Origin of the sequence: Oricola indica, assembly GCF_019966595.1 — a bacterium.
Taxonomy (GTDB): domain Bacteria; phylum Pseudomonadota; class Alphaproteobacteria; order Rhizobiales; family Rhizobiaceae; genus Oricola; species Oricola indica.
This window is the reverse complement of record NZ_JAINFJ010000001.1, coordinates 57,131-111,308: the sequence shown is the minus strand read 5'-3', so window position 1 is coordinate 111,308 and position 54,178 is coordinate 57,131. Positions and strand designations below refer to the sequence as shown.

The 54,178-nt window shown below is 62.4% G+C and carries 62 protein-coding genes and 1 tRNA gene (2 of these 63 cut by a window edge); 27 read left to right on the top strand and 36 right to left on the bottom strand.

Annotation, left to right across the window (positions count from 1 at the left end; all coding sequences use genetic code 11):
- The 4 genes from LC343_RS00550 to LC343_RS00535 all read left to right on the top strand — a co-directional run.
- Positions 1 to 610, top strand: the final stretch of a protein-coding gene (locus tag LC343_RS00550; protein ID WP_223475140.1) for a thiamine pyrophosphate-dependent enzyme. Its footprint begins 1,742 nt before the window's first position; 610 of the gene's 2,352 nt are visible here — the last part of the coding sequence; its start codon lies beyond the left edge, outside the window; the stop codon is at positions 608 to 610.
- Positions 607 to 1,299, top strand: a complete 693-nt coding sequence (locus LC343_RS00545; protein ID WP_223475139.1) for an E3 binding domain-containing protein — start codon at positions 607 to 609, stop codon at positions 1,297 to 1,299. Before LC343_RS00550 ends, LC343_RS00545 begins: the two co-directional genes overlap by 4 nt.
- A 400-nt stretch (positions 1,300 to 1,699) precedes the next feature.
- On the top strand, positions 1,700 to 2,716 hold the full coding sequence (dusA, locus tag LC343_RS00540) for a tRNA dihydrouridine(20/20a) synthase DusA (RefSeq protein WP_223475138.1): 1,017 nt from the start codon (positions 1,700 to 1,702) through the stop codon (positions 2,714 to 2,716).
- An 86-nt stretch (positions 2,717 to 2,802) separates the two neighbouring features.
- Positions 2,803 to 3,627 (top strand): sulfite exporter TauE/SafE family protein, encoded by an 825-nt coding sequence (locus LC343_RS00535; protein WP_223475137.1) that lies wholly within the window; start codon positions 2,803 to 2,805, stop codon positions 3,625 to 3,627.
- Positions 3,628 to 3,633: 6 nt separating this feature from the next.
- Here the strand turns inward: LC343_RS00535 and LC343_RS00530 are convergent, their stop codons facing one another.
- From LC343_RS00530 to LC343_RS00520, 3 genes are read right to left on the bottom strand one after another with little or no spacing between them, the layout of a single operon-like run.
- Positions 3,634 to 4,335 (bottom strand): TIGR02281 family clan AA aspartic protease, encoded by a 702-nt coding sequence (locus LC343_RS00530; RefSeq protein ID WP_223475136.1) that lies wholly within the window; start codon positions 4,333 to 4,335, stop codon positions 3,634 to 3,636.
- 3 nt (positions 4,336 to 4,338) lie between these two features.
- Positions 4,339 to 4,575: a DUF1289 domain-containing protein gene (locus LC343_RS00525; RefSeq protein WP_223475135.1), complete on the bottom strand. Its 237-nt coding sequence runs from the start codon at positions 4,573 to 4,575 to the stop codon at positions 4,339 to 4,341.
- Positions 4,576 to 4,601: 26 nt separating this feature from the next.
- A complete protein-coding gene (locus LC343_RS00520) occupies positions 4,602 to 5,414 on the bottom strand; it encodes an adenosylcobinamide-GDP ribazoletransferase (RefSeq protein ID WP_223475134.1) in 813 nt (270 codons plus the stop codon).
- A 104-nt stretch (positions 5,415 to 5,518) separates the two neighbouring features.
- Here LC343_RS00520 and cobT point away from each other — a divergent pair, with 104 nt between their 5' ends.
- Positions 5,519 to 6,538, top strand: a complete 1,020-nt coding sequence (gene cobT / locus LC343_RS00515) for a nicotinate-nucleotide--dimethylbenzimidazole phosphoribosyltransferase (RefSeq protein WP_223475133.1) — start codon at positions 5,519 to 5,521, stop codon at positions 6,536 to 6,538.
- Between the two features lie 15 nt (positions 6,539 to 6,553).
- On the opposite strand, the gene LC343_RS00510 is transcribed toward cobT, so the two are convergent.
- Positions 6,554 to 8,125, bottom strand: coding sequence for a sensor histidine kinase (locus LC343_RS00510; RefSeq protein WP_223475132.1), 1,572 nt, complete (start codon positions 8,123 to 8,125; stop codon positions 6,554 to 6,556).
- A 132-nt stretch (positions 8,126 to 8,257) separates the two neighbouring features.
- On the opposite strand from LC343_RS00510, the gene LC343_RS00505 reads away from it, so the two are divergent.
- The 5 genes from LC343_RS00505 (at position 8,258) to LC343_RS00485 (ending at position 11,209) form a co-directional block, all read left to right on the top strand.
- Complete coding sequence (locus tag LC343_RS00505) at positions 8,258 to 8,851, top strand: thermonuclease family protein (protein ID WP_223475131.1); 594 nt, start codon at positions 8,258 to 8,260, stop codon at positions 8,849 to 8,851.
- A complete protein-coding gene (locus tag LC343_RS00500) occupies positions 8,848 to 9,483 on the top strand; it encodes a glutathione S-transferase (protein ID WP_223475130.1) in 636 nt (211 codons plus the stop codon). The genes LC343_RS00505 and LC343_RS00500 overlap by 4 nt, the downstream gene beginning before the upstream one ends.
- Positions 9,480 to 10,106 carry a uracil-DNA glycosylase family protein gene (locus tag LC343_RS00495; protein ID WP_223475129.1) on the top strand — a complete coding sequence of 209 codons (627 nt, stop codon included), beginning with the start codon at positions 9,480 to 9,482 and terminating at the stop codon, positions 10,104 to 10,106. Before LC343_RS00500 ends, LC343_RS00495 begins: the two co-directional genes overlap by 4 nt.
- 88 nt (positions 10,107 to 10,194) lie before the next feature.
- The gene (locus tag LC343_RS00490; RefSeq protein WP_223475128.1) at positions 10,195 to 10,668 is read left to right on the top strand and encodes an Lrp/AsnC family transcriptional regulator; all 474 of its coding nucleotides are present in this window, start codon (positions 10,195 to 10,197) and stop codon (positions 10,666 to 10,668) included.
- 76 nt (positions 10,669 to 10,744) lie between these two features.
- Complete coding sequence (locus tag LC343_RS00485; protein ID WP_223475127.1) at positions 10,745 to 11,209, top strand: DUF302 domain-containing protein; 465 nt, start codon at positions 10,745 to 10,747, stop codon at positions 11,207 to 11,209.
- Positions 11,210 to 11,268: 59 nt separating this feature from the next.
- On the opposite strand, the gene LC343_RS00480 is transcribed toward LC343_RS00485, so the two are convergent.
- The 4 genes from LC343_RS00480 to LC343_RS00465 form a co-directional block, all read right to left on the bottom strand.
- On the bottom strand, positions 11,269 to 11,751 hold the full coding sequence (locus LC343_RS00480) for a DUF3299 domain-containing protein (RefSeq protein WP_223475126.1): 483 nt from the start codon (positions 11,749 to 11,751) through the stop codon (positions 11,269 to 11,271).
- Complete coding sequence (locus LC343_RS00475) at positions 11,748 to 12,500, bottom strand: DNA alkylation repair protein (protein ID WP_223475125.1); 753 nt, start codon at positions 12,498 to 12,500, stop codon at positions 11,748 to 11,750. Before LC343_RS00475 ends, LC343_RS00480 begins: the two co-directional genes overlap by 4 nt.
- On the bottom strand, positions 12,487 to 13,389 hold the full coding sequence (locus tag LC343_RS00470; protein ID WP_338018567.1) for an NAD(P)-dependent oxidoreductase: 903 nt from the start codon (positions 13,387 to 13,389) through the stop codon (positions 12,487 to 12,489). Before LC343_RS00470 ends, LC343_RS00475 begins: the two co-directional genes overlap by 14 nt.
- Positions 13,390 to 13,482: 93 nt before the next feature.
- Entirely contained in the window at positions 13,483 to 13,656 is a 174-nt protein-coding gene (locus LC343_RS00465) for a hypothetical protein (protein WP_223475123.1), read from the bottom strand.
- Positions 13,657 to 13,754: 98 nt separating this feature from the next.
- On the opposite strand from LC343_RS00465, the gene LC343_RS00460 reads away from it, so the two are divergent.
- On the top strand, positions 13,755 to 14,645 hold the full coding sequence (locus tag LC343_RS00460; RefSeq protein ID WP_223475122.1) for a LysR family transcriptional regulator: 891 nt from the start codon (positions 13,755 to 13,757) through the stop codon (positions 14,643 to 14,645).
- Here the strand turns inward: LC343_RS00460 and LC343_RS00455 are convergent.
- The 13 genes from LC343_RS00455 to moaA form a co-directional block, all read right to left on the bottom strand.
- Positions 14,642 to 15,472: an ABC transporter permease gene (locus LC343_RS00455; RefSeq protein ID WP_223475121.1), complete on the bottom strand. Its 831-nt coding sequence runs from the start codon at positions 15,470 to 15,472 to the stop codon at positions 14,642 to 14,644. The genes LC343_RS00460 and LC343_RS00455 overlap by 4 nt on opposite strands.
- Entirely contained in the window at positions 15,469 to 16,182 is a 714-nt protein-coding gene (locus LC343_RS00450) for an ABC transporter permease (RefSeq protein ID WP_223475120.1), read from the bottom strand. The genes LC343_RS00455 and LC343_RS00450 overlap by 4 nt, the downstream gene beginning before the upstream one ends.
- A 91-nt stretch (positions 16,183 to 16,273) precedes the next feature.
- A complete protein-coding gene (locus tag LC343_RS00445) occupies positions 16,274 to 17,053 on the bottom strand; it encodes an ABC transporter substrate-binding protein (protein ID WP_223475119.1) in 780 nt (259 codons plus the stop codon).
- A gap of 160 nt (positions 17,054 to 17,213) precedes the next feature.
- Positions 17,214 to 17,747, bottom strand: a complete 534-nt coding sequence (locus LC343_RS00440) for a cytochrome b (RefSeq protein ID WP_223475118.1) — start codon at positions 17,745 to 17,747, stop codon at positions 17,214 to 17,216.
- An 8-nt stretch (positions 17,748 to 17,755) separates the two neighbouring features.
- Positions 17,756 to 18,280 carry a molybdopterin-guanine dinucleotide biosynthesis protein B gene (gene mobB, locus LC343_RS00435; protein WP_223475117.1) on the bottom strand — a complete coding sequence of 175 codons (525 nt, stop codon included), beginning with the start codon at positions 18,278 to 18,280 and terminating at the stop codon, positions 17,756 to 17,758.
- Positions 18,277 to 18,909 carry a molybdenum cofactor guanylyltransferase MobA gene (gene mobA / locus LC343_RS00430; RefSeq protein ID WP_223475116.1) on the bottom strand — a complete coding sequence of 211 codons (633 nt, stop codon included), beginning with the start codon at positions 18,907 to 18,909 and terminating at the stop codon, positions 18,277 to 18,279. Before mobA ends, mobB begins: the two co-directional genes overlap by 4 nt.
- A gap of 44 nt (positions 18,910 to 18,953) precedes the next feature.
- Complete coding sequence (locus LC343_RS00425) at positions 18,954 to 20,177, bottom strand: multidrug effflux MFS transporter (RefSeq protein WP_223475115.1); 1,224 nt, start codon at positions 20,175 to 20,177, stop codon at positions 18,954 to 18,956.
- Complete coding sequence (locus LC343_RS00420) at positions 20,174 to 21,124, bottom strand: DMT family transporter (RefSeq protein WP_223475114.1); 951 nt, start codon at positions 21,122 to 21,124, stop codon at positions 20,174 to 20,176. Before LC343_RS00420 ends, LC343_RS00425 begins: the two co-directional genes overlap by 4 nt.
- A 120-nt stretch (positions 21,125 to 21,244) precedes the next feature.
- The gene (locus tag LC343_RS25070) at positions 21,245 to 21,370 is read right to left on the bottom strand and encodes a hypothetical protein (RefSeq protein ID WP_274384715.1); all 126 of its coding nucleotides are present in this window, start codon (positions 21,368 to 21,370) and stop codon (positions 21,245 to 21,247) included.
- Between the two features lie 161 nt (positions 21,371 to 21,531).
- On the bottom strand, positions 21,532 to 22,455 hold the full coding sequence (locus LC343_RS00415; RefSeq protein WP_223475113.1) for a DMT family transporter: 924 nt from the start codon (positions 22,453 to 22,455) through the stop codon (positions 21,532 to 21,534).
- A 39-nt stretch (positions 22,456 to 22,494) separates the two neighbouring features.
- A complete protein-coding gene (locus LC343_RS00410; RefSeq protein ID WP_223475112.1) occupies positions 22,495 to 23,115 on the bottom strand; it encodes a DUF1176 domain-containing protein in 621 nt (206 codons plus the stop codon).
- Positions 23,112 to 23,585 carry a hypothetical protein gene (locus LC343_RS00405; protein WP_223475111.1) on the bottom strand — a complete coding sequence of 158 codons (474 nt, stop codon included), beginning with the start codon at positions 23,583 to 23,585 and terminating at the stop codon, positions 23,112 to 23,114. The genes LC343_RS00410 and LC343_RS00405 overlap by 4 nt, the downstream gene beginning before the upstream one ends.
- Positions 23,586 to 23,588: 3 nt before the next feature.
- Positions 23,589 to 24,614: a GTP 3',8-cyclase MoaA gene (gene moaA / locus LC343_RS00400; protein ID WP_223475110.1), complete on the bottom strand. Its 1,026-nt coding sequence runs from the start codon at positions 24,612 to 24,614 to the stop codon at positions 23,589 to 23,591.
- 91 nt (positions 24,615 to 24,705) lie between these two features.
- On the opposite strand from moaA, the gene LC343_RS00395 reads away from it, so the two are divergent.
- Together LC343_RS00395 and LC343_RS00390 are read left to right on the top strand one after the other, a co-directional pair.
- Positions 24,706 to 25,065 (top strand): gamma-butyrobetaine hydroxylase family protein, encoded by a 360-nt coding sequence (locus tag LC343_RS00395; RefSeq protein WP_223475109.1) that lies wholly within the window; start codon positions 24,706 to 24,708, stop codon positions 25,063 to 25,065.
- The gene (locus LC343_RS00390; RefSeq protein ID WP_223475108.1) at positions 25,062 to 25,682 is read left to right on the top strand and encodes a pyridoxamine 5'-phosphate oxidase family protein; all 621 of its coding nucleotides are present in this window, start codon (positions 25,062 to 25,064) and stop codon (positions 25,680 to 25,682) included. Before LC343_RS00395 ends, LC343_RS00390 begins: the two co-directional genes overlap by 4 nt.
- Before the next feature lie 3 nt (positions 25,683 to 25,685).
- Here the strand turns inward: LC343_RS00390 and LC343_RS00385 are convergent, their stop codons facing one another.
- The 11 genes from LC343_RS00385 to amt all read right to left on the bottom strand — a co-directional run bounded on the left by LC343_RS00385 (position 25,686) and on the right by amt (position 39,206).
- On the bottom strand, positions 25,686 to 26,303 hold the full coding sequence (locus tag LC343_RS00385; RefSeq protein ID WP_223475107.1) for a L,D-transpeptidase: 618 nt from the start codon (positions 26,301 to 26,303) through the stop codon (positions 25,686 to 25,688).
- Positions 26,304 to 26,454: 151 nt separating this feature from the next.
- Positions 26,455 to 26,823: a hypothetical protein gene (locus LC343_RS00380; protein ID WP_223475106.1), complete on the bottom strand. Its 369-nt coding sequence runs from the start codon at positions 26,821 to 26,823 to the stop codon at positions 26,455 to 26,457.
- A 53-nt stretch (positions 26,824 to 26,876) separates the two neighbouring features.
- The gene (locus tag LC343_RS00375; protein ID WP_223475105.1) at positions 26,877 to 28,484 is read right to left on the bottom strand and encodes a fumarate hydratase; all 1,608 of its coding nucleotides are present in this window, start codon (positions 28,482 to 28,484) and stop codon (positions 26,877 to 26,879) included.
- 96 nt (positions 28,485 to 28,580) lie between these two features.
- Complete coding sequence (locus tag LC343_RS00370; protein ID WP_223475104.1) at positions 28,581 to 29,510, bottom strand: aldo/keto reductase; 930 nt, start codon at positions 29,508 to 29,510, stop codon at positions 28,581 to 28,583.
- A 15-nt stretch (positions 29,511 to 29,525) separates the two neighbouring features.
- Entirely contained in the window at positions 29,526 to 30,239 is a 714-nt protein-coding gene (locus LC343_RS00365; RefSeq protein ID WP_223475103.1) for an ABC transporter ATP-binding protein, read from the bottom strand.
- On the bottom strand, positions 30,232 to 30,981 hold the full coding sequence (locus LC343_RS00360) for an ABC transporter ATP-binding protein (RefSeq protein WP_223475102.1): 750 nt from the start codon (positions 30,979 to 30,981) through the stop codon (positions 30,232 to 30,234). The genes LC343_RS00365 and LC343_RS00360 overlap by 8 nt, the downstream gene beginning before the upstream one ends.
- Positions 30,978 to 31,949, bottom strand: coding sequence for a branched-chain amino acid ABC transporter permease (locus tag LC343_RS00355; RefSeq protein ID WP_223475101.1), 972 nt, complete (start codon positions 31,947 to 31,949; stop codon positions 30,978 to 30,980). Before LC343_RS00355 ends, LC343_RS00360 begins: the two co-directional genes overlap by 4 nt.
- A 3-nt stretch (positions 31,950 to 31,952) precedes the next feature.
- Complete coding sequence (locus LC343_RS00350; RefSeq protein WP_223475100.1) at positions 31,953 to 32,813, bottom strand: branched-chain amino acid ABC transporter permease; 861 nt, start codon at positions 32,811 to 32,813, stop codon at positions 31,953 to 31,955.
- Positions 32,814 to 32,871: 58 nt separating this feature from the next.
- A complete protein-coding gene (locus tag LC343_RS00345; RefSeq protein WP_223475099.1) occupies positions 32,872 to 34,023 on the bottom strand; it encodes an ABC transporter substrate-binding protein in 1,152 nt (383 codons plus the stop codon).
- 56 nt (positions 34,024 to 34,079) lie between these two features.
- Positions 34,080 to 35,732, bottom strand: coding sequence for a CocE/NonD family hydrolase (locus LC343_RS00340; RefSeq protein WP_223475098.1), 1,653 nt, complete (start codon positions 35,730 to 35,732; stop codon positions 34,080 to 34,082).
- Between the two features lie 237 nt (positions 35,733 to 35,969).
- A complete protein-coding gene (gene amt, locus LC343_RS00335) occupies positions 35,970 to 39,206 on the bottom strand; it encodes an ammonium transporter (RefSeq protein ID WP_223475097.1) in 3,237 nt (1,078 codons plus the stop codon).
- 234 nt (positions 39,207 to 39,440) lie between these two features.
- On the opposite strand from amt, the gene LC343_RS00330 reads away from it, so the two are divergent.
- Complete coding sequence (locus tag LC343_RS00330) at positions 39,441 to 39,650, top strand: Acb2/Tad1 domain-containing protein (protein WP_223475096.1); 210 nt, start codon at positions 39,441 to 39,443, stop codon at positions 39,648 to 39,650.
- 98 nt (positions 39,651 to 39,748) lie between these two features.
- On the opposite strand, the gene LC343_RS00325 is transcribed toward LC343_RS00330, so the two are convergent.
- Both LC343_RS00325 and LC343_RS00320 read right to left on the bottom strand, forming a co-directional pair.
- Positions 39,749 to 39,823 (bottom strand) — tRNA-Val (locus tag LC343_RS00325).
- 46 nt (positions 39,824 to 39,869) lie between these two features.
- Positions 39,870 to 40,559, bottom strand: coding sequence for an HAD family hydrolase (locus LC343_RS00320; RefSeq protein WP_223475095.1), 690 nt, complete (start codon positions 40,557 to 40,559; stop codon positions 39,870 to 39,872).
- Between the two features lie 151 nt (positions 40,560 to 40,710).
- On the opposite strand from LC343_RS00320, the gene rpiA reads away from it, so the two are divergent.
- The 8 genes from rpiA to LC343_RS00280 all read left to right on the top strand — a co-directional run bounded on the left by rpiA (position 40,711) and on the right by LC343_RS00280 (position 47,763).
- Positions 40,711 to 41,412, top strand: coding sequence for a ribose-5-phosphate isomerase RpiA (rpiA, locus tag LC343_RS00315; RefSeq protein WP_223475094.1), 702 nt, complete (start codon positions 40,711 to 40,713; stop codon positions 41,410 to 41,412).
- A gap of 53 nt (positions 41,413 to 41,465) precedes the next feature.
- Positions 41,466 to 42,023, top strand: coding sequence for a DUF2059 domain-containing protein (locus LC343_RS00310; protein WP_223475093.1), 558 nt, complete (start codon positions 41,466 to 41,468; stop codon positions 42,021 to 42,023).
- Positions 42,024 to 42,142: 119 nt separating this feature from the next.
- Positions 42,143 to 43,534 carry a glutathione-disulfide reductase gene (gor, locus tag LC343_RS00305; RefSeq protein ID WP_223475092.1) on the top strand — a complete coding sequence of 464 codons (1,392 nt, stop codon included), beginning with the start codon at positions 42,143 to 42,145 and terminating at the stop codon, positions 43,532 to 43,534.
- 67 nt (positions 43,535 to 43,601) lie between these two features.
- Positions 43,602 to 44,243: a gamma-glutamylcyclotransferase family protein gene (locus LC343_RS00300; RefSeq protein ID WP_223475091.1), complete on the top strand. Its 642-nt coding sequence runs from the start codon at positions 43,602 to 43,604 to the stop codon at positions 44,241 to 44,243.
- Positions 44,244 to 44,377: 134 nt separating this feature from the next.
- Positions 44,378 to 45,763: a class II 3-deoxy-7-phosphoheptulonate synthase gene (locus tag LC343_RS00295; RefSeq protein WP_223475090.1), complete on the top strand. Its 1,386-nt coding sequence runs from the start codon at positions 44,378 to 44,380 to the stop codon at positions 45,761 to 45,763.
- An 87-nt stretch (positions 45,764 to 45,850) separates the two neighbouring features.
- Positions 45,851 to 46,240 (top strand): GFA family protein, encoded by a 390-nt coding sequence (locus tag LC343_RS00290; RefSeq protein ID WP_223475089.1) that lies wholly within the window; start codon positions 45,851 to 45,853, stop codon positions 46,238 to 46,240.
- A gap of 93 nt (positions 46,241 to 46,333) precedes the next feature.
- Positions 46,334 to 47,131, top strand: coding sequence for a DODA-type extradiol aromatic ring-opening family dioxygenase (locus LC343_RS00285; RefSeq protein ID WP_223475088.1), 798 nt, complete (start codon positions 46,334 to 46,336; stop codon positions 47,129 to 47,131).
- 41 nt (positions 47,132 to 47,172) lie between these two features.
- The gene (locus LC343_RS00280; RefSeq protein ID WP_223475087.1) at positions 47,173 to 47,763 is read left to right on the top strand and encodes a hemerythrin domain-containing protein; all 591 of its coding nucleotides are present in this window, start codon (positions 47,173 to 47,175) and stop codon (positions 47,761 to 47,763) included.
- Positions 47,764 to 47,766: 3 nt separating this feature from the next.
- Here the strand turns inward: LC343_RS00280 and LC343_RS00275 are convergent, their stop codons facing one another.
- Complete coding sequence (locus tag LC343_RS00275) at positions 47,767 to 48,096, bottom strand: BLUF domain-containing protein (protein WP_223475086.1); 330 nt, start codon at positions 48,094 to 48,096, stop codon at positions 47,767 to 47,769.
- Between the two features lie 535 nt (positions 48,097 to 48,631).
- Here LC343_RS00275 and rpsU point away from each other — a divergent pair.
- From rpsU to LC343_RS00255, 4 genes are all read left to right on the top strand, one after another.
- Positions 48,632 to 48,868: a 30S ribosomal protein S21 gene (gene rpsU / locus LC343_RS00270; RefSeq protein WP_223475085.1), complete on the top strand. Its 237-nt coding sequence runs from the start codon at positions 48,632 to 48,634 to the stop codon at positions 48,866 to 48,868.
- A gap of 110 nt (positions 48,869 to 48,978) precedes the next feature.
- Positions 48,979 to 50,652: an NAD+ synthase gene (locus tag LC343_RS00265; RefSeq protein WP_223475084.1), complete on the top strand. Its 1,674-nt coding sequence runs from the start codon at positions 48,979 to 48,981 to the stop codon at positions 50,650 to 50,652.
- Between the two features lie 35 nt (positions 50,653 to 50,687).
- Positions 50,688 to 51,965 (top strand): glycosyltransferase, encoded by a 1,278-nt coding sequence (locus LC343_RS00260; RefSeq protein ID WP_223475083.1) that lies wholly within the window; start codon positions 50,688 to 50,690, stop codon positions 51,963 to 51,965.
- A gap of 4 nt (positions 51,966 to 51,969) precedes the next feature.
- Positions 51,970 to 53,214, top strand: a complete 1,245-nt coding sequence (locus tag LC343_RS00255) for an MFS transporter (RefSeq protein ID WP_223475082.1) — start codon at positions 51,970 to 51,972, stop codon at positions 53,212 to 53,214.
- A gap of 20 nt (positions 53,215 to 53,234) precedes the next feature.
- Here the strand turns inward: LC343_RS00255 and LC343_RS00250 are convergent, their stop codons facing one another.
- Entirely contained in the window at positions 53,235 to 53,960 is a 726-nt protein-coding gene (locus LC343_RS00250; protein ID WP_223475081.1) for a VIT1/CCC1 transporter family protein, read from the bottom strand.
- A 102-nt stretch (positions 53,961 to 54,062) separates the two neighbouring features.
- Between LC343_RS00250 and LC343_RS00245 the strand changes: the two genes are divergently transcribed.
- Positions 54,063 to 54,178, top strand: partial view of an MFS transporter gene (locus tag LC343_RS00245; protein WP_223475080.1) — the 5' portion only. The gene runs 1,108 nt beyond the window's last position; 116 of the gene's 1,224 nt are visible here — the first part of the coding sequence; its start codon is at positions 54,063 to 54,065; its stop codon lies beyond the right edge, outside the window.

Here is a 54,178-nt window from a genome sequence, read left to right as displayed (position 1 = left end):
TCGCAAGACCCACCGTCTGCTAGTCGTGGACGAAGCCTGGGCCATGTGCGGCATGGGTGGCGAAATCGCCCAGGCGATCAACGAACTGGCCTTCGACGAGTTGGATGCGCCGCCGGGACGGCTTCACACGCTGCCGGTTTCGCATCCCTTTGCGCCGGTTCTCGAGCAGGCGATGCTGGTCAACGCGGAGCGGATCATCGAGGCGGCGCAAGGCATAGTCGATGGCCTGCCACCGGTGCCCGATCACTGGATGGGGCAGGGGAGCGGTCGTCCGGTTGCGGCGCCCGCGCCTGCGCCTGCGCCGATCGCTTCGCCCTCGGCTCCCCCGTCGGCGGCTCCGGAAACTCCCGCGCCGGCAGCCGCCGGGAAGGACGGAGAGGAAGACATCCTGATGCCGTTCGGGGATCTCACGGTCAGCGAAGGCACGCTGGTTCGTTGGGTCAAGGGGCTTGGCGATACGGTAACCAGTGGCGAACTCGTCGCTGAAATCGAGACCGACAAGGCGGTGGTCGAGATCGAGGCTCCGGTCTCGGGCAAGGTCACTTCAATCGAAGCCGAGGTTGGTCAGGTCATTCCGATGGGTGGTCGAATCGGCGGGATTTCGGCATGATTCCTGCGGTTGTGCGGCAGAAAGCCTCGCCCTATGCGCGCAAGCTCGCGAAGGAGCGTTCGCTGGCGCTCGACGCGATCATCGGCACCGGCCCATTCGGTCGGATTGTTGCCGCCGATGTGCTGAACGCGCCTGATGAACCGGCTGTAAGAACCGCTGGGCCCGGGCCCGCGCGTATTCCTTCAGCCTTTGCGGCGCAGATAGATCTCACCGCGCTGCGTCGGTTCATCGATGATGTCGATGCAGCGGGCCTGGCGTTGTCGATCGAGGATATCGCTTTGCGCGCGGCGGGGCGGGCGTTGGCCGAACTCGACTTGTCCGACGCCATGGCCAACCGCGATCTGGCGCTTGAAACCGGTGGTCGGCAGATACGCCTTGCAATGTCCCGTGATCACTCTGTCGGGGTTCAGAGGCAGGCACGCCTAGAGGCGCTCGACAGCGAGCGAGATGATGCCGAGGCCGAGGCGCTTCTCTCGGTCCAGTTCCTTGAGGCTGGTCGGGTCTCGCCCGTGCTCATGCCGTTGTTGCCGGGACGGGCCCTTCGGCTTCGGCTCAACACGCTTGCGGGCGGTGAAGCGCTTGCGGCTCTCCTCTGTGCCGATCCCGATGTGTTGCCCGACGAAGCCGCGGTGGCCTTTCTCGACAGTTTCGCCAACGCCATGGAAGAACCGTTGAGGCTCTTGGCCTGAGCGGCCTCGGCCATGGCGATCACCGTGGCTGTCTTCGACAGGCGCATCGATTTGGATGCCGCAGCAGTCCTCCCCAAAAACCGGCAGCATGCCGGATGTAGAGACCTGTCGCGTCTGAGAGCGTCGGGACATCGATCCCGCTTACCCCGCATTTGAGCGTGGCTACAAGCGCGCCGGATTGACCGCGCCGGTCTCAGGCATTGGCCGTCGATCGAATCTCTTGTTTTCGGGCAGAACGATCACACCGCCGCGCTTTATGACAATCTGTGCAAGCCATGCTACAGACCCGTCTTTGCGAGGTAGCCCATAGGGGAATACCTTGTGTTGTGCTTTCCAAGCAAACAGGCACGAAATTAACCGATACGAGGCGTCGGCAAAAATCAGAGATATGGACTGAGTATTGGAAGACGAAAGGAAATCGCCGATTAGCGCATCCCAGCGTCTCGCCATCGCGCCCATGATGGATTGGACCGATCGGCATTGTCGCTATTTTCATCGCCAGCTTACGCGGCGGGCGTTGCTTTATACCGAGATGGTCGTGGCGGATGCGGTGATCCATGGCGTTCGGGAGCGCCTGCTCGGTTATGACGCGGCCGAGCATCCGGTGGCGCTGCAGCTGGGTGGCAGCGATCCGGAGAAGCTGGCGGAAGCGGTGAGGATCGCGGCGAGTTTCGGCTATGACGAGGTCAATCTCAATGTCGGCTGTCCGTCGGATCGTGTCCAGTCGGGAACATTCGGCGCCTGCCTGATGTTGCAGCCGGCGCTTGTCGCTCGTTGTGTCGAGGCGATGAAAGAGGCCGCGCCGGCAGGGCAGCAGGTGACCGTTAAATGCCGTATCGGCGTCGATGAGCAGGACCCGGAAACGGCCTTGTTCGATCTGGCGCGCCAGGTCGCCGATGCGGGGACGGATGCGATCTGGGTGCACGCCCGCAAGGCATGGCTGGAAGGTTTGAGCCCGAAGGAGAACCGGGATATCCCGCCGCTGGACTATAACCTCGTCTATCGCCTGAAGGCCGATTATCCCAGCCTTTTCATCGGGATAAATGGCGGTATTCAGGATTTGAATCAGGCCGTCGAGCATCTCCGGCATGTTGACGGCGTCATGCTGGGCCGCGCGGCCTATCACAACCCGGGTCTGCTGAGCGACGTGGACAGCACGATTTACGGCGAAGCCGGCGCTTCGGTCGATCTGCACTCCGTCGTACTGACGATGGCCGACTATATCGATCGGCATGTCGCCGCGGGCGGAAAGGCGAACCAAGTGACGCGCCATATGGTCGGACTGTTCCACGGCATGCCCGGCGCGCGAGGCTGGCGCCAGCACCTTTCGACGCAAGCCGTTCTGCCGGGTGCGGACGGTCAGGTTTTGCGCGACGCGCTGGAAAAGATCACCGCGGTTCAACGTGCGGCGGCCTGACGGCGCCGTGGCTTGCCAAGCTCCCTGAAACCGGTCATCTGGCAGTATTCTTGGCCGTATTTCTGGCTGCGGGGGCGAGTTCCGGAATGGGTGACGTGACGATCATGGAAGTGGCGGGGCTGGTGCTGGCTCTCGCCGGTGCGGGGCTGGTGGCCGGCGTCCTCGCGGGCCTTTTCGGCATCGGAGGCGGTGCTGTTCTGGTGCCGATCTTCTACCAGGTCTTCGGCATTGTCGGTGTCGAGGATTCGCTGCGCATGCATCTGTCGGTCGGCACTTCGCTCGCCATCATCGTTCCAACCTCCATCCGATCCTTCCTGTCGCATCGAGCCAAAGGCGCGGTCGATATGGAGCTGCTGAAGAGCTACGTCTTCGCGATTCCGACCGGCGTGCTGCTCGCCACGCTTGTTTTCGCATCGATATCGGGCAGCGGCTTGCGCATCGTCTTCGCGGTCATCTCGATTCTCGTCGGGCTTCGCCTGATCCTGAACCGGCCGGGCTGGCGGATCGGCGACGATCTGCCGACCGGTATCGCACGCTTCGGTATCGGCGCGATCATCGGTTTCCTGTCGACGCTGATGGGCATCGGCGGCGGCGTGCTCAACAACACCTTCATGACGCTTTTCAACCGGCCTATCCACCAGGCGGTGGCCACGTCGGCGGGTGTTGGTGTGCTGATATCCATTCCCGGTTTTATCGGTTCGATCTGGGCCGGATGGGGCGAGGCGGGGCTTCCGTTTCTCTCGACGGGCTTCGTCAACTGGCTCGCTGTTGCGCTGATCATCCCGATCACGCTTTTGGTCGCGCCGCTCGGCGTGCGTCTGGCGCACGGGCTGAAGAAGCGTCAGCTCGAGGTGAGTTTCGGCATCTTCATGTTCGTGGTCGCGGCGCGGTTCTTCTACAGCGTGCTGTAGGTCGGGTCAGTTCCGCAGGATCATGCGGTCGCGCTGGAACTCGAAGGACGACAACGTGTCGAGGAAGTTCATGCCGAGTAGGTTCGAGGCGAGCTGATTGTCACGGGCAACCAACGCGATCATGTTCTGCCGCCCGATCCCGCCAATCACGATCTCCACATCCGAGATGCGCGCCGCCATGGTCACGCCGTTCGCCGTCGAGACCGGGATCCGGAAGTCGAGCGTGTCGGGATCGTAGCCGGCCTTGCGCGCGTTCGTTTCCGTCAGCACGACGGTCGAAGCGCCGGTGTCGATCATGAAGGGTTGCCGCTCGCCATTGACGATGCCGAGAACCTCGAAATGGCGGCCGCTTCTGTTCACGGTGACCGACAGGTCGCCATTGACGTCTTCCATCGTCACCGGCTTGCCCGGCAACAGGCCGGAGGTGACCCGGCTTGCCGTTTCCTGCAGTTCGAAGCGGTATTCGTAGCCGACGACCAGCATGACGAGGACAGCGATCCAGATGCCGGCCTGGCGCGCCATGGCGCCGAAGCGCTGGCCGGAGGCGAACAGCGCCGCGGCAATCACCGTTCCAAGCAGGCCGAGATAGACCGTACCGGCGAACTGGTCGTCGGTCATCGGGCCGATCGTGCCATCATTGCCGTTGAAGACGAGGATCAGCAGCGCAGCGCCGAGAATGCCGAAGATGACGAATGCGAAGGCGTTCATTGCTCAACTTTCTCCGGACGGATTATCCGCGCGTTCGCGGGCAATCCTCTTGCGGCGTGTTTCGCGGCGCGGCTTGCGTTCCACCGTCTCCAGCCGCCCGGCCAGTTCTGCCATGATATCGCGGCGCTTTTCCGGCGGGTACAGCGTCCACTGGGCGATTTCGTCGCGCGTGCGTCCGCATCCGAAGCAATAGCCGGTTTTCAGATCGATCGAGCAGACCAGTATGCAGGGCGATTCCATGACGCTCCCGGCGGTTTCCGATATTCTCAGGTGGGGATCGAAACGCCGAGGGCAAGACCTGTCAGCAGGGCGATCTCGACGATTTGCTGGCACGCGCCAAGCGTATCGCCGGTGTTGCCGCCGATCAGGCGTTTGCACAGGCGCGAAAATCCCTGAAGGGCCACAAGGGCCAGAAGCAGCGCGGCGGCGGCGTTGACGATGCCTGTCGTCATCGTCGCCAGCACCGCGAAGATGACGAGACCAAGGACCGCGGCGGTGCTCACGGCGCGTTCGCCAGGTGCGCCGGCATCGTGTGCCACTCCGCTTCCGCGCGCGTTCGGCAGGCTTGCCCAGAACCAGACCATCGCGGCGCGCGAGCAGGCCGCGATGGCGATCATCGAGAGCCCTGCGAAAAATGCGCCATGCGCTGCCGTGATCGCCGCGAGGCCGGCCACGCGCAGGAGCAGGCTTCCGGCAATGGCGATCGCGCCATAGGTGCCGATGCGTGAATCCTTCATGATCTCGAGGCGCGCGGCCTTGGCGTGTCCGCCCGCAAAGCCGTCCGCGACATCGGCGAGTCCGTCCTCGTGCAGCGCGCCGGTCACTGCCACAAGCGCGAGGGTTGCATAGGCAGCCGCCATGAAGGCCGTCATTCCAAGCGACTCGAGAAAGACCAGCAGCAAGGCGGGCGCGGCCGCGATCAGTACCCCGGCGAGCGGGAAGGCGCGCGTCTCCTCGCGCATGCCGTTGTCGGGCGCATTGTCGAAATAGCGTGCGGAAACGGGAAGACGGCTGAGGAAGGCGACAGCGCGCATGATCTCCCCCACAAGGGCGGTCGCGTGGTCCCGGATGTCCGGCATGGAAAATTCCTTCGCGTTTCGGCGAGCTGGTGTCGCTTGCAGTGCGCCGTCGTGTATAGGGCAAGGGCATTACACGTGCCACAGCAATCCCAACGGAGCATGACGTGACGAGCGGTCTACCTTTCGACGATATTCGCAATCTGATCGAGGCATTGCCCGGCCCGGACGAGGCGGCCGTCGCCGCGGTGCGCGAGCGCGACGTCCAGTTGACCAAGCCGGCCGGCGCGCTCGGCAGACTGGAGAGCATTGCCGAATGGCTCGCGGCATGGACGGGGCGGCCGCCGGCCGTCACGCGACCGCTTGTTGCGGTGTTCGCCGGCAATCACGGTGTTGTCGAGCAGGGTGTCGCGCCTTTTCCGCAGAGCGTGACCATGCAGATGGTGCAGAATTTTGCCGCCGGCGGCGCAGCCGTCAACCAGATCTGCATCGCGCACGATCTCGGGCTCAAGGTTTTCGATCTGGCTCTCGATTATCCGACCGCCGACATCACCAAGGAAGCCGCGATGGACGAAAAAACCTGCGCGGCGACCATGGCCTTCGGCATGGAGGCAATCGCGGGCGGCACCGATCTGCTCTGTATCGGTGAGATGGGGATTGGAAACACCACGATCGCCGCCGCGATGTTTCACGGTCTTTATGGAGGCGAAGCTGCCGACTGGGTGGGGCCGGGCACCGGTTCGGCGGGTGATGTCCTGACGCGCAAGATCGACGCCGTCAGCTGCGCTGTCGCGCTGCACAAGGCGCATCTGAAGGACCCGCTGGAGGTGTTGCGCCGTCTCGGCGGTCGCGAAGTCGCCGCCATGGCCGGGGCGATCCTTGCCGCGCGCATGGAACGTATTCCGGTGATCATCGACGGCTATGTCGCGACAGCGGCCGCGGCCGTGCTGCATGCTCTCAACCCCAACGCGCTGGATCATTGCCTTGCAGGGCATGTCTCGGCCGAGCCGGCGCACGCCGCCGCGCTCGCGAAAATCGGCAAGGAACCGTTGCTTTCGCTCGGCATGAGGCTGGGTGAGGGGTCGGGCGCGGCGCTTGCCGCCGGGATCGTCAAGTCCGCGGCGCTGTGCCATTCGGGAATGGCGACATTCGATCAGGCGGGTGTCAGCGGCAAGGACGCCGAATAAGCCGCTACTGGCGGATCAGGCGGAGCCTGCAGCAGCCCGGCGTTTTTCGGCCGGCCGCGTGGAACGCGCGCGTCGCTCGGCCTTGTCGGAAACCGGCGCGGCGGGCAATTCGTCCATGACGCGTTCCGCAGGGAAGATCGCGAGCGCTTCGGTTCCTTCGCGCAGCTTGGATTTCAGCTTGAACGTGCCGTCATGCATCGCCATCAAAGCCTGCACGATCGGCAGGCCGAGACCGGTGCCCTGTTCCGCGCTCTTGATCGCGATCGAACCCTGGCCGAAGGCCGACAGCACGACCGGGATTTCGGATTCCGGAATGCCCGGGCCGTTGTCCTTGACCGACACATACTGACCGCCGGAAGCCGTCCAGCCGGTCTTGACCTGGATATGGCCGCCTGAGGGCGTGAACTTGACCGCGTTGGAAAGCAGGTTGAGGGCGACCTGTCGGATGGACCGCTCGTCGGCAAGCAGACGCGGCAGGCCGGGCTCGTATGCGTGTTCGATGCGGATGTTCTTCTGTTTCGACTTCATGCGAACCATGCCGATGCAGTCTTCCATGATCTCGGTCAGGAGCAGCGGCTCCTCGATAAGCTCCTGCTTGCCGGCCTCGATCCGGCTCAGGTCGAGGATCTCGTTGATCAGCTTGAGCAGGTGCTGGCCGGACTGGTTGATGTCGGTGGCGTAGGACCGGTAGTTCTGGTTTTCCATCGGTCCGAGCACTTCTTTAGCCATCACCTCCGAAAAGCCGAGAATGGCGTTCAGCGGCGTGCGCAACTCGTGGCTCATCGATGCGAGGAAACGCGACTTGGCGAGGTTCGCATCCTCGGCGCGTCGGCGTGCCTCTTCGGAGATCGATCGGGCCATCTCCAATTCGGCGACGAGCGCGTTGTTCTCGCTTCGGAAGCTGAGTGTCGCCAGGCTGGCGCGGCGAAGACGGATCGCGATGAAGGAGAAAAACAGCAGCGCGGCGAGCAATCCAGCCGATGCGGCGATTGCCGTCGGTTCGAAAATGCCGTCATGAGCGATCGCGAAGGCGACGACCGGCATGCCGAACTCGGTGACGACCGACCAGCGCAGATTGTAGTTGATCGTGGCGCTCGCAGCCATCGCAACCAGTATCGCGATCGCCTTGAACATCAGGTCTTCGTTGTTCGAGCAGGTGTCGCAGCCAAAAAAGGCGAACCATGACCAACAGGCGCCAAGCAGAAGATGCAGGGCGGCGAAGGCCGCGACCCACTTGCGATGGGTCTCCCTGGCCTGTTTGCGCGAAAGGTACTTTCGACCGAGCAGGCCGAGCCCCACATAGAGCAGCGAGGCGACGACTGACCAGATAAGGATTGCGCCGGAAAAGCCGTATGTGATGCTGAAGAAACCGGTCAGTACGATCAGCAGGACGATGGCCAGCGTACCCGACTGAACTGCGCGCGCATAAAGCGTCAGCAAATCGCGATCGTAATCCGGATCGGAGATGCCTTGTTCGGCCAAACGGTCGCGCGTCTTGCGAACGGCGATGCGAACATCGCTGTTGCGATACGACTTTCGCCGGTCGACAATAATCTTGTCGGGGAGTTCCGACGGCGATTGGCTCATGGTTTCAAATGTTTACGCGTTACACTTCCGTCAGGCGCATCCCGGACCGGTGAATGAAGATTATTTCCAAAACCTTAAAAACTTCCTTCAAAACCGGAATTGTCCATGCGCCTGCGTGCTAGAGAAAGAGGCATGCGCCGCTCGTCTGTGCGGCGTTTCTTCGAGCTCTTGGGCGTCGTTTTGCTGTTTGCAGTAGTTGCACTGGCGGCGGCGATTCTCGACGAGTCGTCGATGCGAACGATCGCGGGGCAGGTGAGAGTGATCGACGGGGACACGCTCCGCATCGCGGGAGAGCGTATCCGGCTCGCCGGTATCGATGCGCCGGAAACCGGGCAGACCTGTCGCATCGAAGGAGTGGTATCCGCGTGCGGTCAGGCGGCAGGGCTCTATCTGGCCGAATTGACGCGTGAGGGAAATGTAACCTGTCGGGGCAATGAAAGAGACCGCTACGGGCGGTTGCTCGCACGGTGCGTTGCTGGAGAGACGGACATCAACTCCGCCATGGTGCGCGCCGGATGGGCCGTTGCCTATGGCGACTATGCCGGTGAACAGAATCTGGCGTCGCGCGAGAAGATCGGCCTCTGGGCCGGGTCGTTCGACATGCCGTCCGACTGGCGTGCCGTCCATGGGGCGATGGCCGATATCGGGCCTGCCAGCTTGGCGATGCGGCTGTATAACAGGCTATTGTCCGGCCTGTTTGATAACCGGGGCGAGGAGACCGAATGACCCAGCATGATTTTTCCGACCACACGCTTTTCGATGGCGGGCGAGCGCCCAATCCACGTCGCGTGCGTATCTATCTCGCCGAGAAGGGGATTTCGGTTCCGCTCGTGCCTGTGGATATGGGCGCATTGGGCCATCGTGATCCGGAGGTCGCCACTCGCAATCCCCTGAAACGCCTTCCGGTGCTGGAACTTGGCGATGGGCGCGTGCTGACGGAGTCGATCGCGATCTGCCGCTATTTCGAGACCTTGTGTCCCGAACCGCCGCTGTTCGGAACCGGTGCGTTCGGCCAGGCCGAGGTGGAGATGTGGCAGCGCCGCGTCGAGCTTCATTTCATGTTCCCCGTCGCGCAGGCTTTCCGCCACATCCATCCGGCGATGCGCGAGTGGGAGCTTCCGCAAGTTGCCGAATGGGGCGAGGCGAACAAACCCAAGGCGCTCGAGTTCGCCGAATTTCTCGACGCGGAACTGGCGGTGCGCCCTTTCATTGCGGGCGATGCGATTTCGGTCGCGGACATCTCGGCTGTCGTCGCTGCCGATTTCTGTAAACCTGCGCGTATCCGCATTCCGGATGAACTGGAAAATTTCCATCGTTGGTATGCCGCCATGCGTCAGAGGCCAAGCTACGAGGCATGAGCCAAACGCTCGATGCGCTGTTGAAGGAAATCCGGGCCTGCCGGATATGCCGGGACGAACCGGAACGCGGGAAGCGTCTGCCGCATGAGCCGAACCCGGTCTGTGTGCCGTCTTCGCGGGCGCGGATCTGCATTTCCGGCCAGGCGCCCGGTACGCGGGTACACAGTTCGGGCCGGCCGTTTACCGACCCTTCGGGCGTGCGCTTGCGCGACTGGATGGGGATCGGGGAGGACCTGTTCTACGATCATGACCGTGTCGCGATCGTTCCGATGGGTTTCTGTTTTCCCGGCCTCGACGCCAAGGGCGGCGATCTGCCGCCGCGCCGCGAATGCCGCGTCACCTGGCACGACCGGCTCTTCGCCGTGATGCCGCAGGTCGAACTGGTGCTCGCAGTAGGCCGCTATGCGCAGACCTATCACATGGGAGCGCAGGCCGGCGCGACACTCACTGAAACGGTGATGAACTGGCGCGCCGTTCACGACAGTCTGGGCGAGGGGCGGTACCGCATCCTGCCGCTGCCGCACCCGTCCTGGCGGAACAATGCCTGGCTGAAGAAAAACCCGTGGTTCGAGACGGAATTGCTGCCTGTCCTGCGCGGGGAGGTGGCGCGCCTGATCGCGTGAATGTGTCAGGTCGATGCTTGCGGAATATTTTTCTTTATGCGACTGGAATTCGGTAAGTTCACGCAATAATATTCCAAAGAGTGAATGTATGGACAAGATCGACCGGCGCATTCTGCGCCTCCTTCAGGAAGACTCCACCATTGCTGTCGCCGATCTGGCGAAGAAAGTCGGGCTGTCGACGACGCCTTGCTGGCGTCGCATCCAGAAGCTCGAGGAGGACGGCGTTATCCGCAAGCGGGTCGCGCTGCTCAACCCGGAGAAGGTGAACGGACGGGTCACGGTCTTCGTGTCGATCCGCACCAATTCCCATTCGATGGAATGGTTGAAGCGTTTTTCGGAAGTGATCGGGGAGTTTCCGGAAGTCGTCGAGTTCTATCGCATGAGCGGCGATATCGATTACCTGTTGCGCGTCGTCGTACCCGATATTGCGGCCTATGACGCCTTCTATCAGAAGCTGATCGCCAAGATCGAGATCCGCGACGTCTCGTCGACATTCGCCATGGAGCGGATCAAATACACGACCGAACTGCCTCTCGACTACATGGTGCTCGACAAGCCGTGACGCTTTGCGTTTGACCTCCGTCAATGAGCGGGTCCATACATATGGTATTCGACATATATCAACAGGAGGAGCGATCATGCTTAAACAACGGGTACTTTCATTCGGCGCGGCCGCACTGATCGCGGGAGCGCTTGTCGCTCCGTCATGGGCGGCGGGTGACGATGTGGTTACACGTCAGACCGAAGCTGAATTCGGCGATGTCACGCAGGCGGTGCAGGACGGCATCGTCAATCGGGGCTACACGATCGACTATCACGGCCTTATCGGCGACATGCTGAAACGCACGGCCGGTGACGTCGGCGCGACGAAGGAACTCTACAAGGATGCAGAGTTCTTCACCTTCTGTTCGGCCGTCGTCTCGCGCAAGGTGATGGAAGGCGATATCGGCGACATCGCCTATTGCCCCTATGTCGTCTTCATCTACGAGGATGCGAGCATGGAAGGCACGGTTACCGTCGGGTTCCGTTCTCTGCCGGCAGGCGGTGAACGCGATCAGGTCAACGATCTGCTGACCGAGATCATCGAGGAAGCGGCCGAGTAAGCCAGCCTCTGCTCTTCAGGTTTCGACCGCGCGCCGACCCTGCGGTTGCCGCGCGGTCTTCATTTGTCGAGGAACTTCCAGGGCATTCGCGAGGCGGGCGCAGTCGCCGGTTCTTGCACATCGGCGTGCCGGACACTTGCGGCGCGGAGCCGGTATCCGGACTCGACACGGACAACGCCGTCGAGAATGAAAAGCTGCGAAATATCATGGGCCTTTCTGAGCCGGCCGGACACGGACACCGGCTCATAGGTGCGCTCGATGCGGATCGGCTTCTCCGGCGTGACCAGCACGACCTGTTCGGGCGGGGGCGGCGGCATGTGAGAACAAGCACCCGCCCAAGGCAACAACATGAACTGGTAGACCTTGTCGCCTTCGTAATCCACGGGAAGAAGAAATCCCGCGAGTTCGATCTCTTCGGCCGCGTCTTGCCACGCCGTCTTCAGCTGCTCCCATGTGATCGTCGCCGCGTTCGCGCTTGCGCAGCATATCGCAAATGACGCGGCAAACAGTCCGGTTGCGAGGCTGCGGCGATTTGCGGTCATGTCGATCTACCCGGGGAGCGGACCTGCCGAGAATGCCCCCGGCCTTTCTTTTCGGCAAGCCGGTCCAGCGTCTTTTGTGCTGTCAGCTCCTTAACCGCGTCCTTGCCGATCCAGCGGGCTGTCCTGTCCTCGGAAACCGCGAGTTTTTCCGCCAGAGCCAGTGCGGGCGTGTGGCAGGTGACGGAGCGCTTGCCGATCTGGCGTAACGCCCAGTTGACCGCCTTCTTGACGAAGTTGCGCCCATCTTCCGAATGGGCCTCGATCAGCGGCAGCCAGGCGATGATGTCGTCATCGGGGCGTTTTTTCAGGTGGACCGATCCCCAGGCCATCATCGCGAAGGCCGCCCGGCGGACGAATTCGCGCTCATCCGCCGCGAATTCGGGAATGAGTTCGTCGACCAGTCCCGCGTCGCAGAACAGGTCGGCGGAATGGTCTACGATTTCCCAGGAGGCGAATTCGGCGGCCATGGCGCGCGCCCGGTCGGCGGTCACCTTCTTCGGTTCGTCGGAGAACAGCGCCAGAAGCCGCGCCTCGCGGATTCCCGAGTCCCAAAGTTCAAGCGCGCGTGGGTGATTGCGCTTCAGTTTCCGCGCAAGCGGTCGCAGGACGGCGTTCGAGACGCCAAGCGCATTGGATGTCTCGATCCCGAAACGGGACATGCCGTCGACGTTGTATTGCGAAGCGAGTGTCCGCAGATGGGCGATTGCCTGTTCGGCCGTCCAGTCCGGGGAAGGCTCAGGAGTCGCCATCGATCTTTTGCAGTCGCGCCAACAGCGATGACGTGTCCCAACGCCGGCCGCCCATGGACTGGATATCCTTGTAGAACTGGTCGACCAGGGCCGTCACCGGGAGCGCCGCGCCATTGTTGTTTGCTTCGGAGAGCACGATGGCGAGGTCCTTGCGCATCCAGTCGACCGCGAAGCCATGTTGGTACTCGCCCGCGATCATGGTCTTGTGGCGGTTTTCCATCTGCCAGGAGCCTGCCGCGCCCTTGGAGATGACGTCGATGACCTTGTGCATGTCGAGCCCGGCCTTGAGGCCGAAATTGATGCCCTCCGACAGGCCCTGGACCAAGCCTGCAATGCAGATCTGGTTGACCATCTTGGTCAACTGGCCCGCGCCGGTCGGTCCCATGAGGCCGACCATGCGCGCAAAGGCCTCGATCGCCGGCCTGGCGCGCTCGAACACGTCTTCGTCGCCGCCGCACATCACGGTCAGGACGCCATTGACCGCGCCGGCTTCGCCGCCGGAAACCGGTGCGTCGATAAAGCCGAACCCGCCCTTGTCGGCGGCTGCGCGCAACTCGCGCGCCACGTCGGCGGAAGCGGTGGTGTTGTCGATGAAGATGGCTCCGGACTTCATGCCTTCGAACGCGCCGTCTTCGCCGATCGTAACCGAGCGCAGGTCGTCGTCATTGCCGACGCAGGAGAAGACGAAATCGGCGTCTTCGGCGGCCGCTTTCGGGGTCGGGGCCATCGTGCCGCCGAACTCCTCGACCCATTTCTGCGCCTTCGCCTCGGTGCGGTTGTAGACCGTGACGTCGTGACCGCCCTTCGTCGCGAGGTGGCCCGCCATGTGATATCCCATCACGCCGAGGCCGATGAACGCCGCTTTTGCCATATCCGGTTCCCTTTCGATCGTTTGCGCGTGACATAGCCTATCAGGCGCGACGATCAAACGGCGAATCCGGTTTCAGGAGAATCCCTTGCCGCTGTTTCTTCGTGGATCGATTCAACCGTTCATGTGGCTGTCGGCCGGCGTCCGCGCGAGTGCGAGAAAGGCAGTCACTTTCTCTCGGTGCGCCTCGTTCGCGATATCGCGTTCCGTCCGTGCCGTCGTTGTTTGGGTGTCGATGTTTGGCGTGCGCGCTGCAGTCATCAGGGAGTTTGCGATCACGTTCAGCATTGGATTTTCCATATGTCAGATTTTCATGAGGCCAGATTGACTGAAATTGGCGCATATGCCAGTCACAAATATAAGCGATATGTAAGGCTGGCTTTCATATGGATTGGCGCGGAATTCCATCGCTGAATGGACTGAAGGCTTTTTCGGCCGTTACCGACACGCTGAACCTCTCTCAAGCGGGGCGGATGCTGAATGTCAGTCACGCCGCCGTCAGCCAGCAGGTCAGGGCGCTGGAAGCGCATCTCGGCGTCTCGCTGGTGGTGCGGCACGGGCGCGGCGTCGCGCTGACACCGGAAGGGCAGGATCTGGCGAAGAGCCTCGAAGAAGCGTTTTCCGGCATTCGCTCCGCCGTCGATGCATTGTCGGAAACCGGGTCGGGGCGGCCGCTGCAGGTGACGATGACGCCCGCATTTGCGGTCAGCTGGCTGATGCCCCGCATCTCCGACTTCCGCCTGCAGCATCCCGACATCGAATTGATGCTCAATCCGACGGCCGAACTCGTCGAACTCGCGCCCGGCGGGGTCGATGTGGCCATCCGCTTCGGTGACGGCAACTGGCCCGGTCTCGACGCGGAATTGTTGTTGCCGACCACATTCGCGATCGTTGCTGCTCGCTCGCTGGTCGGGGACCGGCAGTTCACCGATCCCGAGCAACTGGTGGACTATCCCTGGATGCAGGAACTGGGCACCAACGAATTGTCGCTCTGGCTGGAGCGGCAGGGCGTGATCGCCACCGGCAAGCTCGATATCACGCATCTGCCGGGCTATCTCGTGCTCGACGGTCTGCGGCGCGGCGACGGGATCACCGCTTCGGCGCGCGCGTTCCTCGAGGCCGAGATCGAAGCGGGGAGCCTGCGGTTGCTGTTCGAAGATGCCCGGCCTGGCTCCGGCTATTACATCGTGACTCGTCGCGGCGCGATGCGTCCGTCGCTGAAAGCCTTCGTCTCGTGGCTTCGCCGCCATGCCGAGGCGCGGCAGGGCAGTGGCTAGCGCTTGAGGTGCCGCGTCAGACGCGCTTCCAGCAAGTTCCAGACATTGCGCAGCGCTTCGACGATGCAGAAATAGAAGACCGCAGCCCAGATATAGGCCTGGAAGTCATAGGTGCGCGAGAAGGCGCGCCGCGTCTCGCCCATCAGGTCGAACACGGTGACGAGGGCGACGATGGCGGAACCCTTGATCATCAGTATGATCTCGTTGCCGTAAGGGCGCAGGGCGACGATCAGGGCCTGCGGCAGGATGACTTTCCAGAAAGCCTGCAATCGGTTCAGCCCAAGTGCGGCGGCGCCTTCCCATTGGCCGCGCGGCACGCTGTCGATGGCGCCGCGCAGGATTTCCGCCTGGTAGGCAGAGGTGTTCAGGGAAAACGCGAACAGGGCGCAATTCCAGGCGTCGCGGAAGAAAAGCCACAGGCCGACCGCCTCCAGTTGCGGGCGGAAGGAGCCGAGGCCGTAATAAATCAGGAAGAGCTGGGCGATCAGCGGCGTTCCGCGGAACACGTAGACATATGCGAAGGCAATGCGGCTGATGACGGGGTTTTTCGACACCCGGCCGAGCGCGACGGGCAGGGAAATCACCGCGCCGATCGCGATGGATACGCCGACCAGCGACAGGGTGGTCCACAGGCCGGACAGGAATTTCGGGCCGTAGCGCTCGATCTTGGCGATGTCCCACGCCGAGTAGAGATAGAGGACGAGCCCGATCGCCGCGGCGACCCAGAACATGACGAGGATCGTTCCGGAGATACGCGCCGTCGTCCAGCGCTTCGCACGGTCGGGTGGCGCGGGTTGGGCCTTTATCAGCGTGTCGGCGACACTCATCGGACCTGTTCTCCGCGTTTGCCATAGGCTTCAAGCCTGTTGAGGCCGATAGAGGAGATCAGGGCGAGGACCAGATAGAGCAGGAAGGCGAGGCCGAAGAAAAGGAAGGCCTCCTTGGTCACGCGCGCGGCAACGCCGGTCTGGCGCAGAATGTCGGTGAGGCCGATCGCGGAAACGAGCGCCGTATCCTTGATCAGGATCATCCAGAGATTGCCGAGGCCGGGCAGGGCGATGCGGATCAGTTGTGGCACGATGATGGAGCGCATGACCCTGCCGCGGCGAAGGCCCAGCGCGTAGCCGCCCTCGTACTGGCCCTTCGGAATGGCGCGGAACGCGGACAGGAACACTTCGCTGGCGTAGGAGGAGAACACCAGCGCAAGCGCGATGACGCCGGCGAAGAAGGTGTTGATTTCGATCGCGCCGCCGAGGCCGACGGCCTTCAGCAATTGCTGGATGCCGATTTGCAGGCCGAAATAGACGAGGAACAGCGTGAGCAGTTCGGGAAGGCCGCGGAAGATCGTGGTGTAGATGTCGGCGGCGGTGCGGAGCGTCCATTCCTCGCTCTGCTTGGCGACCGCGATCATGAAGCCGATGAACAGGCCGACGGGCAGGGTCGCCAGTGCAAGCGATACCGTGATCAGGACGCCCCAGGCGATCTCGTCGCCCCAGCCCTGGTCGCCGAAGCTGAGCAACGTCAGGTAGTTGTCCATCCGCCCCGCTTGTCTGTCCCGTCCGGCCCCGGGGGAGCCGGGAATGCGACCGGACAGCGCATGCGCTGCCCGGCCGGTTCGTCAGTGGAAATCAGTCGCCGTAGACGTCGACGTCGAAATACTGATCGTTGATTTCCTTGTAGGTGCCGTTGGCGCGGATCGCATCGATGGCGGCGTTGAACGCCTCGCGAAGCTCGTCCTCGCCCTTGCGAATGGCGATACCGGCGCCTTCGCCGTTGATCACCGGATCGATCGGCAGGGTCGCCAACAGCTTGCAGCAGTCGCCATCATCGGACTTGAGCCATTCCGACAGCACGATCACGTCATCGATCACGGCATCGATGCGGCCGGACGCGATGTCGAGCTTGTATTCGTCCGGGGTCGGGTAAAGCTTCAACTCGGCGGAGGAGAGCTTTTCCTCGGCATAGTTGGAGTGGGTGGTCGAGGATTGCGCGCCGATCATCTTGCCCGCAAGGCCCGCATCGGAGGCTTCGGTGATGTCGCTGTCCTTCGGCACGGCGATCGCCGGCGGGGTGTTGTAGTACTTGTTGGTGAAGTCGACGCTTTCCTTGCGCTCCTCGGTGATCGACATGGAGGCGATGATGGCGTCGAACTTGCCGGCGAGAAGCGCCGGAATGATGCCGTCCCAGTCCTGGGTGACGAATTCGCATTCCGCGTTCATTTCGGCGCAAAGCGCCTTGGCAATGTCGATGTCGAATCCGACCAGCGAGCCGTCGGCCTCAAGATTGTTGAAGGGCGGGTAGGCGCCTTCCGTGCCGATCTTGATCTTCATCATGTCCTGGGCCTGCGCGGCGCCGACGGTCAACGCCAGTGTCGCGGCCGCAGCCATCAAGCCTTTGGTGAAACGCATGTTGTTCTTCCTCTTCAACACGTGGTCCTTGTGCGCGGTCTTTCCGCGACTGATGCTGGGCCCGGCGGAAATTGCCGGGCATGAGGAAAGATACTCCCACTGTTTTTGCGCGAATTGCAACACTAAAAATTCCCGCAAATCCGGCATCCAAACCGGTTTGTCACTTGCCGTTTTTAGCCGGCCTGAGAATGCGCACCAGGACATTGTCCTTGTCGAAGAAGTGGTGCGTGAGCCCGTCGATGATATGGAATCCCGCGAGCAACATGCAGGAATGGCCCGCAATGGAATGGACTGTTTCGGCGATCATTGCCGCCTCCGGCATGATCGGGAAGGGCACGGTGAAGCTCGTCCAGTCGAAGATCAGATAAGCGTCGCCCCGGAGCATCGGCAACAGCAGGCCGGTCACGGCGAGCGCAAGGACGCAGACCAATAGCGCGAACATGGTGACGCGGGATGTCACGTTGAAGGCTGCCGACAGGTCCGAGATGCGGGCAAAGCCGCGCTTGAAGCGGCGCGTGACACGCCAGAGAAGGAACGGCGCGGCAATGAGCCCAAGGCCGATATGCGTGCTCGCATTGCGTCCGTGGACGACATAGAGCGCGATGACGAAAACCGCCGTCGTCCAGTGCAGGATGATCGTCGTCGGGGCGTAACCACCGAACGGGTCGCGCGGATTATGGGGCCTGATTGCCATGCCGGTCTTCATCTCCTGTCCAGGCCGGTTTGCCGCTCGATGAAATCGGCGACGTCGGAAACCGCGTCGTGGCCGAAGACCGGGAGGTCGCCGGCCGTTGCGTCCGGGTCGTCGCTGACCACGGCGACGATCGTCTCATCGCCCGATGAGAGCGGCGCATTATCGGCGGCGCTGGTCCTGCGGATCTCGATCTTTGCATGCGCTTCGCGCTTGTATCCCTCGATCAGCACGATATCGCAGGGGGAGAGGCGGTTCAGCATGTCGGCGAGCGGCGGTTCGTCATCGTCGGCTGAGTTCTCGTGCATCAGCGCCCAGCGACGGCCGGATACGATGGCGACTTCGCGTGCGCCGGATTTACGGTGGGTCCAGCTGTCGGTTCCCTCGTGGTCGATATCGAAGTCGTGATGTGCATGCTTGATCGTCGAAACAGCCCACCCGCGCCAGTTCAGTTCGGCGACCAGCGCGGCGACCATCCGGGTCTTTCCGGAGTTCTTCCAGCCGATGATTCCGATGACACGATGCCCGGCCTTCATTGGGCCTTTCCCCTCAAGATCGTCTCCGCCTCGGCGAGATCGTCCGGCGTGTTGACGTTGAAGAACGGGTCGCTTCCATCGCCGTATGCCGCGAAGTTGCAATCCACGCATTCATGTCGCCGAGTCCACATGGTGACCTTTAGCGTATCGGTTTCTTTGAGCCAGGATTCAAGGTCCTCCGCGAGGCATGTCGGCCACAAGGCGAACACCGGATGACGCCCGCTGCCGGAGGTTGCCATGGCAATCGTCTCCGGTCCGGTCGCGCATTGTCTGAAACGCGAAACGAGATCGGCGGGAAAGAAGGGCGTGTCTGCGGCTGCGGTAACCACGTGCGTGTCCCGATGGGCCTGTCGCGCCCATCTCATCGCCGTCAGGATTCCGGCAAGCGGCCCCTTGTAGCCCTGTATGGAGTCCTCGATCACCGGGACGCCGAATGGCGCAAAACGATCCGTATCGCCATTTGCGTTGATCGCGACATCCGCAACCTGCGGCGCGAGGCGCTCCAGAACGTGGCCGATCATCGGCTTTCCGCCGAGGGAGATCAGCGTCTTGTCGGTCCCGCCCATGCGCCGGGACAGGCCGCCCGCGAGGACGACGCCGACGATGGGTTGCGGAGCGGGACCGGACATGGGCGGACTATGCTTGCTTCGATCGATCGCCGCAACGGCCTGGATCAGCCGCGTGGATTGCTGCGCACGGCGGCCAGCGTAAGGACGATTGCGAGGAACCCGCAGGCCAGCAGGAACAGGCAGAGCGGTATCGGCTGCGCGTCGGTTCCCACGATGATCCCGGCGATGACGGACGCGACCGCGCCGACGCCGATCTGCAATGCGCCGAGCAGTCCGGAAGCCGCTCCGGCCGATTCCGGCTGCAGGCTGATTGCAGCCGCGGTCGCATTCGGCAGCGTCATGCCGTTGCCGAACCCGACGAGGGCCAACGGCAGGAAAAAGGCGACGGGATGCTCGATTCCGACGGAAAACAGGATGATCGTGATCAACGGGCCAGCGAGAGACACGACCACGCCTTCGACCATCATCCGTTCGAGGCCGTGCCGCTCGGAATAGCGGCCGGTCAGGAAATTGCCGATGGAATAGCCCAATGCGCAAAACGCGAAATAGAGGCCGTAATCCGAGGGACTGAGGCCGAGATAGACGCTGGACACGGCCGGGCCGCCGCCGAGAAATGCGAAGAATGACGCCGATGTAAAACCTGCGGAGAGAGCGTAGAGCCAAAAGGCCGGAAGGCGTCCAAGCTTGCGATAGCTCTCGACTTGCGCGCGCAGCGACGTGCCGCGATAGCGGTTCGTCTCGGGCAGCGAGATCATGCCGGCGATTATCGCGGCGGCGCCGAAAAGGCCGAGCGCGACGAAAGACATGCGCCAGCCGAACAATTCGTCGATCTGGCCGCCGATTGCGGGTCCGATCATCGGTGCGACGGCCATGCCCATGACCATGTAGCCCATCGCGCTCGCCGCCTTTTCGCGCGGATAGACATCCCTCACGATCGCCCGCGAGAGCACCATTCCGGTGACGCTCGCCGACTGGATGACCCGGCCTGCGAGAAACACCGTGGCCGACTGCGAAAACACGCAAAGCGCCGTTCCGATCAGGAACAGGACGAGACCGGCATAGATCACCGGTCGTCGGCCATAAATGTCCGAAAGCGGGCCGATCACCAGTTGCAGCATCGCCATCATGATCAGATAGAGCGAAAGACCGAGCTGGACGGTCGCATATGGCGCGCCCAGATCCGCGGCGATGCTCGGCATCGAGGGTACGAACAGGTTGATCGCCAATGGGCTGACCGCCGCGAGCAGGATCAGCGTCACCAGCGCGGGACGCGGTCCTGTCCATTCATCATGCTGCATGTCGGGAGGAGCGGGTGTATGGCGATTCATGAAATGCGCGTTCTTCGATGTTTTAAGTATTGTTCGCGGTAGAGCGTGTAGAGGCCGCTTAAAACGATCAGGCCTGTACCGAGGATTGTATACATATCCGGCCTCTCGCCGAAAACAACCATCCCGATCCCGATTGCCATCACGATACGGACATATCGGAACGGCGCGATCAGGGAAACCTCTCCCAGGCGCAGCGCGCTGGTGATGAGATGGATGCCGAAGATGCCGCAAACCGATGCTGACAGGACGAGGCCCGTGACCGGCCATGACATCATCCGCCAGGGCGACATGACCGTTTGCAGCACGATCGCCGCCACGAGGATGACAACACTTGCCACAAGCGCGACCACCTCGGTCGAAATCGAGTGCGGCACGGCACGCGTTCCCAGATCGCGCATGGTCAATCCGATCACGGCCGCGACCGCGAAAAGCGAAGCGGAATTGAAGCCGTCCATGCCGGGGCGGATGACAAGGAGAACGCCGGCAAAGCCGACGCCGATCGCCGTCCATCGCCGCCAGCCCACGGCCTCGCGCAGGAAGACGGCCGCGCCAAGCGTGACCGCAAGCGGGGCGGCCTGGAGGATGGCGGAGGCATTGCTGATCGGCATCAGGGACAGCGCGATCACGAAGCAGACCGCGCCCGTGGCGTCGCCAATGTGGCGCGTGACGATCGCCGGAGAGATCAACGCCGCACGCGAGATTCGATGCCCGCGCCGGCGGGCCAGATAGCCGAAATAGAGGATCGACAGTAGGGCCTGGACGGTCAGGATCTGGCCGACGCCGATATCGGCCGAGGCCAGCTTGATGAACATGTCATCGAGGGCGAACAGCGCCATCGAGACCGACAGGAAAATCACGGCCTTCAAATTGGCCGCATCGATTGCGGCCGAATCGGCGGGCGAGGCGGCTTCGGGTGTCGCCCCGCCGCGTGAGATTTTCGATACCATGGAGCCGGTTCGCCGGAATGAGGGCAGTAGAAGGATGCCCATCCATAGCGCAAGCGGCACAACGCGTCACGGCGCAACTGGCCGGACCGGTCCCCGCCGATACGGGCGGGGCAAGTACGATCAGCGGCGGAAGATCGCGCCGAACATGTTTCGGATGTGGGCATCGCGGTCGCGGCGTGCGCGAGCGATGATGGTTTCGAACTCGGTCGGTTCGAACGGCGTTTTCGTGTTCTTTTTCGTGGACATTTTCTGTTCTCTTCTTCTCCGCTTTGCGCGGCTGTTTGTATTTCCCGTCAAGCGCATGCTGCGCTGCAGCACGCATATGGTGCTTCAATAGGAGGATTTCCGGGCCTCAGGCATGCGAAGTCGGAAGCGCAGATATGCGAAATCGCCGTGGCCGGCCTGGATCAGGTTCCGCGCGCCGGGGGCGGGGAGGCGGCCGAGATGTTGGCGGATGCGGCACGACGCGAGACCACCCGCTCGCGATAAAGCGCATAAAGCCCGCTCGCGACGATTATGGAACCGCCGAGAAGCGTCAGTGCGTCCGGAATTTCCCCGAAGAAAACTATGCCGAGAAGGATGGCCCAGAGCAGACCGGTGTAGCGGAACGGTGCGACTGTTGCGATTTCCCCGATCCGCATCGCAAGGATGATGCACTGGTAGCCCATGAACAGGAACGTAGCGGAGCCCGCCAGGGTCATGACCGCCGAAAGCGACATCGGCCGCCAGCCATCCCCGCCGAACATCATGACCGCGCCCATCGTCGACACGGCGACCGTGGTCAGGAGCGAGAAGACAATCGACGGAACACCCGCGGGCAGGCGGCGCGTGGCAAGGTCGCGGATTGTGGCGAACAGCACCGTGCCCAGAACCGCGAGGGCGTAGATGTTGAAACCTTCCATGCCGGGCCTGATGATCAGAAGGACGCCGAGGAAGCCGACGACGATCGCCGACAGCCGGCGGATGCCGACCCGTTCACGCAAGAAGAGCGCCGCGCCGAGCGTCACCGCCAGCGGGAGGGCCTGCAGCACTGCCGAGACATTGGCGAAGGGCATGTGGAAAAGGGCGTAGAGGAAGAGGACCGTGCCCAGAGCCTCCCCTATGGTCCGCAAAGCCATGGCACGGGTCATCGCCTTTTTGAGTGGAACCGGCACGCGCGCCACGCGTATGTAAACCGTCAGAAACAGAAGCATGATCGCGCCGCGCACCAACATGACCTGGCCGGCGCCATAGGCGCCGCCGAGCGACTTGATCAGGGCGTCGTTGAAGGTGAAGCCGGCCATGGACGCGGCCATCAGCAACGATGCGCGCAAGCTTGTCGAGATGGCCATGAAAGTGTCCGGACGGCGAATGAGAGTGGCGTGGCGCGCTCAGGGGCGCGTCGCTTTGTATACAGTCACCGGATTGATTTCACCATCATAACTCGCATCGGCCTGATACTCCGTGAGCACGAACCGCCCGTCATGGAATGTCCATGTCCCGGAGGAGGCGGCATCCGCGATCCCGCGCCATTTCGAGAAGCTGGAGATGGTCTGCGTGTCCTCGTCGTACCAGGCGTTGAACAGGGACGACACCGCGGTGAACCCGAGGACGGTGAGCTTTTCGACGACGGCGCTCTCGTCATCGGCATAGTCGATATCGAGTTCAGGCGTTGCGAAATGCACCGGGCCTAGCCCGTCGAGTTCGGTCTCCATGAACCAGATCGAGCTGAAATTGTAGGCCCCGTAAAAGCAGGGAAGCTGGTAGAGCCGCACGGCGCGGTCCGGACCGTCCTCCTCCTCGTAATCATAGCGGAAAGAGATTTCCCACGACCGGATTTCGCCGATATCTTCCTCGACCCGTTCCCACCAGCAGCTCTCGCCCCGATAGGTCGATTTCGCGAGTTCGATCAATTCCTCAGGAGACAACTCCGGCAGTGTCCCATCCGCGTGCGATGGCGCGGCGAGGCAGGCAAGCAAGGTCGCGCCCGCGCCTATGCGCCGCATCCTCATTGCGGACCGTCCAGCGTGTTCGCGATCTGCCCGGTCAACTGGTCGTATAGCGCCGAGGCGAGCCGCGGATATTTCATTTCCATGGAGTGGATGACGCCGTCGGTGAATTCATGGCGCTCGTAGAACGTATTGCCGTTCTCGATGCCGGAAACGACTGCCCAGTCCGCGCCGGAGGCCGAATAGGTGATCGTGCGTCCGCGTTCGGACGCGTTCTCTTTTTCCCGGTCGATGAGCGATTGGGGCGTCAGATCGAGCGCATTGAACTGGCCGTAGGCCGCCAGTTCCGCACCGTCGGAGGAGCGGAAACGCCGTCCGTCGCCATTGACCGGCGGCGGGTCGATTGCATCGAAGACATCGACCGGAAAGGTGATCCGCGTTCCGAAGCGGTCGTTCACATAGGTCAGGGAGTCCGCCTGCGCGGAAAGCGTGAGCGTGGAGAACAGCGTTGCAATGCACGCCGCGCGTTTCACGGTTCAGCCGCCCGTCACGCTCATGTGGCGAGACACAGCAGGGCGCTTCGTGCCGCGGTCGATAACGAAATCATGTCCCTTTGGCTTGCGCCCGATCGCCTTGTCGATGGCATCCGACAGGAGTTCGTTGCCTTCCGATGCGCGAAGCGGCTCGCGCAAATCCGCCGCATCGTCCTGACCGAGGCACATGTAGAGCGTTCCCGTACAGGTCAGCCGGACGCGGTTGCAGCTCTCGCAGAAATTGTGCGTCATCGGCGTGATGAAGCCGAGACGGCCACCGGTTTCAGCCACTTCGACATAACGCGCCGGGCCGCCGGTCTTGTAGGGGATGTCGGTCAGCGTGAACTGACGCGCAAGATCGGCGCGCAGTTCGGACAACGGCAGATAGCGGTCCGTGCGATCCTCCTCGATCTCGCCCATCGGCATGGTCTCGATCACCGTCATGTCCATGTCCTGGCCATGCGCCCAGCGGATCATGTCGGGGATTTCGGTGTCGTTGAAATCCTTCAGCGCGACGGCGTTGAGCTTGATTTTCAGGCCGGCATCCTGTGCGGCCTTGAGCCCGTCGAGAACGCGGGACAGGTCGCCCCAGCGCGTCACCTGCTTGAACTTGCCGGCATCGAGCGTGTCGATCGACACGTTGATGCGGCGCACGCCGTGGCGATAGAGATCCTTCGCGTGCTTCGTGAGTTGCGAGCCGTTGGTGGTCAGCGTCAGTTCCTCGAGGGCGCCCGTTTTCAGGTGCCGGCCGAGTTGCTCGACAAGGTGCATGATGTTCTTGCGCACCAGCGGTTCGCCGCCGGTCAGGCGCAGCCTGCGAACGCCCTTCTCGATGAACACGGTGCACAGCCTGTCCAGTTCCTCCAGCGTCAGGAGGTCCTTCTTGGGCAGGAAGGTCATGTGTTCCGACATGCAATAGGTGCAGCGGAAATCGCACCTGTCCGTCACAGAGACACGCAGATAGGTGATGTCACGCCCGAAGGGGTCGGTCATCGTCGGCAGGGTCGGCAAGGCGATATCGTCTCGCATGGAACAGGCACGCTTTCGGTTGTTTCCAACGTATGTTGATGCCATAGCCGGTCGCGTCAAGATCAGCAACGAACGAAACGGGATTGGCACGATGCCGGATACGACGGTTTGGCCGACTGAATTGCGGGTTTCACGGGACCGCAGGACGCTGAAAGTGACTTTCAATTCAGGCGAAAGTTTCGATCTGGACGCGGAAATGCTGCGCGTTCTGTCGCCATCCGCGGAAGTGCAGGGCCATTCGCCCGAGCAACGCGTCACGGTGGGCGGCAAGCAGGACGTGACGATTTCCGAGATGGTCCCGGTCGGAAACTACGCGGTTCGCATCGTCTTCGACGACCGTCATGACAGTGGCATCTACACGTGGTCCTATCTCGCGCGACTCGGCCGCGAAAAGGACGCGCTCTGGGCGGCCTATCTGGCGGAACTCGAGGAAAAGGGAATGACGAGATGAACGCATACCGCGCGGTGACCTCGATCGAGGAACTGGAGAGCCTCTACGGCGTGCCGGGCGAAGCGTCGTTGCTGAAGGTTTCCGACAGGATCACGCCGCAATACCGGCGCTTCCTTGAGGCATCGCCCTTTTTCGCGCTCGCGTCAGCCGGGCCGGAGGGACTCGATTGTTCGCCGCGCGGCGAACTCGGCGGTCTGTTCCGCATTGTCGATGACAAGACGCTGGTCATCCCCGACCGGCGGGGAAACGATCGCATCGACAGCCTGCGCAATATCGTTCGCGATCCGCGCGTCGGCCTTCTTTTCCTGATACCCGGCTCGCATACCACGATCCGGATGAACGGCACGGCGATCGTGACCGCCGATCCGGAGCTTCTCGCAAGCTTCGAAAAGGCCGGCAAGCAGCCGCGCTCCGCGGTCGTCGTGACGGTCAACGAGATCTACACGCAGTGCGGGCGTGCGGTGTTGCGGGCAAAGCTGTGGGACCCGAAGCACCATGTCGATCCCGCCGACATTCCGACGGCGGGCGACATCCTGAAAGAACGGTCCGAAGGCGCGTTCGATGCCGATACCTATGATCGGGAATGGGCCGGACGCGCCGAGAAAACCATGTGGTAGCGGCTAGCGCCGCACCACGACACGCGTGCCGACGCCGACCCGATTGTAAAGGTGTTTCACGTCTTCGTTTGCCATGCGAATACAGCCCGACGACATCGCCTGGCCGATGGTCCAGGGCTGGTTCGTGCCGTGGATGCGGTAGAGCGTGGATCCGATGTAGAGCGCGCGCGCGCCGAGCGGATTGTTGGGGCCGCCGGGCATGTAGGCGGGCAGGATACGCCCCTTGGCCTTTTCGCGGGCACGCATCGAGGCCGGCGGTGTCCAGCCCGGCCACTCGGCCTTGCGGGAGATCCGGTTCTTGCCGGTCCATGTGAAACCCTGGCGGCCGACGCCGACGCCATAGGCCATCGCGCGACCGGGCTTGGTGACGTGGTAAAGCCGCCTGTCCGACGTATCGATGACGATCGTGCCGACGGCGTAGCCGTCGAAGTTGATCATCTTGCGCCGGATGGGTGACTTGTCCGACCGCCGATAGGATGTCGGGCGGTTTTCCTGAAGATACTGCTGGCGTTCGGCTTTCGGCTTGAACAGCAATTCGTGCAATTGCACGTCGGCTTTGGCCGGTATGCCGGCGAACGCAACGGCCAATGCGGCCAGTCCCGTGATAATGGCTGATCTCATTCGGTCTCTCCTGCCTGTATTCCGGGTACCCCAGTGAAAAAGGTTGGCCCGTGATACGGCAGGGGTCAAGTAACGTGAACGTCAGCGGCGGCCGCTTCTCTCGGAAAGATTAACGGAATGCGATCTATGCGGCGCGAGGCGACATTGCCGGCTATTTCTTGTGCCAGACGCCGCATTGGACCAGAAGCCCGGACTTGCGCCGGAACGACGACAGGCTGACCTGCCGGTAGCCTTCCTTGAGCGCCTTGCGTTGGGTCGGCTTGAAATCGGATCCGACGGCCCACAGGTAGCGATACCTCTGGCCGCCCGTCTTCATGGTCAGCCGAAACTCCAGATCGCGTATCTTCAGGGTTTTCTTGCCGCTGTCACGGCACTGGATCGCCATCAGCGTCATGTCCGGGCCCTTGGCATTCTTCCATGTGCGATACGCATCCGTACCGCTCAGCCAACCCGTGGTTTCCGCTTGCGCCACAGACCCCGCGAGGAGCAGGCAAATAATCGACAAAAAGAGCGTCTTCATGAAATTTCTCGCGACATTATTGGCGGTGAGACGGCTCTGCAGTGGCCAGACATCTATCCGAGGTTCAGTTCCTTGAAGAAATCGTTCCCCTTGTCATCGACGACGATGAAGGCCGGGAAGTTCTCGACCTCGATTTTCCAGATCGCCTCCATGCCGAGTTCCGGATACTCCACCACCTCGACCTTCCTGATGCAGTCCTGTGCGAGGCGTGCGGCTGGGCCGCCGATCGAGCCGAGATAGAAGCCGCCATGACGCTCGCAAGCGTCGCGCACTTGACGCGAGCGGTTGCCCTTGGCGAGCATAACCATCGATCCGCCGAAGGACTGGAACTGGTCCACATAGGAGTCCATGCGGCCGGCCGTCGTCGGCCCGAAGGAACCGGACGCATAGCCTTCCGGCGTCTTGGCCGGGCCGGCATAGTATATCGGGTGGTTCTTGAAATAGTCCGGCATGGGTTCGCCGGCTTCGAGGCGGGCGCGGATTTTCGAGTGGGCGAGATCGCGCGCGACGATGATCGAGCCGGTCAGCGAAAGACGAGTCTTTACAGGGTGTTTCGACAATTCGCTCAGAATTTGAGTCATCGGCTGGTTCAGGTCGATCTTCACCACATGTGCCGACAGCGCATCCTCGTCGATCTCGGGCATGTATTTCGACGGGTCGGTCTCAAGCTGCTCGATGAAGATACCGTCCTTCGTGATCTTGCCGAGTGCCTGGCGGTCCGCCGAGCATGACACGCCAATGCCGATCGGCAGGGACGCGCCGTGGCGGGGCAGGCGGATGACGCGCACGTCGTGGCAGAAATATTTGCCGCCGAACTGCGCGCCGACACCGGTCGCCTGTGTCGCCTTGTGGATTTCCGCTTCCATTTCGAGATCGCGGAATGCGTGACCGTCTTCCGACCCTTCGGTCGGCAGCGTGTCGAGATAACGCGTGGAGGCCAGCTTGACCGTCTTCAGGTTCATCTCCGCCGAAGTGCCGCCAATGACGATGGCGAGGTGGTAGGGCGGGCAGGCGGCGGTGCCGAGCGTCAGGATCTTTTCCTTCAGGAACTCGACCATGCGGTCATGCGTCAGGAGCGACGGCGTACCCTGGAAGAGGAACGTCTTGTTGGCCGATCCGCCGCCCTTGGCGATGAACAGGAACTTGTAGGCGTCGTCGCCTTCTTCGTAGATATCGATCTGTGCCGGCAGGTTGTTCTTGGTGTTCTTCTCCTCGAACATCGACAGCGGCGCGAGCTGCGAGTAACGCAGGTTCTTTTTCTCGTAGGCGTCGAGCACGCCTTTCGACAGCGCATCGCTGTCGGTGCCGTCGGTCCAGACGCGGCGACCCTTCTTGCCCATGACGATGGCGGTGCCGGTGTCCTGACACATGGGCAGCACGCCGCCCGCGGCGATATTGGCGTTTTTCAGCAGGTCGTAAGCGACGAAACGGTCGTTTTCGGTGGCTTCCGGATCATCGAGGATCGAGGCGAGTTGCTTCAGGTGGCCGGGGCGCAGCAGGTGGTTGATATCGGCGAAAGCGGCCTCCGACAGGAGCCGCATGCCCTCAGGTTCGACCACCAGGACTTCCTCGCCGCGAAATGTATCGACCGAAACATGCTTGTCCGTCAGCTTGCGCCACGGCGTGTCTGTTTCACCCAGCGGAAATAGGCCGTCTGCCATGTTCTTGTCCCTGATTTGATAAACACTTCGGCCCGTCTCATATCGCACTGACGAGTGATGGCAATGCCGCGAAGGCCGAAGTCCGGCGTTTTGCTGTCAGCTCAGCGCGGCGCGGATGGCGGCGAGGCCGTCTTCCGAAAGCTCGAATGCGGCGGCGCGGGCATTGCGCGCGACCTGTTCGGGCGTACTCGCGCCGGCGATCACGCTGGGCACCACCGGGGATGCGAGCAGATAGGCGAAAGCGAGATCGATCAATTCGCCACCCAACTCTTCCGCAACGGTGGAGAGTTTGCCGGCGATCTCGAGATTTCGGTCGTTGAGGAAGATGCCCGCCAGGCGCGATCCGCCGGACAGCCGGGTGCCATCCGGCACGGCTTTTCCGGGGGCGTATTTGCCCGAAAGGATGCCGCTTGCCAGCGGGAAGAACGGCAACAGGCCGACGCCGTATTTCTCGCAAACGGGGAGAAGGTCCTTTTCAACGTCGCGCTCGATAAGGCTGTATTGGGCCTGCGTCGAGATGAAACGCTCGACACCGAGCTCCCGCGCAACGAATTGGGCTTCGACGATCTGCCACGGCGCAAACTGCGACGAGCCGACATAACGCACCTTGCCGGCGCGGATAAGATCGTCGAGGGCGCGCAGCGTCTCCTCGAGCGGCGTGTCGGGGTTCGGCAGGTGGAACTGGTAGAGATCGATATGGTCGGTGCGCAGACGCTTGAGGCTCGCCTCCACGGAGCGGATGATGCAGTGCCGGGAGCCGTCGGTGCCCGGGTCGTAGCCGAATTTCGAGGCGACGACCGCCTCGTCATGACGTCCCTCCAGTGCGCGGCCGAGGATTTCCTCGGCACGCCCGTGATTGTTCAGCGGATAGGCGTCGGCATTGTCGAACAGGGTGATCCCATTGTCGAGCGCGGCGTGGATGACCTTCGTCGATGCCGCCTCGTCGAGCCGTCCGCCGAAATTGTTGCAGCCGATGCCGACCGTCGAAACCTTGAGGCCCGACGCGCCAACCGTTCTCGAATCCATAGCCAAATCTCCGTGTCAGTCGCCGATATTGAGACCGATATACCGGTCCAGCGTTGCGTGGTCGGCGAGAAGGTCTTTCGAGGCGGCCTGGTGGACGATCCGGCCACGCTCCAGGATGATCGCCTCGTCGGTCATGCCGAGGGTCACTTCCGCGTGCTGTTCCACCAGCATGAGCGTCATGCCGGCTTCGCGCACCATGCGCCCGATCGCATCGCCGAGTTCCTCCACGATGATCGGTGCGAGGCCCTCCAGAGGCTCATCCAGAAGCAACATGGCCGGATTGGTCATCAGCGTGCGTCCGATGGCGAGCATCTGCTGCTCACCGCCTGAAAGCTGGTTGCCCTTGTTCTCTCGACGCTCCTTGAGGCGGGGGAAGAGGTCGTAGACCTTCTTCACGTCCCAGGGGCCCGGGCGCGCGACGACCGTCAGGTTCTCCTCGACCGTCAGCGAGCGGAAGATGTCGCGTTCCTGCGGCACCCAGCCGAGCCCCATGCGGGCACGCAGATGCGGCTTGACCGTCTGGATCTCCCGACCGCGCCACAGGATCGAACCGGACAGGAACTGGGTGAAGCCCATGACGGTCTGGATCAGGGTCGACTTTCCGACGCCATTGCGCCCGAGCAGCGCCACGCCGGCATTTTCGGAGACCGAAAACGACACGCCGTCGAGCACCACCGCGTCGCCATATCCGGCGCGCACGTCGCGCAGTTCAAGCAGCGCTTCAGCCATGATGCGCGCCTCCAAGATAGATTTCGCGGACCTGCGGATCGTGCGCGATCTGGTCAGGCGGACCTTCCGTCAGGATCGCGCCCTGGACGAGTACGGTGATGGAGGTGGCAAAGGAGAAGACGAGATTCATGTCGTGCTCGATGAACAGGACCGAGATGTCCTCAGGCAGGCCGGCGATCACCTCGAACAGGGCGGCGCTTTCGGATTTCGGAACACCGGCCGCCGGTTCGTCGAGCAGCAGCACTTTCGGACTGGAGGCCAGCGCCAGCGCGATTTCGAGCAGGCGCTGCTGGCCATAGGCGAGGTCGCGGGTCGGCTTGGTCGCGGCGTCCGCCAGCCCGACTCGGCCGAGAAGGTCGTAGGCCTCGTCGATGGCCGCACCATGTTTCGCCAGCGGCGAGAGCCAGTGGCCCGAGAGCGCGTCGCGTTCGCAGATCGCCATGGTCGCGGATTCGAGGGGCGTCAGTTGCGGAAAAAGCGTGTTGATCTGGAAGGTGCGTCCGAGCCCGCGCTTGACGCGCGCATCCGGCAACAAGGACGTGATGTCCTCGCCGTTCAATTGCACGCTGCCCGTATCCGGGCGTAACGCGCCGGTGATGAGGTTGATCAGTGTCGTCTTGCCGGCGCCATTCGGGCCGATCAGTGCATGGCGCGCGCCCTGCGGCAGGGCAAGCGAGACGTTGTCGGCGACCACCAGCTTGCCGAAGGCCTTGTTCAGGTTGCGGGTTTCGAGGCTGTTCATGCGCGCCTCCCCAACCGGGCGAGGCGTTCCAGCCCGCCAAGAATGCCGCGCGGCAGGAACAGGACCACCAGGATCAGGATCAACCCGATCCAGAAGTACCAGTATTGCAGGTAGAAGCCGGAAATCTGGTCACGGGCGATCATGAAGATGATCGCGCCGAGGATCGCGCCGTAAAGCCGTCCGGTGCCGCCAAGGATCAGCATGACCGCGATCTCGGCGGATCGCTGGAAACCGAGCGCCTCCGGCGACACGGTCTCGGAAATCTGTGCGAGCAGGGCACCCGCCACGCCTGCGAAAGCCGCGGCGATGGTGAAGATCTTCCGCAAATGGGCGTGGTTCGGCGCGCCCAGTGCGGTCGTGCGAACCGGGTTTTCGCGGATCGCTTCCAGCGTCAGCCCGAAGGGCGAATGCACGATGCGACGCGCCAGGAGGAACAAAACGAACAGCGTCGCCAGCGCGTAGGCATAGGCCGTGTGGCCCCAGAGCGAGAATTTCCAGATGCCGAGGAGCTTCCATGTGTCGATGCCCTGAAGGCCGTCGGAGCCGCCGGTGAACTGGTCGAAGGAGATCGCGAGTTCGGCGAGCAGGAAGGAAAGGCCAAGCGTGATCATCAGCAGCGCGAGATGCTGGACGCGTACGATCATGAAGCTGACGATGTAGCCGACAGCCGCCGTGACCGCTGCGGCCAGCAGGAGGCCCGAGATCGGTTCGCCCCAACCTCTCGCCGAGAGAATTCCCGCCGTATAGGCGCCGATCCCGAAAAAGGCGGCGTGGCCGAGCGAGATGATGCCGGCATAGCCGAGGATCATGTCCAGCGAGATGCAGAACAGTGCGGTGACGGCAACGGAAGCTGCCAGCGACAGATAGTTCTCGAAGAAAACGAAAGGAATGACTGCCGCCGCGATCCAGAAAATCGCCTCGTAGGGTGAGATGCGGGCTTTTGCCCTGATCCAGCTTTTCGGGTCCATGGCCTAGCGTCTCGCAAAAAAGCCGTTCGGCCTGAAGAACAGGATCACGACCATGAACAGGTAGATCAGGAAGGGGCCGAAGTCCGGGAACAGGAACTTCCCGGCGACGTCGAAGATCCCCAGCGCTGCGGCGGCGAGAAAACTGCCCCAGATCGAGCCGAGGCCGCCGATCGACACGACGATCAGGACCGGCACCAGTATGTGGAAGCCGAAATTCGGATCGATGAACAGGATGTCGATGGCAAGCGCGCCGCCGAGACCGGCGAGGCCGCTGCCAAGCGCGAAAGTGAGCGCGAAAATCGCATTGATATTCAATCCCAGTCCGCCGGCCACCTTGTCATTGTCGACGGCCGCGCGGACCATCGCGCCGAAACGCGTGAATTCGAGAAACAGGATCAGTCCGGCAGTCACGGCGAGTGCGACGATGACGAGAAAGATACGATAGGCCGGCAGCTTCAGGTCGCCGATCTCGACGAAACCCTTCAGATAGTCCGGCAGGTCGACCGAGTGATGGACGGTGCCGAAGAAGAATGCCGCGACCGCGTAGGACGCGAACACGACACCGATCGTCAGCAGGACCTGGTTGAGTTCGCCCGATTTGTAGATGCGCCGGAACAGCACCGCCTCGAAGACGGCGGCGATGAGTGCGGTCGCGAGGAAAGCCAGGGGCAGGGTTGCCAGAAAGGGCCAGCCGGCGCTTTCGACCAGCGCATAGGTCACATATCCGCCAAGCATGGCGAAGGCGCCGTGCGCGAGATTCGTGAAGTTCATCAGGCCGAGTGTCACCGACAGTCCGACGGACAGAAGGAACAGGAGCATTCCGTAGGAAAAGCCGTCAAACAGGACCGCGATCAGCGTGGACATCTAATTTTCCGGGAAATGACCGGCGCGGAAAGACCGCGCCGGTCCGGTGTCGTGTTGATTACTTGGCGTTTTCGACCTGGTCGATGATGACGTTGGCCGGCTTGCCGTCGACCATCTGGACTTCGCGGATCCAGATCGTCTGCACGACGTCGCCGGTTTCCGCGTCGATGCCGATCGGGCCGCGCGGGCTGTCCCAGGTCATACCCTTGGCTGCGTTGATCAGCGCCTCGCCGGATGCATCGCCACCGGTTGCCTCGAGTGCCTTGTAGATCGCGGCCATGCCGTCATAAGCGCCGATGGAGTAGATGTCGGGATCGCGACCATCATTGGCTGCGCGGTACGCTTCGACGAACTCGTCGTTCATCGCATCGTCGCGGTGGACGTTGTAGTGATAGGCCGTGATGATGCCGAGCGCGGTCTCGCCGAGCGCTTCAAGCGCGGCATCGTCGGTCAGTTCGCCCTGGCCGTAGATCTTGGTGTTTTCCGGCGTGATGCCGCGTTCGGCAAGCGCCTTGGCGAGGGCCGGCGGCTGCGTTCCGCCCGGAACCCAGACATAGAGCGCTTCCGGATCGGCTTCGGCCACGCGCTGAACGAAGGGCGAGAAGTCCGGATTGACGACCGGAGTTCGGTCCTGGCCGACGATCTCGCCGCCTGCCGCCTTGAAGGCTTCCTCGAAGGCGGTGCCTGAGCCGATGCCCGGGCCGTAGTCGGTCACCATCGTGTAGACCTGCTTGACGCCCTGATTGGCGATCCAGGTGCCGAAATTGCCGTTGATCTGGCTCGCGGTCGCCGAGGTCCGGATCATGTAGGGCGACTTGGTGATGATCACGGGGGTGGTCGCGTTCATGACGACCATGAACTTCTCGGCCTCGGCCGAGACGTCGCCCATGGCGAGCGCGTTCGGCGTCAGAAGGGCGCCGGCGAGGATGTCCACCTTGTCGCGCACGATGAGTTCCTCGGCGAGACGCTTGGCGACGTCGGGCGCGATGCCGCCGACGTCCTTGCGGATGATCTCGATCTTCTTGCCGGCAACGGTGTCGCCATGCTGCTGCATGTAGAGCGTGATGCCCGCGTCGAGCTGCGCGCCGGGATCGGCGAACTGGCCGGAATAGGCGTTGATAACGCCGATCTTGACGGTTTCCTGGGCGAATGCCGCTCCGCACAGCAGCGTCGCGGCGGCCGTGAGAAGGGCTGTAACTGTCTTTTTCATGCTTTCCTCCCTGACATGAATGTCGAATTCAGAACTTAGCTTACGCCTTTGTCGCGTCAATTATCCAGATCACGCGACGGGTTGATGACCGGGATCAGGAGCCGGGACGGCCGGCTCTTTCCCATGTGGATATTCTGGCGGCCGGTATTCAGCGTTTCCTCGTGCCGGGCATGGACGCTCGGCTTGGGATAATCGTAGATGTCGGCTCCCTGGACGACGAGCCTCAGGCCTTCGCCTGCGTCGAAATGCGTACCCGAAGGCCAGATCTCGATGTCGACCGGTACGATCTCGCCCACAGTCAGCTTCTGCTCGCGCCGATGGGCAAGGACCGGCATGTGCGGTTCGGATTCGTCCGGATCGAGTTCGCGATGCGAGACGCGTAGCCAGCCGAGAGCGACCGGTCCGTCCTCGAACTGGGCGTAATAGGCGAAGGGCACGACATTACCATCGGCATCGAGTTTCTGGATGGCAACGAAAATGTCCATGTCGTCGCCCGCGTCAACCGAGACCCAGAGCCTCAGCGCCATATGGCCGACCAGATCCACCGGTTCGTCGAAGCGATGATCGAAGACGAGGCTTTCGCCGGCGGTCGGGTCGTAGGAGACCGTCGCATCCTCACCGGGTTCGTTCTGAAGCGCGCCCGGGGCGAGATGGAGGGACCTGTATTGCGTGTCCTCGATAGGCCATTGCCGGGCCGGCAATTCGGCGCCCTGATAGTATTTCTCACGCAGTTCGTAGCGAACCGGTGGCCAGGCGGCGATTTCGGTCTCCTTGCCCTGCAGGAAATGGTCGAAGAAGGCGCGCTGCATCTCGACGCAGCGCGGCTCGTAGTAATGGGCCCATTTCTTGCGGCCATGGACGTAGAGCCATTTACGGTCCGAGGAGATGCGCCGAAAGCCTTCCAGCGTTCCGCGCGTATGCAGCGCCTGGTCGGTCCAGCTCGCGCAGACGAAAGCCGGAACCTCGATACGGTCCAGCTTCGCGCGCTTGCTGTCCCAATAGGCGTCGAACAACGGGCGTTCGGCTGTTTCCAGCCTCAGGTCCTCGATCTCGGTGACGGAATGCCCCCAGCGGCCGGGCAGATAGTCCCAGAACGAGGTTTCCGGAATGCCGCCATGGCGCACGACTTCGCGATAGGTGTCGCTCCAGCCTTCCCACGGATTGATCGCGGCAAGATGCGGCGGGTTCAGTTCTGCGACACGCCATTGCGACGAGGTCAGATAGGAAACGCCGGACAGGCCGACCTTGCCGTTCGACCATGGCTGTGTGCCGGCCCATTCGATCAGCGCCGCAAAATCGCGTGCCTCCTCGGGCGAGAGGTAGGTCGCCCGGCCTTCAGAATGCCAGGTGCCGCGCGGGTCCGGGTTGATGACCGCATAGCCGTGCCGGATCCAGTAGACAGGATCGGGGGCCTCGAAGGCCGTGTAGTCCGAAATCAGGTGGTCGTGGACTTCCGCCTTCGGGAAGTTGACGGAATAGCGCGTGTGGCCGTGCTTGCCGTAAGGTCCCCAGGCGATCAACGGTGCGGCGATGCCCGTTTCGGGCCGAAAGACATCCACATGGATCGTCACGCCATCCGGCAGCGTTACCGCGACATCCTTTTCATAGAGCATGCCGTCGATGATCTGGCGCTCGTGCCTTGGCGGCTTTGCGCCGCGCGCGGCCGGCTCGGTGAGCGGAGGCCGAAAACGATATGTGAATGTCGTCATGCCTCCTCCCATAATCTTCGCGTGTAACGAAGTATACAAAATAGCCGCTTCGGCCGTTTCGTATCTCCTCCCAGAGACCCGATGATTCCCTTATCTATCGCGGATTATCAAGCTTTTTCTCTCCTGTCGCCGAATTGACGATCGGCAAGCGAAAGGAGCGCGATGCATACACGAAACGTGAATCATCGTGGTTTGGCGGCTGTATTTTCTGCGCCGCCCGACTGCAGGAGACGCCCGTCAGGCCCGGCGTTTGACCGTGTTTGTCGTTTTGGCAGCTTCGCGCATGAGGGCGCCGATCTCGCCGAGCGATTCCGCCATGGTTCCGTTTTCGAAGGCGGGGGCCTCGAGGATCCGCAGGACATTCTCGGGAACCGTGCGCGGCAATTCCGAAATCGGCATCGCGCAGGAGACGAGAAAGCCCTGGATCTCCGTGCAGCCCATCGCCACCAGCCGCTCGAGCTGTTCGATTTTCTCGACGCCCTCGGCGACGACCGACATGCCCAGCCCCGCCGACAACCGCATGATCGTGTCGATGATGTGCAGCGCGTTGGACGCCTCGTTCATCTCGCGAATGAAGGACTGGTCGATCTTGATCGTGTCGAAAGGGAATCGGTTGACGTAGCTGAGCGAGGAATATCCGGAGCCGAAATCGTCCAGCGCGATCAGAACGCCCATTGCCTTCAGCTCCGTCAGAACGGTTACCGCGCGGTCGGCATTGTCGATGAAGAGACCTTCGGTGACTTCCAGTTCGAGTTTCGAGGCTGCAAGTCCCGTCGCGTCGAGGACTCGGCGGACCGTGTCGGAAAATCCCTTGCCCTGGAACTGCCGCGGGCTGACATTCACGCTGACATTGGCTTCGCCAAATTCGGCGGCTGCGGTCTCGCATGCCTTTCTCAGGACGTATTCGCCGAGGCCGACGATGATGTTGGATTGTTCTGCGACTGGAATGAAATCCGCCGGTGATATCCGCCCCTTGACCGGGTGCTCCCAGCGCAGCAGCGCCTCGTAGGAGACGATCGATCCGGTTGCGATATCGACGCGCGGTTGGAAGTGGAGTTCGAACTGTTCCTCATCGACCGCGATCTTGAGGTCTTCCTCGAGTTTCTGGCGGTTGCGCAGCTCTTCGCCCATGCCGGGCTCGTAGACCGCATAGGTGTTGCGGCCGTTGTTCTTGGCGGCATAGAGGCTGACGTCGCAATGCTGGAACAGCACTTCGGCGTCTTCTGCGTCGCGCGGGGCTATCGCGACGCCGACGCTGGCGCCGGGCCGGATCGTGTCTCCGGTCGGCAGCAGGACCGGTTCGGAGATCGCGTGGAGCAGCCGGTGCGCGAGGTCCGCCGCCTGATTGGGGAAATCGATGCTTGCCTGCACGAAGGCAAATTCGTCGCCGCCGAGCCTTGCAACGCAATCGCCCGGTCCGGCCGCGGCGCGCAGTCGTTCGGCGACCGCGACGATGACCGCATCGCCGGATGGATGGCCGTGCAGGTCGTTGATGTTCTTGAACTGGTCGAGATCGATCAGCAGCAGCGCCGTCGCCCCGCCATCGATCGCGATGCGTTCCATGAGCTGGCGCAGACGCTGGTTGAAATGCGCGCGGTTCGGCAGATCGGTCAGCGGATCGTGCATGGCCAGATGATAGATGCGCGCCTCGGCCTTCTTGCGTTCCCGCAGATCGGCGAATGCGAGGACCTGGGTCTGGCGGCCCGAGTAATCGATATTGCGGCAGCGAAATTCGACGGGAACCTTTTCGCCTTCCACCGGCCGAATGTTTGTTTCCGCGGGGCGCTCCGTATCGTCCTCGAGGTGGGCGCGCGCGCCGGGCCAGTCAATGGCGGGAAACAGGCTCTTGACCGAACGCCCCCGCAATTCGCCTTCCGCGAGGCCGAACAGCTTGGTGGCGGCCGAATTGGCGTCGATGACCTGATGGTCGCTTGCAAGAATGATCGCCTCGAACGTCGCGTCGGCGAATGCCGCCATGCGGTTCGCTTCCTCTTCGGAGCGGCGGATCTCGGTTTCTTGTTGGCGGCGGCTTTCGGCCTGCTGGAGATTGTCCATCAGATCGTTGAAGACGTCGGCAAGTTCCTTGGCGTCGTCGCCATGGCGCGATTCCAGGCGTACGGAGAGATCGGCGTCGCCGGTGACGAGCGACCGCATCGCTTCCTCGACATGGGCCGTACCGATCAGCGCTTCATGTTCGCCGTAGTTCAGCCCCTGGATTTCCGTTTTCCGATCGACGCGGACGGCGGTGAGTTTGTTCAGGAGCTTCACGAGGACGAACCCGATACCGAAGGCCCAGGCGAAGTTGACCGCGATGCCGAGCAACTGCACGAGGAATTGCGCGCCGCGAGATGCCGCCGGCAAATCGGCTTCGGGCGCCAGAAGCGCCAACGCAAGCGTACCGAAAACCCCGGCAAATCCATGCGCGCCGACCGCGCCGACCGCGTCGTCCACCTTGAAGCGATTTTCCAGCAACATATTGGCCCGGCTGGTGATCAACCCGCCGGCAAGGCCGACAAAGACCGCCGACATTGGATCCAGCAGGTGGCAGCCGGCGGTGATCGCCACGAGACCGCCGATCATGCCGTTCGTGGCGCGTTCGGGGAAAGCTGCCCGCTCGACATAGTGGAAATATGCATAGGCGGCGCCAGCGCCGGCGGCGCCCGCAAGAATGGTATTGAGCACGATGCCGGCGACTTCCGGCGAAGCGGTTAGCGTCGAGCCGCCGTTGAAGCCGATCCAGCCGACGAAGAGCATCAATGTGCCGGCGGCGGAGAGCACCGGGCTGTGACCGGTGAAACGGACCGGATTGCCGTGAGGGTCGAAACGTCCCTCGCGCGGACGGAGAACGAGACACGCCGCCAGGGCGATCCAGGCGCCGGTCCCGTGAACCACCGTCGAACCGGCGAAATCGACAAAGCCGAGATTGGCGAGCCACGCCCCGGTATCGGCGCCGCGCGCGGTGCCCCAGGCCCAGTGCACGAAAACAGGATAGATGATCGCCGCGGTCAGGAAGCTGATGACCACGTAGACGCTCAGCTTCATGCGTTCGGCCACCGCGCCGGCGATGATCGTCGCCGCGGTGCCGCAGAACATCACCTGGAATACGAAGAAAATCGCGTCGTGTGGCGTGATGTTGCGAAGGAACAGCATGTTCGTATCGAAGCCGATCCCGATCACGTGATGCGACGGACCGAATCCGATCATGAAGCCGACGAAGAAGAATGCGAGGACGGCGAATGCGAGGTCGAGAAGGTTTTTCTGGGCGACGTTGATTGCGTTCTTGGTGCGAACCGCGCCGGCTTCCAGCAGCAGGAAGCCAATCTGCATCAGCAGCACCAGGGCCGCGGCCACCAGAATCCATACCGAATCCAGCCGCGACGCCAGTTCCGAAATCGAGAGTTCCGATGCGCCCGCCGAGCCGGTGGTGATGAACAGGAAAACGGATAAAAGAAACGCGCGGCTCCGAAAGGCCATTCATACAATCCCCAATTGTGACCGGCACTCTGCCGCACAACCGGTGGCGACTTCGTTAAAGTCCGCTGCAGCGCAGCAATTGGCGTGAACCAAGGCTAATGAAGGGTTAGGAGGGATTGGGCCTGCCGGCAGGCAAAAATGCTGCTGCACCGACAATGTCACGATGTTCCGTTAGGATTTTTTTTTACTCTTCCGGATATCAAGCCAAGTCTTGGGTCAAAATGGGTTTTCACAATGAAAAGCAATGCAGCCACTTCCGACCGCGTCGGCATGTACTATCGCTCCCTGTCGGAAGCCGAAAACCAGACGATCTACCGGATCAAGGAGCAGGGGCAGGAGTTCTTGGAGTTGATCGACGAACTCGGAGAATCCGATGAAACGCGCCGCGCCAAGGCCCGTATCGAAGAAGCCGTGATGTGGGCGGTCAAGCACATTACGAGGTAGCCGGAACTGCGTGGGCGTTAATTGCTCCATGCCTCTCGGCATCTCCCGAGGCAATGGCCGCTTGTCGTAATGACAGGAACTTGAAACCAGTCAGATTATGGTGGGCGATGCTGGGATTGAACCAGCGACCCCTGCCGTGTGAAGGCAGTGCTCTCCCGCTGAGCTAATCGCCCTGACCCTGCGTGGAAGCGCGGATATAGTCTCCGCCGTGAAGGAAAGTCAACTGGTCGCGTCGCGCCGGTCGAGAAGGCTTTCGGCGAGTGCCGGATCGAGCTCGCGATAGTGCGAAATCACCGTGTCCGGGCCGAATGCGCTGACATGGCGGTCCGTATATCCGAAATCCACCGCGACGACCGGAATTCGGGCTGCTTGCGCGGTGCGGATGTCTGTCTCGCTGTCGCCGACCATGAGCGCTCTTGCGGAATCGCCGCCGGCCTTGGCGATCGTACCGGTCAGATGTGCCGGGTCTGGTTTTCGGACGGGGAAAGTGTCCTGTCCGCAGATCGCGGAGAACAGCCCGTCGATTTCCAGCGCCTCGAGAAGGCGCACGGCATTGGCCTCGATCTTGTTGGTGCACACTGCCGCGATATAACCCTCGGCGCGGAAAGCGCCTATCGCGTCGAGCACATGCTCGTAGGGGCGAGACAGGCCCGGCATGGTGTCCTGATAGTAGTCGAGGAAATGGCCCATCAGTTCATCGAGCGTCTCGGGCGCGGGCACCTGGCCGGATGTCTCGTAGGCCCGTTCCAGCATGACGCGGGCGCCCTGGCCGACATATTTGCTGAATCCCTCATCGGCGATCGGCCCGAGGCCGACATGCTTCAACGCATGGTTCATGCTGGCAAGCAGGTCGGGCGCGGTATCCACCAGCGTTCCGTCGAGATCGAACACGATGATCGGCGGTTTCATCGATTGCTCCGTTCGGGTTGTCCGGCGTCCGGGTTAGTGCGGCAGGACCCGCATTGCAACGCCAATGCGCCGGGGAAGGGGGCGATTGCAGGTTGGCGAGGGGGCGGCGGCATGATAACCGGTCCCGGCTCAATCGGGGAAAAGCCTGTATATGTCACAGGACCAGCTGAAAATCGCCGCGGCGCAGACCGCATTGTCGCATGTCGAGAACGGCATGAAGCTCGGCATCGGAACGGGCAGCACGGCGGAGGCATTCGTCCATCTGCTCGCCGAAAAGGTCGGCGACGGTTTCAAGGTCACCGGTGTGCCGACATCGGAGCGTACGGCGCGTCTCTGTCTCGAACTTGGCGTTCCGCTGACCACGCTGGACGACACGCCGCGTCTCGACCTGTGCATCGACGGGGCGGACGAAATCGACCCGGGCCTGAACCTGACGAAGGGCGGAGGCGGCGCGCTGCTGCGCGAGAAGATCGTCGCCCACGCGTCGGCGAAATTCATCGTCATCGCGGACGAGAGCAAACTCGTCCCGGCGCTCGGCGCGTTTCCGCTGCCGATCGAGATCAATCCGTTCGGGCTCGAGGCGACGCGCCAGGATATCGCCGAAGCCTATGCGGGCCTTGGCTATTCAGGCCAGTTGCGCTTGCGTGTTCGCGACGGGCAACCCTACGAAACGGATGGCGGACACTTCATCCTGGACGCATCATTCGGCCACATTTCGGACCCAAAGGCTTTGTCCGACGCGTTATTTGCGATCCCGGGCGTCGTGGAGCACGGCATGTTCATCGGCATGACGTCGCTTGCCGTCGTCGCCGGGAAGGATTCTGTACGCACGCTTGAAGCGCCGGCCGATTGACGGCGCGCAATCGCTCGCACAATCATACTGGGGAATTGGAGTAGATCGAGATCATGAAGTTTCTGGCAGTCAAGACTTTCCGCAATGCCGTTGCCGGACTTGCGCTCGCGGTGGCCATGTCGCCCGCGGCGCTGGCGCAGGACATTTCCGAATCGCATTTCGCCGCCGCCCGCGCGGCTGTCGCGGCCGTCGATGCGACCGACGCCTATGACGCGATCCTTCCGGCCGCCGCAGAGCAGCTCAAGGCGCGCCTGATCGCCAGCAATCTCGATCTCGAAGTCGCGATCACCGAGACCGTCGACGAGGAAGCGTTCAAACTGGCCGCGCGGCGCGCCGACCTCGAAAACGAGGCCGCCCGTATTTATGCCGCTGCCTTCAGCGAAGACGAACTGAACGCGATCACCGAGTTCTACAATTCGGAGGCCGGCAAGAAACTCTTGCAGAACGGCCCGATCGCGGCGCGTGAAATCAACAATGCGGCGGGCATCTGGAAACGCGGTATCGAGCGCGATCTTCTCGAAAGCGTTTCCAAGTCGCTGAACTCGGCAGGGCTGCGGGCCAACACCGACACCGCCGCGCCGGACACGACGAACGGCGCCACGCAGAACTGATTGCCGTTCGCATGAGTGTTTTGGGCCCGGCCATTGTGCCGGGCCTTTTGTTTTTTCGCCCGATCCTCTAAGCGATGGCCCGTCCGATACGAGGCGACATTCATCTGGAGACGCGGTTCATGACGCAGTACGACTACGACCTCTTTGTTATCGGCGGGGGTTCCGGCGGCGTACGCGCGGCGCGGCTCGCCGGCGCGATGGGCAAGCGTGTCGGCCTCGCCGAGGAATACCGCATGGGCGGGACCTGCGTGATTCGCGGATGCGTGCCGAAAAAGCTCTTCGTTTATGCGTCCCAGTTCTCCGAGCATTTCGAGGATGCTCCCGGCTATGGCTGGAGCGTCGGCGAGACCGCGTTCGACTGGCCGACCCTGATTGCGGCCAAGGATGCGGAAATCGCCCGTCTGGAGGGCCTTTATCGCAAGGGGCTGGAAGGGAACGGCGTCACCATCCACGAGACCCGCGCGAAGCTTGTATCGCCGCACGAGGTGCTGCTGGAGGCGACCGGCGAGACCGTCACAGCGGACCAGATCCTTGTCGCGGTCGGCGGCCGCCCCAATCTGCATGATGCGCTGCCCGGTCACGAATACTGCATCTCGTCGAACGGCGCCTTCCATCTGGAGGAATTGCCGAAGGCGGTCATCGTCGAGGGCGGCGGTTACATCGCCGTCGAATTCGCCAACATCTTCCACGGGCTCGGCGTCGATACGACGCTCGTCTATCGCGGCCAGAAGATCCTTGGCGGCTTCGACGAGGATCTGCGCGACCATCTTCAGGAAACGATGATCGCCAAGGGCATCAAGGTCGTCTGTCACCAGATCCTGGAAAAGGTCGAGAAACGGCCGGATGGCCGGCTGGACGCGCATCTGTCAGGCGGGGAGGCGATCGCCGTCGATCAGATCATGCTGGCGATCGGCCGCGTTCCGAACACCGAGAATCTCGGCATGCGCCATGCCGGTGTCGAACTCGACGTCCGGGGTGCGATTGTTGTCGACAATTACTCGCGCACATCGGTCGAGAATATCTGGGCGGTCGGCGACGTGACGAACCGGATGCAGCTGACGCCGGTCGCCATTCACGAGGCGATGTGTTTCCTGGAAACCGCCTTCAAGGACAATCCGACCGTGCCGGACTACGACACTGTCGCGACGGCCGTGTTCTCGCAGCCGGAAATCGGCACGGTAGGCCTGACGGAATCGGCCGCGGCGGAGCGGTATTCGGAACTGGAGGTCTATCGCGCGAGCTTCCGGCCGATGCACAACATCCTGGCCGGCCGCGACGAGAAGATGCTGATGAAGCTGATTGTCGATGCAGAAAGCCGCATTGTCGTTGGCGCGCATGTGATCGGACCGGGCGCCGGCGAAATGGCGCAATTGCTGGGCATCTCGCTCAAGGCGCGCTGCACCAAGGACGTTTTCGACGCGACGATGGCGGTTCATCCCACCGCGGCGGAGGAACTGGTGACGATGTATGCGCCGACCTACCGGGTCAGAAACGGAAGCCGCGTCGACTGACGCGGCCCCTTGAACCGGCCGGGGTGAGGGCCTTATGTCTGGGGGAGTGAAACCCCGACCGAACATCATGAGTCCCGAGCAAATCGACAATCTTCACCGGGCTGCCGCCGATGGCGCGGTCTTCGCCTATTTCGGCTATGGCTCGCTGGTCAACCGAGACACCCACCGAACCGCGATCTTCGGCGCGGTGAGGGCTTCGGTTCGCGGCTGGCGCCGGCATTGGCAGGGCCGTCCGGAGCACACCGACGATCCAATCTCGCTTCTGAGTGTCAGGGCGGAGAACGACCCCGAGCATGTCCTGCCGGGCCTCTTGGTCTTCGATCGGCTGGAAAACCTTCCCGCGCTGGATGAGCGCGAATTCAATTATCACCGCCGCGTCGTCGGAATGGACAGGATTACGGTCGCCACCGACATCGCGTTCGACGTGCCTGTCTATATTTACGAGGGCAAGCAGGAGATCGCCGCGGGCACCGGCCATGCCATCCTGCAGAGCTATCTCGACGCGGTCCTGCAAGGCTATCTTTTCGAGTATGGCGCGGAGGCTGTGAAGGATTTCATCGCCGACACGCATGCATTCGACGACACGCCGATCATTCGCGATCGCGACATACCGCGTTACATGCGCAGCGTGACGCTGAGCGAAGAACAGCGCGCGCTAATCGACGATGCCCTTGCCGCGCATGGTGTGAAATACCGCGAACCGGCCTGACCCCCCAAGGACGTTTCCCCGACATACAGGCTGGAATCGCCGATTACTTTCCCGTATAGGGGCGCGACGGCGGAGCAGCCAGATATTGTGCTGCCGCCGTCGGCAACCCGTTAAATCGAATGCGAGTGAGTAAAATGGCAACGACGTGGACACCTGACAGTTGGAGAGCAAAGCCGATCCTGCAGGTCCCGGCCTATCCGGACGCCAATGTGCTGGAAGAGGTCGAGGCCCGTCTGCGGACCTATCCGCCGCTCGTATTTGCAGGTGAGGCGCGTGCGCTCAAGAGACAGCTGGCCGAAGTCTGTGAGGGCAGGAGTTTTCTGCTGCAGGGCGGTGACTGCGCCGAGAGCTTCGCCGAACATGGCGCCGACAATATCCGCGACTTCTTCCGTGTCTTCCTCCAGATGGCCGTCGTTCTGACCTTCGGCGGCTCCAAGCCGGTGGTCAAGGTCGGCCGCATCGCAGGCCAGTTCGCCAAGCCGCGCTCCTCGGATATCGAGAAGCAGGACGGCGCGGAACTGCCGTCATACCGGGGCGATATCATCAATGGCATCGACTTCACGCCGGAGTCGCGCATTCCCGATCCGAACCGCCAGGAAATGGCGTATCGCCAGTCGGCGGCGACGCTGAACCTGTTGCGCGCTTTCGCGCAGGGCGGTTTCGCCAATCTCGAAAACGTCCATCAGTGGATGATGGGCTTCGTCGGCGAAAGCCCGCAGGGTGAACGCTACGAGGCGCTGGCCGATCGCATCTCCGAGACGATGGACTTCATGCGCTCCGTCGGCATTACCTCGGAAAACTACGCCAAGCTGCGCGAGACGGATTTCTACACCAGCCATGAAGCGCTGCTGCTCGGCTACGAGGAAGCGCTGACCCGCGTGGATTCGACGTCGGGCGACTGGTACGCGACTTCCGGCCACATGATCTGGATCGGTGACCGCACCCGTCAGGCCGACCATGCGCATGTCGAGTTCTGCCGCGGCATCAAGAACCCGATCGGGCTGAAATGCGGGCCGTCGCTGCAGGCTGACGACCTGATCAACTTGATCGACATTCTCAATCCGACGAACGAACCGGGCCGTCTGACGCTGATCGCACGTTTCGGACATGACAAGGTCGAAGAGCACCTGCCGCGCCTGATCCGCGCCGTCGAACGCGAAGGCAAGAAGGTTGTGTGGTCCTGCGATCCGATGCACGGCAACACGATCACGGCCAATCGCTACAAGACGCGTCCGTTCGAGCGGATCCTGTCGGAAGTGGAAAGCTTCTTCGACGTCCACCGCGCCGAGGGCACCTATCCCGGCGGTATCCATGTCGAGATGACCGGCAAGAACGTCACCGAATGCACCGGCGGCGCGCGTGCCGTGTCGGAGGAAGAGTTGTCCGACCGTTACCACACCCATTGCGACCCGCGCCTCAACGCCGACCAGGCGCTGGAACTGGCTTTCCTGATCGCGGAAAACCTCAAGCAGGGCCGCAGCAACGGCAATGGTGACAACCGTATCGCGGTCAACGCATAAGCTGCGACAACCGCACGTCGCGTGGCGGCAATCGATTTGAGCGGGGACGGTCCATGATCGTCCCCGTTTTCATTCGGGGAGATCGAAATGGAAAAGCGGAGCGGTCGCTGTCACTGTGGGGCGGTGACCTATTCTGTGAACGGTCCGGTCCGCGCTGTTCATTTCTGTCATTGCGAACAATGTCGACGCCAGACGGGTCATTTCGTCGCCGCCACGGCGTGCGACGACGATCAACTGACCGTCACCGGCTCCGAAAACCTGACCTGGTACGCCGCTTCGGATACGGCTCGGCGCGGCTTCTGCAAGACCTGCGGGTCTCTCTTGTTCTGGAAGGCCAATGACAGCGACAGGACCGCGATCATGGCGGGTTCGTTCGACAAGCCAACGGGCCTTGTGGCCGGCCATCACATCCATGTCGCCGACAAGGGCGATTATTACGATATCGGCGACGGCCTGCCGCAGTTCCCGCAGCGCTGATCACTTGTTCTCATTTGTTGAACGCAAAGTCGCCGATTGTCCACTCGCATCGCGTGGCGGACCATACTATCTCCATTGCAAAGGAGACTGACGATGTCTGCAATGCCCAGTGTTTTCGTGTCCCATGGCGGACCGAATGTCGTCATTGAACCGTCCGAAGCGCACGATTTCCTGAAATCGCTCGGCTCGCTCGTTCCGAAGCCGAAGGCGATCGTCATGGTGTCGGCGCATTTCGAGACCGATGGACCGGTCGTCGTGACCGATCCCAACCCCGGCATGATCTACGACTTCGGCGGTTTCCAGCAGGAGCTTTACGAAAAGGTCTATCCGGCGCCGGGCGAGCCTGAACTCGGCATGCGGATCGCCCAGATCCTCGCGGATGCGGGCCTCAATCCACGTATCGCGCCTGAGCGCGGCTACGATCATGGTGCCTGGAATCCGCTGATCCTCGCCTGGCCCGATGCCGATATCCCGGTCGTCCAGTTGTCCATCGACCCGAACCGCGACGCTGCCTATCACTTTGCGCTCGGCAAGGCGCTGGCGCCTTTGCGCGCGGAGGGGATCCTCCTTCTCGGTTCCGGCCACATCACGCATAATCTGCGGGCGGTTTTCGCGTCGATCCGTTATGGCCGCGATCCCGACCCGGAGCTTCCGGGCAAGATCGAGGCGTTTACCGAATGGTTCGCCGAGCAGTTCGCGAAGGGCGATACGGAGGCGATCCTTGACTGGCGGGCCCGCGCGCCTTTCATTGCCGACAATCACCCGACCGACGAGCATCTCCTGCCATTGTTCTTCGCCTATGGCGCGGCCGGTGATGCGCCGAAGCCGGAACGGGCGCACCACTCGCGGCAATACGGATATTTCGCCTGGGATTCCTGGTTCTTTCACTAATGCCCCTTGAAGCGGTGGCGCGGGCAGGCAAATAGGCGGTCATGAGCGATATCGATCCCCAACTCCTGCTCGGCCACCGTTCCGGCCTGCCCGAAGATTTGCGTTATCTCCTGGAGCGCTATCCGCGCGATCAGTGGCAGGCGCACGAGAATCTCGGCGGCATGGCGCAGTTCTGGCTGCAGCGCCACGACATGTTCCGCGAACTGGGCGGCATGCTCACCCAGTCAGTCTCCGACTACAGGGAAGGGCAACTCGAGGCGCAGCCCTTCGCGTCCTTCTTCGTGCCGAGGCTGCAATTCTTCCTGCAGCAGTTGCACGGGCATCACCAGATCGAGGACATGCACTATTTCCCCGTTTTCACGCGTGCGGAATCCGGGTTGAAGCGCGGTTTCGATCTGCTGGACAACGACCATCACGTCATTCACGACGCGCTGGAGCGGAACGCACATGGCGCCAACGGCTTTCTCGGCAAGCTCGGTGAAGGGCGTGACGCGGCGCGCTACGCCGCCGATGCCTATGCGAAGGACACCGAAGACCTCGTCGCGATGCTGCTCAGGCACCTCGAAGACGAGGAAGACCTGATCGTTCCGGTGATTCTGGATCGTGGAGAGGCCAAGCTCGGACTGATGTAATCGTCATGCCTCGGCCATGGCGCTTTCGAAGTGCTCGAAAATCAGTCCGTCCAATTGCTTCAATCCCCAACCGTCGTAAACACGGCCCTCGACCGACTTTTCGTCCATGACGACGATGCCGGAATGGCGATTGTCGGACCGGATGACATCCATCAGCGCGAGAACATCCTCTTTCGCCCCTTCAAGGATCTGGGCGAAACGCTTGCCGTCATAGCCGAGCGCGCCCGTAATTCCGAGCGACGGGTTCTTCATCGACGCGGCGTTCACAAGCGTATCGATATCGATTGATTGCATGTCCGGACGGGCCGAACTGACATAAAAAAGGCGGTACATTACAGAATTCCAAAAAAGCAGTCCCTCGCGGCGATTTACGCAATGTTCCAAGGGGCTGTCGATTAAATTTAACACATCGACCAACATAGCTGGCGAGTGTTTTTTTCCGGCATGGCGTAAGTCAGCGCAGGATCGCCAAGCCGGAGAGGCGGGTGCCGTCTTCGGCATTGCCCCCGCTTACGCTTTCGACGCGCGCCGGCTGCACTCGTTTCCGCGCCCTTTCGGCGGTTCGTGTTTTTTTCCGGCAGGCGTGGCATTTCGCGGCAAGCGACGTTATATACGCGTCAACCGGTTCGGCTGAAATGCTGAATCGGATCGTCGCGCCGACATCCGAAAACCTTACAGGTCTCGGGTCGTTTCCGTAAAACGGAACTATACCGTTTTGCTCACAAGCGCGGTTTAGCGTCATGCGCGCGTCGTCATCAGGCGATTCTCCTGTTGCCAGCCACAGGCCGCTGATCTTGCGGCGAACGGCGGAAACATCTTGGCATTGCGCTCGTCGCAGTGCCCGAACACGAACCGAATGAGGAAGCCATTGCAAGTTCTCGTTAGAGACAACAACGTCGACCAGGCACTTCGGGTGCTCAAGAAGAAACTGCAGCGCGAAGGCGTTTTCCGCGAGATGAAATCGCGTCGCGCCTATGAAAAGCCGTCCGAGAAGCGTGCGCGCGAAAAAGGCGAAGCCGTTCGCCGCAACCGCAAGGCCGCACGCAAGCTGGCGCAGCGCGAAGGCCTGCTGCCGGGCCGCAAGCGTCCCGCACGCGGCCGCTGATCCAGATTTTTTTCGCATGCCCGGGATGATTAAATCCCGGGCGGCGAGCGTCTCGGCTGCATGAGTCGAACGCGATTGCCTCGACCATCTGTGCGCGCTAATGCTCGCGCATGAACACCGCTCCTGACATTCTCCGTATCGCTGTCGCGCAGTTGAACCCGACTGTCGGCGATATTGCCGGAAACCTCGCCCTTGCACGCGAGGCTCGCGCCGACGCGGCCCGACACGGCGCCGATCTCGTCTTCTTCACCGAACTGTTCATCGCCGGCTATCCGCCGGAAGATCTCGTCATGAAGCCGGCCTTCCTCGCCGCCTGCGAGAAAGCCGTCGAGGATCTCGCCGGCGATACCGCCGATGGCGGGCCGGGCGTCGTCATGGGCGTGCCCCTGGCGCGGGGCGATTTGCGGCACAACTCGATCATGGTGCTGGACGGCGGCAAGGTTATCGCCGAACGCCACAAGGTCGACCTGCCCAATTATGGCGAGTTCGACGAGAAACGCGTCTTTCAGGCGGGCCCGATGCCCGGCCCGGTCGACTTTCGCGGGGTGCGGCTCGGCATTCCGGTCTGCGAGGATATCTGGGGCGACCTCGGTGTTTGCGAGACACTGGCCGAGAGCGGCGCTGAGATCCTCCTCGTGCCGAACGGGTCGCCCTATTACCGGGGCAAGATCGACGTTCGTCACCAGGTCGTTATCAGGCAGGTTATCGAGAGCGATCTGCCGGTCCTCTATGCCAACCAGCTTGGCGGGCAGGATGAACTCGTCTTCGACGGCGCAAGTTTCGCCTTCAACGCGGACCGCAAGCTCGCTTTTCAGATGAGCCAGTTCGAGGACCAGGTGACCGTGACGACCTGGCGGCGCGGCGAGGAGAGCTGGTATTGCGACGAGGGGCCGATGTCGCGGATTCCGGAAGGCGAGGAGGCGGACTATCGCGCCTGCATGCTGGGGCTGCGCGACTACGTCAACAAGAACGGCTTCAAGAGCGTGGTTCTCGGCCTGTCCGGCGGCATAGACTCCGCGATTTGCGCCGCGCTGGCGGTCGATGCGCTCGGCGAGGAGCGGCTGCACGCGATCATGCTGCCCTACAAATACACCTCGTCGGAGTCGCTTGCCGACGCCGAGATTTGTGCGCAGATGCTCGGGTGCCGCTACGATGTCGTGCCGATCAAGCAGCCGGTCGAAGGTTTCATGAGTTCCCTTTCGGACCTGTTCCACGGCACGAATGAGGGCGTCACCGAGGAGAACCTGCAGAGCCGCACGCGCGGCACGATCCTGATGGCGGTCTCCAACAAGTTCGGCTCGATGGTCGTGACCACCGGCAACAAGTCCGAGATGAGCGTCGGTTACGCGACGCTCTATGGCGACATGAATGGCGGCTTCAACCCGATCAAGGACCTCTACAAGATGCAGGTCTACGCACTGGCGCGCTGGCGCAATGCCCACACGCCGCCGGGCGCGCTGGGGCCGACCGGCATGGTGATCCCGCAGAACATCATCGACAAGGAGCCGTCTGCCGAGCTGCGCCCCGATCAGACCGACCAGGATTCGCTGCCGCCCTATCCGGTGCTCGACGATATTCTCGAATGCCTTGTCGAACATGAGATGGCCGTCGACGACATCGTCGCGCGGGGTCACGACCGTGAGCTCGTGCACCGGATCGAGCATCTGCTTTATATCGCAGAATACAAGCGTCGGCAGTCCGCGCCGGGCGTGAAGATCACGCGCAAGAATTTCGGCCGCGACCGCCGCTATCCGATCACCAACCGGTTCCGCGACCGGACATAGGTTTTCGCGCGGGCGAGGGCCGGACGGGAGCGCATATGAAAGCGCTGATAATAACCTATGGATCGCGCGGCGATGTGCAGCCCTATCTGGCGCTCGCGCTGGGTCTGAAGGAACGCGGACACGAGGTCGTCCTCGCCACGAGCGAGCGGTTCAGGGCGTTCGTCGAGGCGCACGGGTTGCGCTACGGCCATATGAGCGACGATCTGCTCGCCATCATCGACACCGACAAGGGAAAAGACCTGCTCGAGAAGGGCAGCAGCATCGTTCAGGTCGTCAAGAGCAGCATCGAGATGTCGCGCCAGGTCGCGCCGATGCAGCGGGCGCTGATGGCGCAAAGCTGGGAGGTCGCGCGCGACTTCGGGCCCGATATCATCGTCTATCATTCGAAGGCGGTTGCCGCGCCGCATATCGCCGAGAAACTCGGCATTCCCTGCGTTCATGCAACCCCGATACCGATGTTCCTGCCGACCCGGGCCTTCCGCTTCACCGTCCTCCCGGACTGGAAACTCGGCGGCTGGTACAACAGGGCGAGCTATTGGCCGATCCTGTTCATTACCAACCGTGTCCTGGGGCGATATACCCGCGACTTCCGCAAGCGTCTGGACCTGCCGCCGGCCCGTTCTTTCGACATGCGCAGGATGTCGGACGGCTCGGACATCCCGATTCTGCACGGCCACAGCGAGGCGGTGCTGCCGCGCCCCGCCGACTGGCCCGATAGCGCCCATGTCACGGGCTACTGGTTTCTCGATGCCGAAAAGGACTGGACCCCACCCTCGCAACTGACCGCCTTCCTCGAAGCGGGGCCGCCGCCGGTCTATATCGGATTCGGTTCGATGGCCGGGCGCGATCCGCAACGCCTCGCGCATATCGTCGTCGATGCTCTGCAGAAAGCGGGCCTTCGCGGGGTCATCGCGAGCGGGTGGGGCGGTCTGAAGACCGGGGAACTGCCGGACACGATCCTCCAGATTGACGAGGCGCCACATGCGTGGCTTCTGCCGCGCATGGCGGCGGTCGTTCACCACGGCGGGGCGGGCACAACGGCGGCGGGGCTTCGCGCCGGCAAGCCTACGGTTATCGTGCCGTTTTTCGCCGACCAGCCATTCTGGGGAGGTCTCGTCCACGAGATCGGCGCCGGGCCGAAGCCGCTCGGGCAGAAAAAACTGACTGCCGCAAAGCTGGCCCGTGCGCTTCGCGAAGCGACCGGCTCGAAGGAAATCGCGGAAACCGCCGCGCGGATCGGCGAGGAGATCCGTGCCGAGCATGGCGTAGCCAATGCAGTCGCGCTGATCGAGCGCTATGCGGAAGAGCGTTGAGCCGATGAGACTTCCTGTTTTCCTCCGTGACAATGCCCGCTGGCTTGCCGGCGGATTTCTGCTGACCTTGTTTTCGAGCTACGGCCAGACCTTCTATATCGCGCTGTCGAGCGGCGGTATCCGCACGGAGCTGGGCCTTTCCCACGGCGATTTCGGCTGGCTCTACATGTGGGCGACGCTGTCCAGCGCTGCGATGATCCCGTTTGCCGGGCGCTTCGTCGATACGATGCGGATCGAGCGTTACGCCGGACTGGTGATCGTCGGCCTTGCCCTCTCGATGGTCGCGCTTGCATTCGCGCGCAATCTGGCCGTCCTTTTCCTGGCGCTGACGGGGCTTCGCATGTTCGGGCAGGGGCTGATGGCGCATTCCGCGATGACCGCCATGGGGCGCTGGTTTTCGGCAACCCGGGGGAAAGCGGTCTCGACGGCGGCGCTCGGCCATCAACTGGGCGAGAGCGTCATGCCGGTCAGCTTCGTCGCCATCGCCGCGCTCATCGGCTGGCGTGGTGGTTGGCTGGTCAATGCGGCGTTCTTTGTCGTGCTGGTGCTTCCGGCGATCTATCTGCTCATGCGTGTGCCGCGCGAGCCGCATGCGGCCGAACTGCGCGGCGACGACCACGGCGCACAATGGACACGCGGACAGGCGATGCGCGATCCGCTCTTCTGGGCGCTGATGCTGGGCCTGCTCGCGCCGCCGGTGATCGGCACCACGGTGTTCTTCCATCAGGTCTATCTGACCGAGCTGCGCGGATGGGCACTTGGTCAATTCGCCGGATCGACGCCCGTGCTCTCCGTCTTCGCCATCGCCGCGACCCTGGTGGCGGGTTATGTGATCGACCGGTTCGGATCGGTGGTCTTGCTGCCTGCAATGCTGGTTTTCGTTGCGATCGCAAACCTGACGGTCGGATATGCGGCGCCGTCCTGGGCGATCCTGATCTTCATGGCGGGCATGGGGACGGCATTCGGCTTCTATGCCTCGGCCTTTGGCGCGATCTGGCCGGAACTCTATGGCACGCGCCACTTGGGCGCGATCAAATCGGTCGTTACCTCGATCATGGTGTTTTCCACCGCGCTGGGGCCGGGTCTCAGCGGCTGGCTGATCGATCGCGGTATCGGCTTTCCGGGCATGGTCGCCGCGATGGGGTGGTACGCCATCGCCGCCGCGGTCGCGATGCTGTTCCTGGCGCGTGTGGTGAAGGCGCGTGTCGCGGCTCGCATTCCGATTCCGGTTTCTGCCTCAACATCCTGATCAGGCACCGGAAAACGGCGTCAGGCGATAGCAAGGTCGCGCAGCATGTAACCGATCAGAAAGGCGGCGGTGGCTGCGCCAAGCCCAATGATCAGGGTCTCCAGTCCGGATGTCCACCAGCGCGTTACGGACCAGCGGCTCTTGATCGATCCGATGGCGAAGAACACGATCGAGGTCATCGTCAGCGCAACCGGCATGGCCTGGTCTGTCGGCAGCAGGAGATAGGGCAGAAGGGGCACCGCGCCGCAGGCGAGGAAGGCCAGGAATGTCGAGACAGCCGATTTCATCGGATCGCGCAGCGCGCCACTCTGTCCGTGTTCATCGGCCAGCATCATCGCGATCCAGCGCTCGCGATCGGATGTGATGGCCTCGACAGCGTGTTCCAGTGTTTCGCCTTCCAGTCCTTTCAACGCGAGGATCTGGCGAATTTCCTCGCGCTCTCCGTCCGGATCCTCGGCGATATGCCGAATTTCCATCGCGCGAAGCCGATTGCGGTCGTCGATCTCGGTCTTCGTTCCGGAATAATTGCTGGCCGCCATCGACAATCCGTCGGCCAGGAGATTGGCGAGACCGAGGATGATGACTACGTTGGCAGACAGGGACGCGCCGACCACGCCGGCGACGATTGCGAAGGTCGTCACTGCGCCGTCGATGCCGCCATAGATGAAATCGCGCAGATAATTGGGTCTCGTGCCGTCGGCGAGGCGCGCGCGGATTGCCTCCGCGGTGTGTTTGTGTTCAAGCATAAGGGCCGCATTTAAACATTTTAGACTCATTCTAAGGCGGGGTTGCCGGGCGTACAATGACGGCGACGTCCAATTCCGGCTTTTCGATTTCCAGGTTGGACAATGCAGTTTCTGAACTTCCTGATCGGCAACGCCCGCTGGCTCGCGGGCGGATTTCTGCTGACGCTTTTCTCGGCCTTCGGGCAGACCTATTTCATCTCGCTGTCGGCCGGCGAAAT

Coding starts and splice junctions, on each gene's coding strand:
- LC343_RS00545 (WP_223475139.1), top strand. CDS start 607: ATGATTCCTGCGGTTGTGCGGCAGAAAGCCTCGCCCTATGCGCGCAAG.
- LC343_RS00535 (WP_223475137.1), top strand. CDS start 2,803: ATGGGTGACGTGACGATCATGGAAGTGGCGGGGCTGGTGCTGGCTCTC.
- LC343_RS00530 (WP_223475136.1), bottom strand. CDS start 4,335: ATGAACGCCTTCGCATTCGTCATCTTCGGCATTCTCGGCGCTGCGCTG.
- LC343_RS00525 (WP_223475135.1), bottom strand. CDS start 4,575: ATGGAATCGCCCTGCATACTGGTCTGCTCGATCGATCTGAAAACCGGC.
- LC343_RS00520 (WP_223475134.1), bottom strand. CDS start 5,414: ATGCCGGACATCCGGGACCACGCGACCGCCCTTGTGGGGGAGATCATG.
- LC343_RS00510 (WP_223475132.1), bottom strand. CDS start 8,125: ATGAGCCAATCGCCGTCGGAACTCCCCGACAAGATTATTGTCGACCGG.
- LC343_RS00505 (WP_223475131.1), top strand. CDS start 8,258: ATGCGCCGCTCGTCTGTGCGGCGTTTCTTCGAGCTCTTGGGCGTCGTT.
- LC343_RS00500 (WP_223475130.1), top strand. CDS start 8,848: ATGACCCAGCATGATTTTTCCGACCACACGCTTTTCGATGGCGGGCGA.
- LC343_RS00495 (WP_223475129.1), top strand. CDS start 9,480: ATGAGCCAAACGCTCGATGCGCTGTTGAAGGAAATCCGGGCCTGCCGG.
- LC343_RS00490 (WP_223475128.1), top strand. CDS start 10,195: ATGGACAAGATCGACCGGCGCATTCTGCGCCTCCTTCAGGAAGACTCC.
- LC343_RS00485 (WP_223475127.1), top strand. CDS start 10,745: ATGCTTAAACAACGGGTACTTTCATTCGGCGCGGCCGCACTGATCGCG.
- LC343_RS00480 (WP_223475126.1), bottom strand. CDS start 11,751: ATGACCGCAAATCGCCGCAGCCTCGCAACCGGACTGTTTGCCGCGTCA.
- LC343_RS00475 (WP_223475125.1), bottom strand. CDS start 12,500: ATGGCGACTCCTGAGCCTTCCCCGGACTGGACGGCCGAACAGGCAATC.
- LC343_RS00465 (WP_223475123.1), bottom strand. CDS start 13,656: ATGCTGAACGTGATCGCAAACTCCCTGATGACTGCAGCGCGCACGCCA.
- LC343_RS00460 (WP_223475122.1), top strand. CDS start 13,755: ATGGATTGGCGCGGAATTCCATCGCTGAATGGACTGAAGGCTTTTTCG.
- LC343_RS00455 (WP_223475121.1), bottom strand. CDS start 15,472: ATGAGTGTCGCCGACACGCTGATAAAGGCCCAACCCGCGCCACCCGAC.
- LC343_RS00450 (WP_223475120.1), bottom strand. CDS start 16,182: ATGGACAACTACCTGACGTTGCTCAGCTTCGGCGACCAGGGCTGGGGC.
- LC343_RS00445 (WP_223475119.1), bottom strand. CDS start 17,053: ATGCGTTTCACCAAAGGCTTGATGGCTGCGGCCGCGACACTGGCGTTG.
- LC343_RS00440 (WP_223475118.1), bottom strand. CDS start 17,747: ATGGCAATCAGGCCCCATAATCCGCGCGACCCGTTCGGTGGTTACGCC.
- mobB (WP_223475117.1), bottom strand. CDS start 18,280: ATGAAGGCCGGGCATCGTGTCATCGGAATCATCGGCTGGAAGAACTCC.
- mobA (WP_223475116.1), bottom strand. CDS start 18,909: ATGTCCGGTCCCGCTCCGCAACCCATCGTCGGCGTCGTCCTCGCGGGC.
- LC343_RS00425 (WP_223475115.1), bottom strand. CDS start 20,177: ATGAATCGCCATACACCCGCTCCTCCCGACATGCAGCATGATGAATGG.
- LC343_RS00420 (WP_223475114.1), bottom strand. CDS start 21,124: ATGGTATCGAAAATCTCACGCGGCGGGGCGACACCCGAAGCCGCCTCG.
- LC343_RS25070 (WP_274384715.1), bottom strand. CDS start 21,370: ATGTCCACGAAAAAGAACACGAAAACGCCGTTCGAACCGACCGAGTTC.
- LC343_RS00415 (WP_223475113.1), bottom strand. CDS start 22,455: ATGGCCATCTCGACAAGCTTGCGCGCATCGTTGCTGATGGCCGCGTCC.
- LC343_RS00410 (WP_223475112.1), bottom strand. CDS start 23,115: ATGAGGATGCGGCGCATAGGCGCGGGCGCGACCTTGCTTGCCTGCCTC.
- moaA (WP_223475110.1), bottom strand. CDS start 24,614: ATGCGAGACGATATCGCCTTGCCGACCCTGCCGACGATGACCGACCCC.
- LC343_RS00395 (WP_223475109.1), top strand. CDS start 24,706: ATGCCGGATACGACGGTTTGGCCGACTGAATTGCGGGTTTCACGGGAC.
- LC343_RS00390 (WP_223475108.1), top strand. CDS start 25,062: ATGAACGCATACCGCGCGGTGACCTCGATCGAGGAACTGGAGAGCCTC.
- LC343_RS00385 (WP_223475107.1), bottom strand. CDS start 26,303: ATGAGATCAGCCATTATCACGGGACTGGCCGCATTGGCCGTTGCGTTC.
- LC343_RS00380 (WP_223475106.1), bottom strand. CDS start 26,823: ATGAAGACGCTCTTTTTGTCGATTATTTGCCTGCTCCTCGCGGGGTCT.
- LC343_RS00375 (WP_223475105.1), bottom strand. CDS start 28,484: ATGGCAGACGGCCTATTTCCGCTGGGTGAAACAGACACGCCGTGGCGC.
- LC343_RS00370 (WP_223475104.1), bottom strand. CDS start 29,510: ATGGATTCGAGAACGGTTGGCGCGTCGGGCCTCAAGGTTTCGACGGTC.
- LC343_RS00365 (WP_223475103.1), bottom strand. CDS start 30,239: ATGGCTGAAGCGCTGCTTGAACTGCGCGACGTGCGCGCCGGATATGGC.
- LC343_RS00360 (WP_223475102.1), bottom strand. CDS start 30,981: ATGAACAGCCTCGAAACCCGCAACCTGAACAAGGCCTTCGGCAAGCTG.
- LC343_RS00355 (WP_223475101.1), bottom strand. CDS start 31,949: ATGGACCCGAAAAGCTGGATCAGGGCAAAAGCCCGCATCTCACCCTAC.
- LC343_RS00350 (WP_223475100.1), bottom strand. CDS start 32,813: ATGTCCACGCTGATCGCGGTCCTGTTTGACGGCTTTTCCTACGGAATG.
- LC343_RS00345 (WP_223475099.1), bottom strand. CDS start 34,023: ATGAAAAAGACAGTTACAGCCCTTCTCACGGCCGCCGCGACGCTGCTG.
- LC343_RS00340 (WP_223475098.1), bottom strand. CDS start 35,732: ATGACGACATTCACATATCGTTTTCGGCCTCCGCTCACCGAGCCGGCC.
- amt (WP_223475097.1), bottom strand. CDS start 39,206: ATGGCCTTTCGGAGCCGCGCGTTTCTTTTATCCGTTTTCCTGTTCATC.
- LC343_RS00330 (WP_223475096.1), top strand. CDS start 39,441: ATGAAAAGCAATGCAGCCACTTCCGACCGCGTCGGCATGTACTATCGC.
- LC343_RS00320 (WP_223475095.1), bottom strand. CDS start 40,559: ATGAAACCGCCGATCATCGTGTTCGATCTCGACGGAACGCTGGTGGAT.
- rpiA (WP_223475094.1), top strand. CDS start 40,711: ATGTCACAGGACCAGCTGAAAATCGCCGCGGCGCAGACCGCATTGTCG.
- LC343_RS00310 (WP_223475093.1), top strand. CDS start 41,466: ATGAAGTTTCTGGCAGTCAAGACTTTCCGCAATGCCGTTGCCGGACTT.
- gor (WP_223475092.1), top strand. CDS start 42,143: ATGACGCAGTACGACTACGACCTCTTTGTTATCGGCGGGGGTTCCGGC.
- LC343_RS00300 (WP_223475091.1), top strand. CDS start 43,602: ATGAGTCCCGAGCAAATCGACAATCTTCACCGGGCTGCCGCCGATGGC.
- LC343_RS00295 (WP_223475090.1), top strand. CDS start 44,378: ATGGCAACGACGTGGACACCTGACAGTTGGAGAGCAAAGCCGATCCTG.
- LC343_RS00290 (WP_223475089.1), top strand. CDS start 45,851: ATGGAAAAGCGGAGCGGTCGCTGTCACTGTGGGGCGGTGACCTATTCT.
- LC343_RS00285 (WP_223475088.1), top strand. CDS start 46,334: ATGTCTGCAATGCCCAGTGTTTTCGTGTCCCATGGCGGACCGAATGTC.
- LC343_RS00280 (WP_223475087.1), top strand. CDS start 47,173: ATGAGCGATATCGATCCCCAACTCCTGCTCGGCCACCGTTCCGGCCTG.
- LC343_RS00275 (WP_223475086.1), bottom strand. CDS start 48,096: ATGTACCGCCTTTTTTATGTCAGTTCGGCCCGTCCGGACATGCAATCA.
- LC343_RS00265 (WP_223475084.1), top strand. CDS start 48,979: ATGAACACCGCTCCTGACATTCTCCGTATCGCTGTCGCGCAGTTGAAC.
- LC343_RS00260 (WP_223475083.1), top strand. CDS start 50,688: ATGAAAGCGCTGATAATAACCTATGGATCGCGCGGCGATGTGCAGCCC.
- LC343_RS00255 (WP_223475082.1), top strand. CDS start 51,970: ATGAGACTTCCTGTTTTCCTCCGTGACAATGCCCGCTGGCTTGCCGGC.
- LC343_RS00250 (WP_223475081.1), bottom strand. CDS start 53,960: ATGCTTGAACACAAACACACCGCGGAGGCAATCCGCGCGCGCCTCGCC.